Origin of the sequence: Streptomyces sp. MK7, from assembly GCF_032658145.1 — a bacterium.
Lineage (GTDB): Bacteria > Actinomycetota > Actinomycetes > Streptomycetales > Streptomycetaceae > Streptomyces > Streptomyces spiralis.
In genome coordinates, this window is sequence record NZ_JAVACL010000018.1 from 111,038 (window position 1) to 152,052 (window position 41,015).

Consider the following 41,015-nt stretch of genomic DNA (forward strand, 5'->3'; position numbering starts at 1 on the left):
ACCGGGCGCGAAGGACGAGCGGACGCGGCCGAGCGGCGGCGGCGAGTCCACGTACGCGCGGGCCTCCGCCAGGACACGCCGGACGCCGCGGTGCCCGTTGGGCCCGGCCCCGCCGGACCCCTCCGGCGAGGCACCGTCCGTCACGACTCCCCGGCCCTCCCCGGCCCCGTCACCCGCCTCGGGCGCCTTGTCGGCCTCGGTCTCCTTGCCCGGGTCGCCTGGAGCGGAGAAGGCGTCGTCGCCGATCTGCTCCCGCCACATCGCCCACTGCAGCGCGATCTCGTCGGCGCCCAGGCGGCGCTGGGCCGGCCCCCAGATACTGGTGTCCGGAGGCGACAGCAGGGGGCCGTCCGAGGCCTCCGGCTCGGGATCGTGCGGCGCGGGCACCCCGGGTGCCGCGACGGCGACCGCAAGGGGCCAGCCCGGCAGCGCCGCGACGACCGTGCGCTCGTCCGGCGACAGGTCGTACTCCATGCCGCAGTCCCAGGAGGCGATGGCCACGGCGACCAGCGACACATCGTCGATGGCGACCGTCCACCGCGCCCCGGTGCCGTCCTGACCGAGCACCAGACCGTATCCCTCGGCGAGCGGTGCGAGGCCCAGCGCCCCGCAGGCCTCGGGGTAGTCGTCGCCCAGGACACTCGGGAACTGCGCCGGTGTCAGCAGTACCGCTGTCAGCACATAGAGCGCGTCGTCCTCGGCGGCGACGGCTTCCTCGTCCGTCCCGGCCATGCCAGCCTCCCTCTTTCGTCCAACGGCGCGCACCCTAGTGCGAGTGGAAGGCCGTTGTCACGACTCGGGTGACCTCTCGGACCTGCAGTTTTCCGCCTGGAGGGGGGCGAAACGGCCCCTGTTCGCGCAGGGTTTCAGGCCGTCGGAAGCCCCAGCAGCGCCCGCGCCACCGCCCGCGGCGACTCGTCCCGCTCCCGGGCCAGCGCGATCACCGCACGGCAGGCCAGCTCGCTCACCCCGAACGAGAGCGCCTCCGGCGACACCCAGGAGGCGGCCTCGTCCATGCGTTCCTGATCGTCCTCCGCGCAGGCCGACACATAGCCGGCAGCGGCCTCGAACAGGTTGTGCGCGCGATCGTGGCCGCCGCTGTCGCCCTCCGCGCGCACCGAGGAGACCACTCCGGCGAAGGACTTGCGGAGTCTGCCGAACATGCGGGTCCCTTCCCCTGGACGGAAAGCGGCACAGATCGTTCATCTGCTGCCACTCACAGTAGAGTTGGAGCTCCGGCGGCAGAAGAGGCACGGCGGGACGAAGCGGAGGCGGGCTTCGGTGTGCCCGCGGCTTCGGGGCGCTCGTGCGCCGCGTGCGGGCTCCTGGCCGCCGCCACCGCCCCTCATGGCGCCGATGGTTCAGCCGACGGCGTCGTTCAGTGCGTCGATCGTGGCGCGCAGCCAGGCGAGTTCCGCCTCCGTCGTGGCGCGCGCGACGGTGAGGATGCCGCGCCGGAACGGGTCGTCGAGCTCCTCGGCGCGCACCGGCCGGTCCCCGTCGTAGAAGAAGCTCGAAGGCGTCTTTAGGAAGGCCAGTCTGCGGCGCAGCACGGCAGCCTGGGCGCCGGGATCGTCCAGGTGCCTGAGGAAGGCCAGGACGGTGAACCAGCGGTTCTCGTCGGTGATGTCTCGCTGGACGGGTTCGGCGAGACGGCGGCGCAGCTCGCGCCTGCCGTCGTCGGTGAGTGTGAGGACGTGGCGCGGGGCCGCCACGGCCCCCGGCTCCGTGGCCCTCTCGAGCAGACCCGCCTGCTCCAGCCGCTTGATCGCCGGGTAGAGCGTGCTCTCGGCGACCGGCCGCACGTGACCCGTCAGCGCGGTGATGCGCTTGCGCAGCTCGTACCCGTGCAGGGGAGCGTCGTACAGGAATCCCAGGATGGCCAGCTCCAGCATGCCCGCATTGTCTCCCATCCACGTGGTACAACGGCTCGGTGGTACACCGATATTGATATACATCGGAACCGATGTATCCTCGGGAGGCCTGCCGACGGGCAGGCGATGTCATGAGGGAGGGGCCACATGAGACAGGCCGAGTTCGACGCGAAGGGAAGCCGCATCCGCTGGACGGAGGTGCCCGGAGCGGAACCCGCTCGGGTCTACGTGCACGGGCTGGGGTCGATGTCGTCCGTGTACCACGCGCACATCGCGGCCCGGCCCGAGCTCGCGGGCCGGCGCAGTCTCTTCGTCGATCTGCCCGGACACGGCATCAGCGACCGGCCCGAACACTTCGGTTACACCCTGGAGGACCACGCGGACGCCCTGGCGGCCGTGCTCGACGCGGCGGGGCTGACAGGTGTCGAGCTGATCGCGCACAGCATGGGCGGCGCGGTGGCGATCGTGCTCGCCCACCGCCGGCCCGAGCTGGCCGCGCGGCTGGTCCTCGCGGAGGCCAACCTCGACCCGTTCCCTCCGGTGACAGCGGCCAGCAGCGGCATCGCCTCCTTCACGGAGGACGCCTTCGTCCACGACGCCTACGCGCGCGTGCTGGGCGGTGTCGGGCCCCTGTGGGCGGCGACCATGCGACTCGCCGATCCGCGCGCACTGCATCGCAGCGCGGTCGGTCTCCGGCACGGCTCGGATCCCGCGATGCGCGTGATCCTCGAAGGGCTCACCACTCTCGACCGTCTCTACCTCCAGGGCGAGGACAGCGGCGAACTGCCGGGCAGAACCGGCCTGGAGGCGGCCGGGGTGCGCGTGGTGACCGTGCCCGGCGCGGGCCACAACATCATGTTCGACGACCCCGACGTGTTCGCGGCGGCAGTCGCCGGAGGGCTGTGACGGGTGGCCCGTCACGCCGGCAGGAGCCCGACCGCCCCGTAGGCATCAGTCCTCGCGCACGGCCAGCGTCAGGAAACGGGCGTCCTCGTCGACGTACGACGTCATGCGCCACCCGGAACCCGCCAGCAGGGGACGGAGGTTGGGCTCCGCACGCAGGTCGCCCGGTGTGAGCTGCCGCCCCTGGCGTGCCGCGAGCGCCGCCCGGCCGATCGGGTGGAACAGCGCCAGAAGGCCACCGGGCCGCACCACGCGCCTCAGCTCCCGCAAGTTCTGGGACGGCTGCGGCAGGTGCGCGATGAGACCCGCGGCGAACACGGCGTCGAACACCCCCGACCTCAGAGGCAGCGCGCCGACGTCGGCGAGCAGCAGGTGCCCGTTCTGGTCCCGGCCGGCCCGTACGGCGGCCTGGAGCATGGCCGGGGTCAGGTCCGCGCCCACGACCGTCCCCGACGCTCCCACGGCAGCGCGCAGCGGCGGCAGGGCGCGGCCGGTGCCGCACCCCGCGTCGAGTACACGGTCGCCCTCGCGCAGCCCGAGCTCGGCCACCGCGGCCGCGTAGGCGGGACCGTCGTCGGGGAATCTGCTGTCCCAGTCGGCGGCGCGGGCGGTGAAGAACTCCTGGACGTGGGTGCGGTCCTCATTCATGCTCCGCATGATCCCTCACCCGTTCGCCTCAGGTCGCGGTGCGTGGCCGCAAGACGTCCTCAGTCGGCGAGATCCCTCACCGCCACCACCTTGTCCACGGGCACCCGGACCAGGATCTCACCCGGGACGCCGTTGCGGGCGCCGAACTCCTCGGCACGCTCCTCTCCCATGTAACGGCCGCCGATCCGGGCGGCCCAGTGCCGCAGCTCGTCCAGGTCCTCCGACAGGCGGGCCCGGCCGGTCAGCACCACGAAGCTGAACGGCGGCCGGTCGTCGTCCACGCACAGCGCGACCCGGCCGTCACGCGCCAGATTGCGCCCTTTCACGGTCTCCTTCCCGGTGTTGAACACCACGTCGTCCCCGTCGAGCAGAAACCAGATCGGCGCCACGTGCGGGCTCCCGTCGGCCCGGACGGTCGACAGCTTGCCGGTGCGGGTCCCGTACGAGACGAACGCCCGCCATTCCTCGTCGGACATCTTCTGTGCCATGCCTCCATCCTCCTTGCCGGGGCAGTGGCGGTGGGGAAGGCTTGCGGGAGTCCTCCGGCAAAGGGGGGAGCCATCACAGGGGGAGACCGCATATGGCGCAGAACCCGGCACTCGACTGGCTGCTCGACGACCTGACCGAACGGGTGGAGCACGTACGGCACGCCTTGGTCCTGTCCAACGACGGACTGGTCACGGGCTCCAGCACGGGGCTGCGACGGGAGGACGCCGAGCATCTGGCGGCCGTCTCGTCCGGACTGCACAGCCTGGCCAAGGGCTCCGGGCGCCACTTCGGCGCGGGCGGCGTACGTCAGACGATGGTCGAGTTCGACGAAGCCGTGCTCTTCGTCACGGCCGCCGGCACCGGCAGCTGCCTGTGCGTCCTCAGCGGAGCCGACGCCGACATCGGCCTGATCGCCTACGAGATGACCCTGCTCGTGAACCGGGTCGGCGAACACCTCGACGTGGACGCCCGCCAACCTGAGCGCACTCCGTCAACTGACCTCTGACGTGCGCACTCGCTGGTTCCCGCGGAGCTATCCACAGGCTCGCACGGAGATGTTCCGCAGCGGCTACGGTTTTTCGCAGCCGAGCGCACACGGCGCCGGCCGCACACTCCACGGGGGCACGAACATGTCCGGTGACACCATCACGCACGAGGTCCCGCCCACGGTCGTACCGACCGCCGGGAAACGCGACACGCCCTTCACCGCGAGCCGAGCGGCACGTGAACTGGGCCTGAAGCGGAGCGAGTTCGATCTGGCCGTCAGCCTCGGCCGTATCCGTACCCTTCCCGACGAAGGGGGAGGAGGCCGGCGTGTAGCGCGTGCCGAGATCGAGCGGCTGCGCACCCAGCAAGGGTTCCCGGAAGCGCTGCGCGAGCGCGTCATGACCGTCGGCACCGGCGACGCCGCGCGGATCATGGAGGTGAGCGGGGCCAGGTTCACGCGTCTGGCGCGCCTGGGCCTGCTGGTACCGGTCGCGTTCTATCTGAACCGGTACCGGGCCGTCGTCTGGCTCTATCTGGCCGGTGATGTGCGCGACTTCGCCGCCGGCCCGGAGAACGCCTCGCTGCTGAAGCGGCCTCTGCCCGAGGGGCTGCGGGACCAGCTGGACGCCGGTGTCGACCTGCGCGCCCGCAACTGGCGCGGCCGGCAACTGGGTTTCCTGCTCCGACAGGCGGCCGACGACCCCTGGGAGCGGGCGGCCGCCGTGGCCTCGCTGCTGGACCCGCTCCAGGTCTCGGAGATCGTGGGTGACCCCTACGAGCGCGCCCAGCTGAACCGCCTTCGTCCTCGGCCGCCCGCCCACGGCGCACCGGGCTCGCCCGCCGCCCACCTGGCCGAGCGGATCACGACGGCCCAGGATGCGGACGAGATCGACTGGCTCCGGGCCGACCTGGCACGGGCCGTGGAAGAGGCACGAACCCACCGTCCCGCACCCCGCCCCGCTCCACGGCACACCCAGCGGACCCCCGTCCACGCACCGCACCCGTGGCCGACCGGGACACCCGGGCAGCCGGAGCACCCCGAGCGGCCCGATCATCTCGGCCATCACGACCACCAGAACCACCACGGCCATCAGAACCGCCGTGACCACCAGAATCGCCACGGCCACCAGGGGCGCCACGACCGTCTCCGGCGTTCCGAGCGACCGGCGCGGTCCGAGCCGTCCCCGCGAACCGGCCACCGGGACCGGTCGCACGGCCTGCTGGGCCGGCTCTTCCGCAGAGGCGCCTGAACCACCGCCGGGCGTTTACTACACCGCGCGGAACAGGCCCTCCTGGACGACCGACACGAGCAGACGTCCCTCCAGGTCGTAGATGCGCCGGCGGGCCAGGCCCCGGCCGCCCGTCGCGATCGGTGACCTCCTGGTCGTACGGAATCCGCACCGCAGATCCTCGGCCGGGAGGACGACGACATCGTGCCTGTTCGCCGTCGGCACGACAGAGTTCGTGATCACCGCATCCTGCCGCCCCTGGCCGGAGACCTCCACGCGGGCCTGTGGGCCGTCGGACTGCTGGTGACCGCCTACGCCATCGGGGGCACGGTGGGAGGACCCATCGTGACCGCCCTGTGGTCCCGCATGAACCGCAAGCACCTGCTGATCGCACTCATGGCGGTGTTCATCGCCGGGAACTTGGTGGCCTGACGCGCCACGCGCGGCGGCTACGCCTGAACCGACCCGCGCAGGGGGAATACCCGCGGGCGGGCCTGCTCAGGACGGCGGCGCGCTCACCATGACAGTCGGCCGTTCCCCCGGCCAGGGGGGAACCGCCGACTACCGCGTTCTGCCGCGTTCCATGGGTGTTTGGCGTGGTGCTCAGGCGCTGACGGCGGGCGTTCCCGACACATAGGGGGCGAGTGCGTCGGCCACCGTGCGGTTGCGGGGCGTGCTGATGCCGAAACGCTCACCGAGTTCCACCACGCCACCGCTGAGCCAGGGAAGTTCGAGCCGGTGGCCCTGGGTCAGGTCATGATGCATCGAGGACGACATGGAGGCCGGCAGGGTGTCGCAGAAGCCGAGCCGGTCCTCGGCGTACCCGGCGTCCATGTGCACCCCGGCGGCACGGCCCACCGCGACGGCCTCCGCCATCAGGTCGTGCAGCAGCGCCCGGGAGCCGGGGTTGTCGCGCACCACACCGATGGGCCGGCGCACCACCGAGGTCGCTCCGGACAGCCCGACCAGGAACACGAACTTCTCCCAGATCAGCCGTTCGATGTCGTCGCTGACCTCCGCCTCGATCCCCGCCTGCCGGCACTGGCGCAGGAACTCGCGCACCGGCTCCGAGGCCTCACCCCCGTACTCGCCGAACACGACTTTCTGCAGCGTCCCCTTGTGTACGACGACGCCCGGCTCCTGTATGGCGGCGGAGATGTAGCACGCACCCCCGACCACCGCCTCCGGCGGCAGGGCCTTGCGCAGGACCTCGTCCTTGTGCACACCGTTCTGCAGTGAGATCACCCGGGTGTCGGGTCCGATGGCATCGGCGAGCTGCGCGGCGACGTCCTCGGTGTCCCACAGCTTGACCGCCACGAGGACCAGGTCGACCGGGCCCAGGTCGGCGATGGCCGGCACCACTTGGTCCGAAGGGACCTCCCACTGCCCCAGGGGGCTGCGTACCAGCAGCCCTCGCTCCCGGATCGCCGCGAGGTGCCGCCCCCGGGCCACGAACCTCACGTCATTGCCCACAGCGGCGAGCCGGGCGCCGAAATACCCGCCCACGCCCCCCGCTCCCACAACTGCGATGCGCATAGTGCTTGCCTTTCGTTTTCGGATCGGATGATGGTGGTGCGCCTTCGGCCGCGGGAACGGGGCTTTCGCCTCAGCTCTGGGCCGACGAGTCGTCAGCGGTGCCAAGCGCGGCCGATGGCGGACCGATGCTCGACGAGGGTGCGGCCCGCGTGCGTGGTACGCCGCCTCCGGCCGCGGTGACCGGAATGAGCACAGCCGTGACGGCTCCCGCCGCCAGCAGGGAGACCGCGGGCGGGACAGCACCGGCGACGGCCGACACCGCGTAGGGGAGAAGCAGGCCGAGGTAGGTCAGACAGTAGAAGACGGCGGCGACGCCGGCCAGCTCCTCGGGTGCGCCGAGTGCCTCGACACAGCTGAGCCCGGCCACCAGCAGCAGTCCGTAGCAGCCACCCAGGGCGACAGCGGCAGGCGGGAGCAGGAACGGCTGCTTCCCGTCCACCGCCGCGGCGGCCAGGGCGAATCCTGCCGTCCCGGTCACGAGCCCGACGGTGCGGATGCCTGCGCTGCCGCGCCGGGCCAGGCGGCGCGCAAGCGGCTGCACCGCGGCCCCGCTGCCCAGGGTGAGTCCGGCGATTCCGCCGCCGGCGGCGATGCCCAGGCTTGGCACCGGTACCAGGCTCGGCAGCAGGGCGAAGCTCACTGTCGCCGCGCCGAATACCAGCGGGGCCGTGGGCACCACGCGGCGCAGGAACTCAGGGTGGCGCAGCGTGGCGCCCCATGCGATCCGGCGGGCCCCGGGTGCCTTGCCCGGGGAGGCCACCGTCTCGGGCGCGAACCAGGCGAGCGGCGCGATGGTCGCCATCAGCAACAGGTGCACCACGTACGGGAGCACGTCGGGAGCCGGGAGCCACTGTGCCAGTGCGCCGGCCACCAGCGGCCCGCCGCCGAAACCCGCGGACAGGGCGAGCGCCGCGCGCCGCGCCCCGGCACCGGGGCCCCCGTCCGCGGATAGCTCCTTGATCCAGGCGCTGCCCGGACCGAAGGCGGCGCCCGAGGCGACTCCGGCCAGCAGGCGGCCGGCCGCCAGGACCGCAACCGAATCCCCGGCGGCCAGCAGCACCATCGAGGCGGCGGCGGACAGGAGCAGTACCGGGCGCATCACTCGCCGCCTGCCGAACCGGTCGGAGCAGGAGGCCGCTACCAGGAGTGCCGGGATCAGCCCGATGGCGTAGCTGCCGAACAGTGCTGTCACCACGGCCTCGGAGAGGTGCTCGCGGTAGACGAGGAGGAGCGGGGCGAACTGATTGGCGCCCCAGGCGACACCGAAGACGGCGAGGGCCACCCGCATCCATGACCGCACTGGCGCACCTCCCTACTTAGTAACCGAATAAAAGGTTACTATGGGGGCTCATGGACCACAGCCTCACCGAAGCGGCCGCCACCAGGGTGACGGCAGGGATTCGTGCACTGCGGTTCGACGCGGGCTCGTTGGCGCTCAACCTGGTAGCGACCGTCGGCCGCCGACCGGTCGTGCCGGTGGAACGCCTCGACGGGGTCGACCGGCTGCGCAGGTGGTGTGCCGGGGTTGGGTTCAGGCTGCGGGAGGCCGATGCCACGCCGGAAACGGTCCAGTCCCTGCATGCCCTCCGGGACGCGGCGTACGACATCGCCGCTGCGGTCCTGCGCGACGGGCGACCGCGGCGGTCATCGGTGGACCTCGTCAATCGGTGCGCCCAGGCCGCGCCTCCTGCGCCCCGGCTGCGATTGTCGGTGTCCGGTGTCGCTCTGGACGAGAGGAGCGTCGAACTGTCCGCGGACGCTCTCCTGAGCCTGATCGCCCGGGACCTCATCACCCTGGTCGGCGACCCGGTCCGGCGCTCCCGCCTGCGCGAGTGCGACTCGGAGACCTGCCGGATGATCTATCTCACCTCCGGCAGCGGCCGGCCGCGGCGCTGGTGCTCGATGCAGCGCTGTGGAAACAGCGCCAAAGCCGCCCGCCACCGCCACCGGAAGACCATTGCGCTGAGCGAGACCGAGGAGCCTTCGGCGTGACTGTGTGATCCGGAAGAGGCGCCCCGCCGATCGGACCGGTCGCCTCCGCGCCGACGGCGAGGCAGCCGGAGTGACCGAAGCGGCCGGAGCGGCAGCGGAGGCCGCCACACCGCTCGGCGCGCCGTGGGCTGGGCGGCGGTGAGGAAACCCTTGGTCGGGACCACACCCCGGTCCCGGCACGGAGTGGTGCCGCGGCTGACCTCGTGTGCGGCGGCGGCAGTCAGGAGCGCCGCGCGGCGATCAGCGCGGCCGCCGCGGCCCGCGCCCGTCGGCCATGGGCTTGTGGGCCCTCCGGGTCGTCGAGCTGGGCGGCGACCATGGCTCCGTCGTAGATCAGGCACAGCTGTGCCGCCAGGTCCGAAGGGTCCTTCAGCCCCGCCTGCCCGAGGAGGCGGGCGAAGAGGTCCGCGCGGGCACGGCGCCGACGCGCGACGGCCTGCAGGACAGCCGGCACCGAAGGGTACTCCGCCGCGGCGTTGATGAAGGGGCAGCCGCGGTACGTGGGGTCGGAGAAGTCCTCGGCGAGCAGATCGAACACACACAGGACTTGTTCCACGGGGTCATCGGCCCGCCGCGGCAGTTCTGCCGCCAGACGGGCCTGCCACTGCTCGTTCCGCTCGTCCAGGTACGCCGCCACCAGATCGTCCTTGGAAGGGAAGTGCTTGTAGAAGCTCGCCTTGGCGATGCCGGACTCGGCGATCAGGCGATCGATGCCGACCGTGTGGATGCCATGGGCGTAGAACAGCCGGGCCGCCGTGTCCAGCAGCCGGCGACGGGGGGAGGGAGGCGCTGTGGTGGGCATGCCTTGACTTTAACAGACAGGTCAGTCTACAGTCTGGGGCATGGAGCAGACAGATCTGTCTGTCTATCGAGAGGAAGAACGATGACCCGCGTGAACTCCGTCGACCCGAAGACCGCCACCGGCGCCCGTCGCGAGGTCCTGGACCAGGTGAAGGCAGCCTTCGGAGGCGTGCCGAACGGGATCAGGGTCCTGGCGACGTCCGAGCCCGCGCTCTCCGCCTGGTGGGCGTTCGAGGGGGCGCTCAGCACGAGCACCCTCTCCCGTCAGGTCCGCCAGCGGATCGCCGTGCTCACCGCCGAGTTCAACTCCTGCGGCTACTGCCTGGCCGCCCACACCGCGGCCGGTAAGGCTGCGGGTGTCAGTGCGGAGGAGATCGCGTCCGCCCGCAAGGGTGTCTCTGAGGACCCCTTCGCCGCAGCCGTCCTCACGTTCGCCGCCGAGGCCCTCAACACCCGGGGCGGCGTCAGCGATGCGGCCATCGCCGCCGCCCGGCAGGCCGGCATCACCGACGAGCAGTTCCTGGAGATCCTGGCCTTCGTGTCGATCAACACCTTCACCAACTACACCCACCGCTTCGCCCACACCGACCTGGACTTCCCGGCCGTCGTCTGACGGAGGAAGACACCACGATCCGTGCCGGCGGCCACAGGCCGCCGGCACGGTGTCGTTGCCGCTCTTCCCCGTGCGGGAGCCGGCCGAGCCGTCGTCTCCGGGACCCCCGGTCGGATCCCGGTGGCGGTCGGGGGAAGCGGGTCGAGTCCGACGTCGAGCAACTCGCCCGGCCGGCGGAGCAGGTCGCCGCGGGAACCTGGAACTCGATTACCCGAGCCGTAGGCGCGGCGCAATGCGGCCGCGGCGACGGGCGGCGATGGGGACATGGACCGGTGTGGGCCCTGCACGAGGCCCGGCCCACGGCGGAGCGTCAGTGTGCGGCTTTGGCAGAGGCTGGCTCGGTCGGGGCCGACACCTGGGTGGCGGGTGCGGTCTCCAGGATCCAGCAGACGCGGGCCTTGCCGTGGTCGGTGGGCTGCCCCTGGTCGGCGGGGGTGAGCAGTCCGTCCGGACATCGTCGCGCCGTGGGGTCAGCGGTCCGATCGGCCCTGGCGCTCACGTGCTTCCCGGCCCTTCGAGGCCGGCGATGAACCGGCCGAGATCGCCTCGTGTCGCCTCGGCCGGCCACACGGCCCACGTGCGTCGTACCAGGGGGTGTCCGACCAGCGGCGACCATGTCACGTGGTCGGGCAGCAGCCGCTGCCAATCGGGCGGTGCCAGAGCGAAAGCCCGGCCGTCGGCGACTGCCGCCAGCTTCACGTCGGGGATCAGCACCTGTCCTTCGGGGGCCCTGGGACCGAGGTCGATGCCGTGGCCGCGCAGGATGCCCGCCACTTCGTCGTACCAGAGGGGGCTGGACGAGCGTGGAAAGCCGACCCAGTGCAGGCCGGCGAGCGCGTCCAGCGCTATGCCGTCGGGGTCGGCGAGCCGGTCGGCCCGCCTCGCGGCCACAAGTACGCCCAGCGGTTCTCGTACGACGAGCTGCGCGTCGAACTGCGCTCCTGTGGGCCGCTCGCGGAGGAACCCGACGTCCAGCTCTTCGGCCTGGAGGGCGGCCCGCTGGTCCGCTGTGGACAGGTGACGGGCCTGCACCCGGGTGTCCGGGTGGACTCGGGCCAGGTCGGCGAGCGCGGGGTCCAGCAGTCCGGGGGGCAGTTCGAGCGGAATCCCGATCCGCAGCACCCCGTGGCCGCGACGGGTGTACCGGGTCATTGTCCGCAGTGCCATGTCGTGCCTGGCCAGAACGGCGCGGGCCTCGCCGAGGAGGGTTGCCCCTGCCTGCGTGACCTGGGCACCGGTGTTGCTGCGCGCCAGCAGCTTCACGCCCAGTTGTCGCTCGAAGCGACTGATCGTCTGGGACAGCGCGGGCTGACTCATGTGCAGCCGCCGCGCTGCCGCGGTCAGTCCGCCCTCCTCGGCGACCGCGACGAACATCTGCAAGTCACGCAATTCCATGCGGATATCCCTTCGGCCTCGCCGCCTGATGTCACGTTCAGTGGTCGCGCGAGGCTCTTGTGCCGCCGTGTACGGAAGGCGGTGCGGGTCGCCGGTGGCAGGACAGGGAATGGCGACCCGCACGTCTGCGTGCACTCATTTTCTAATGGACGGTGCGATTCTGTAACGTTAGCATCATGGAATGTGTTCCCTCGTCGTCACATGGATGGATCCCGAAATATCCATTAGGTTGTGGTACGGTGGCGTCATGAGGACTGACGGTGGGACCACGAGTGCGCCGCTGCTGGGGGAGCCGCTGCCGGTCGAGCTGATGAACACCGTCACCGGCGATCGCGGCCGCACCCACGACACCCTCGACGGCGACGCAGCCGCCACGGGCTGGCTGCGCGCGGTCGCCCATCGGCTCGGAGCCGAGAGCGAGATCACGGCCGACCAACTGGACGAGGACACGGTGCGCCCGGTCGCCGGAGCGTTGCGCGCGCTGCGTGACGCGCTGCGTCACCTGGCGGCGGACGCGACCCAGGACCCCCGGCCGTCGGCCACCGCGCCCGAACTGACGCGAGGGGAGGCGATCGGCACGCTGAACGCCCTCGCCCACGCATGGCCCGAACTCGTGTGGCCCGCCGACGGGCGACCCTCACGTGCCTATCGGGGCTCCGGTACAGTCGCCGACCTTGCCGTACAGCTCATCGCGCATCAGGCTGTCGGGCTCTTCACCGGAGCTGACCGTGACCGTCTGCGCCCCTGCCTGGCACAGAACTGCCTGCTCTTCTTCGTCAAGAACCACGCGCGCCGGGAATGGTGCTCCGCGGCGTGCGGCAACCGTGTACGCGTCGCCCGCCACTACCGGCGCCACCATTCCGCCCCATCACACTGAGGGACGCACCCATGCACAGCAGCAAGGTGGAGTTCGCCGGATCGCAGGGTGCGCCACTCGCCGCGCGGCTGGAACTGCCCGAGGGCAGGCCGAAGGCTTACGCCCTGTTCGCCCACTGCTTCACCTGCGGTAAGGACCAGGTCGCCGCCACCCGTGTCGCACGGGCGCTGACCGGGTTCGGCATCGCGGTGCTGCGCTTCGACTTCACCGGTCTGGGCGGCTCCGGGGGAGACTTCGCAAACACGCACTTCAGCTCCAACGTCGACGACCTGGTGCGTGCCGCCGGGTACCTGCGTACCCATTTCGAGGCGCCGACCCTCCTCATCGGACACTCGCTCGGCGGTGCGGCGGTACTCGCCGCACGACACCTCATACCGGATGTGCGGGCGGTCGCCACGATCGCCACACCCTTCAACCCCGACCACGTCCTGCACCTGCTCGGGAAGAACCGGGCGGAGACAGAGCGGAACGGCCAGGCCGAGGTCCTGTTGGCGGGCCGCCCCTTTCGAATCCAGCGGCAGTTCCTGAACGACATCACCGCCCAGCCGCAGGCCGAGCGCATCGCGAAGCTCAAAGCCGCGCTGTTGGTACTCCACTCGCCGACGGACGAACTGGTGGACGTGACCAACGCGCGACGCATCTTCGACACCGCCCGCCACCCCAAGTCCTTCATCGCCCTCGCGGGAGCCGACCACCTGCTCACCAAGGCGGCCGACGCCAAGTACGCGGCGACCGTGCTCGCCGCCTGGGCCGGCCGCTACGCACTCGGCCCAGGCGGCCGCCATGACCTTCCAGCCGGGCAGGGCCGGACCGCACGCGACGAACACCAGGTCGCACGCGCCTCGCAGGGGTGCCCCCGCCCGGGTACGCGATGACCGTGGGGATCTCCGTCACGGACGCCGGCCGTCCCGCGGGCCCCTGGTCGGCCAGGCTCCGCGGTCCTCTTCGGCCCGGGCCTGGCGGGAGCGACCTGTACGGCGTTCACGCGCACCCCGACCCCTCCGACGGTGCTCACGGCCGGCGCCTCCCCAGCGGCCGCATCGATGCTGCCGATCGCCGATCGCCCGGTGACGGGCGCCACCGACCCCGCATGGAACGTGGGCCTCGGCGAGGGCGGCTCATCCCTGGTTTCCGCGGCGCCACCTCCGCTCGCGCCCCGCGGGCGGTGTGCGCAGACTGGCTCTGAGCCTCAGCGGCCTGCGGGCGATACCAGAGGCGACCACGATCAAGCACATGGAGACCCGGCCGTGTCCAGCTGCGTGACGTGGTGTGCGACGCTGCCCACGGCGGGCTGTGTCCGCATGCCACAGGTGCCTCGTCGACCCTCCACCGTCGCCCGTCTGCCCGGCGGACCGGCGATCCGGGGGCAGCCGGCAGCTTACGCCGACCATCACGACCGCCTATGGCTGACCCGGAAGTCCCGTAGCGAACCGACGCTGTACCCATTCGCCGTCCGCTGGGACGGCACGGTACCCGGCGGAGCCGTTGCGGCTCGGAACGCCGGGACCGGATCGACCATGCAGCGACTTCCGATGTGGAGTGGAAAAAGATGATGGGACTGCTGGATGGCAAGGTGGTGTTGCCCTTGTAGGGGCAGCTGGTGACGGTGTCGGGGGGCTCCATGCGGGTCCAGTCGATGTGCAGGCGGTCGAGGTAGTAGCGCGTGGGAGGCCTGTCCCCAGCGCCATCACCGAGTACGGCGCGTCCGCGAGCACGGCTCCGTCGAGGAGCACGCGGACACTGCGACCGGATCGGAGCGCGTCGACGCGGGTGTAAGGGCTCCGAGGATGGACGAAGACCTGCTCGTCCTTCTCGAACCATGCGTCGATGGCCTCCCAGCGGAAGCTGACATGGCCGGAGATGCCGGCAGGCGCGTCGTCGGTCCATTCCCAGGCCGCGCCCGGGCGGGTGAGCGCACCCAGCCGGAGGCTGTGGCGACGCACCCTGCCCACCCGCAACGCCATGGTCCGGTCCTCGTCGAGGAGAACTCCGTCGCGGATGTCGTCCCGAGGGATGCAGTACTGCGGGTAGCCCGGCCACAGCCACACACAGCGCGCCTGCACGGTGTCGAAGACAGGAAGGTTCGCCGTATAGCCGCGGATGCGGCGCGGTACCGGTTCGACGTGGCCGACCGGGACGATCATTTCCGGGTAGTCCGGTGTGTAGTGCTCCATGATCATTGTCCTCATGGCAGGCATAGTCCTGCGGGGCCGAGCCCGTACCCCACCGCCACGAGGCAATCATGGTGACAGTTTTCCGGCATCTCGTGCCTCAGACGGACGCAGACGGCCTTGGGTCCGCCTTGGGCGCCTTATGGGGGGCCATCACCAGATGGCCTGACCCGCCGGTACGGCGCGCCTCGGCAGGACACTGCGCGCCGGCGAGAAGGCGTAGCCTGTCCCAGGGGCCACAGGGCGCGCCGTGACGAACTGACACGAGCCGAGGAGTGGTGCTCATGGTGACAATCCTGCTGTCCATCGTGTTCGCACTTCTCGCAGCCGGCAGCAACGCGGTCGGGACTGTGCTCCAGCGGCGCGCCGTGGTCGCCGTTCCCGCCTCGCGGTCATTGCGCATCGGTTTGATCCGCGACCTGCTGCGTACTCCGATTTGGTTCGGGGGGATCCTCGGTGTCATCTTCTCCGCTGTTTTCCAGGCTCTCGCGTTGGCCACCGGACCACTGGCTGTGGTGCAGCCCATATTCATCCTTGAACTGCCCTTGGCGCTTGTGGTCGGGGGTGTTGCCTTTCACGTCGCTGTGACGCGGAAGGCGTGGTCCAGTGTGGCGTGCATTGTCGGTGGGCTGGCCTTGGCCCTTTTCTCACTGGCTCCCAGGGGAGGCCGCGAGCAGGTACCGGGGCTTTGGTGGCTGCCGGCGCTCGCGATCACCGGAGGGATCGGTGCGGCCCTTGTTCTCGCCGGCCTGCGACGTCCCGTCGGTCTGATGCGAGCGGCTTCCCTCGCGGCGGGCGCGGCTATCGGAAACGCTGTCACCGCCGCACTGGTCAAGTCGGCCATGGACATTCTCTCCACTCGTGGTGCCGTTGCCTTTTTCCTGGCATGGCAGACGTACAGCTTCGCCGCCGTCGGCGCTTTTTCCCTGTTCTTGCTCGGGATCGCCATGCAAGGGGGCCCGCTCATCGGCTCTCAACCCGCATTGACGCTCGGCGATGCCGCGGTGAGCTTCGGTCTCGGCGTGACGATCTACGCGGAGCGCCCTCGTGCTGGATTCTGGCTCGTACCGGCACTGCTGGGACTGGCGGTGCTGTTCTACGGAGTTCTTGCCCTGTCCCGCACCAAGTGCCTCGCACAGTGCATCGACCCGGACGAGGACGAGCTGGATGTCATCGGGCAGCCCGCGGCAACGCCCGGATGAAAGCGGCGAGTCACACTCCTCCCGGAATCCGGGCGGAAACTGATCAACGTGGCCGACGAGGGCTCATCCGGATGCTGGTCGCCGACGAACCGACGTTCGTCGGCGACCGATCTGCGACCACCTGGGGGCCGCGCTCATGGGCTACGCGGACCTGGAGAGGAACATCCGCGACGGCCGCACGTCGCCTCCGTGACAGCTCCCTGCGAGATGACGAGCCCACCACGCCCGCCCGGCGCGCCGGTGACCCTCTGATCCACGCACCCGGGGTTCCAGGACCCCCGGTCACCCGGAGTGCGGGCACACGGCGGGCGTGGAGACCACGACCGGCCCGCTGGGGCAGGGCGTGGCGAACGCGGCGGGCACGGCGATGGCCGCCCGCTATGAGCGCGGCCTGTTCGACCCTCAGGCACCTGCGGGCGAGTCCCCCTTCGGCTTGAGAGCCCGTCGATTCACCGTTGCCCGGCGCCCCACGACCCGGGCAGCCATATGGCATCCATCGGTACCGCTTATGGTCGCTCTCGGTATCCGGTCTGGCGATCACTTCGGTTTGGTGGCCTTTGTGCGCTTCCATGGCGTGCCGGACGGACGGGAATGCTTCCGTCGAAGAAACACGGCAGGAACTCGCCATGGACACGGGAAAGCCCAGCACTCTTCGGGACCTGCGCCCGGCCAGGACGTGGTCTTGGCCTCGTTCGGGCGGGCTGTTCAGACTTCGACGATCGAGACATCGGCCGGAAGATGCGCGCGCACGGCTGGAGCTGCTGTACGAGGCGAGCGTGCGTGTGGGCACCACCCTCGACATGACCCGGATCGCGCGGGAACTGGCACAGGTGTCGATCCCCAGATTCGCCGACTTCGCCACCGTTGATGTGACGGAGCCCGTTCTGCGTGGGGAGGAACCCCGGTACAACGACGATACGAGGATGCGCCGGGTCGCCGTGAGCGGCGTCCGCGACGACCATCCGTTCTCCCCCCTGGGGGGCTGGCTCGTGTTCCACCCCTCCACGCCGCAGTCTGCGGGGCTCCGCAGTGGGCGAGCCGTGATCGCTCGACGGCTGGAGGATGTCCCCGGGTGGCAGGCACAGGACCCGGAACACAACCGGCGGATCATCGCCCACGGTGTTCACTCGCTGATCACCGTTCCGCTGGCCTCCCGCGGGACGATCTTCGGCGTGGTCGACTTCTGGCGTGCACGACACCGCGAGCCGTTCGGGAGGGACGACCTCGCACTCGCCGAAGAACTCGTCAGGCACGCGGCGGCATCCATCGACAACGCTCACTGCTACACGTGCGAGCACGTGACAGCCGTCACCCTGCAGCGGAGCCTGCTCCCGCACAGCCTGCCCGGACAGAGTGCGCTCGACGCCGCATACCGCTATCTGCCGGCGCAGGCGGGAGTCGGCGGCGACTGGGTCGACGTCATCCCGTTGCCGGGCTCGCGCGTGGCCCTGGTGGTGGGCGACGTGGTCGGACACGGACTGCACGCCGCCGCGACGATGGGGCGCCTGCGCACGGCGGTCCACAGCTTCGCCGCGCTGGATCTGCCGCCCGACGAGCTGCTCCGCCACCTGGACGACCTCGTCAGCCAGATGGACCGCGATCAGTGGAGCGAGGGCGGTGAGGGCTCCGTCGGCGGTGCCACATGCCTGTACGCAATCTACGACCCGGTCACGCAACGCTGTGTGCTCTCCCGGGCAGGGCATCCGCCGCCCGCGCTCGTCCACCCCGATGGACGGGTGGTGTTCCCCGACCTCCCCGCCGGACCGCTCCTCGGCCTGGGAGGCGGATCCTTCGAGAGCGCCGAGTGGAAGGTACCCGAAGCGAGCCGGCTCGTGCTGTACACCGACGGGTTGATCGAGGACCGGAAGCGGGACATCGATGTGGGCCTCATGATGCTGCGAGAGGCCTTGAGCCGAGGCGCCGGCAACGGTGCCGATGCGCCCGAGGCGACCTGCACCGCGATACTCGACGCGATGCTGCCCGACCGGCAGAACGACGACATCGCGCTTCTGGTCTGCCGCATGCGCGGGCTTCCGGCGGAACAGGTGGCCGGGTGGCCTGTGCCCCACGATCCGGCGGCTGTGGCACACATGCGGACGGCAGCGGCGCGCAAGCTCGCGGAGTGGGGGCTGGAGGAGCTTGCCTGCACCACTGAGCTGATCCTCAGCGAACTGATCACCAATGCCATCCGCCACACCGAGGGTCCGATCCATCTCCGGCTGGTGCGCGACCGTGCCCTGATCTGCGAGGTTGCCGATTGCAGCCGTACCTCTCCGCACATACGGCAGGCGGCCATCACCGACGAGGGCGGGCGGGGCCTTTATCTCGTGGCCCGGCTTGCCGAGCGGTGGGGGATGCGTCCTACCGCGTCGGGCAAGGTGATCTGGGCCGAACAGTTCCTGCCGGGCGGGCCGCCCGGAGCGTCCCGGCAACCGACCGAGCGCTCGCCGGCTTCGCCCTGAACGGGGGAGGCTCGGGCGCCGGGCGTACCCGGCCGCTTCGCCGCCGCGTGCCGGGAGCAGTCGGGGGCCCGCGCGGACGCTGCGCCCCTTGAAGGAGGGCCGGAGAACGGCTTCCCCCAGGGAGGCGTATCGAGTCTCATGCGCGTCGGATGACCAGCACGGCCACGTCGTCGAGGTGGTCCACCGCGGCGACCGCGCCGAGGATTCGGTCTGCGGTCGCCTCGACGTCGAGCCGGTCCTGGAGGGCTCGGCCGGCCAGCGCTCCCGCTCGCTCCAGTCCGGCTTCCAGGGTCAGGCCCGGCCCTTCGACCACACCATCGGTGACCATGACCAGCGCGGTGCCCTCCTCCAGAGTGAAGGTCTCCTCGGGGTACTCGCTGTCGGGCACGATTCCCAGGACCGGCCCGCCGGGAAGTGCGTGGATGGTGTGGCTGCCGTCGTCGCGTGCGTGGAGCAGCGGCACATGGCCTGCGCTGGTGCCGATGACCTGTCCGTCCTGCGGATCGAGGTGCAGCATGGTGCAGCTTGCGAAGCGTGGCACGTCCATCGCGACGAGCAACTCGTTGGTACGCGCCAGCACCGTGCCGGGCTCGGGCTCGTGGGCGGCGATCGCGCGCATGGACGAGCGCACCTGGCCCATGAAAACCGCGGCATCCACGTCGTGCCCTTGGGCGTCGCCGATCTCCAGTGCGACCGCACCGTCGGGGAGGAAGAACGCGTCGTACCAGTCTCCGCCGACGTCCAGCCCGTCCCGGCTGGGCTGATAGCGGGCGGCGATCTGCAGGCCTGGGAGGTGCTCCGGCAGCGTCGGGAGCATGCTCTGCTGGACCGCCGTGGACAGCTCGACGTGGGCTTGCTGCAACCTGATGCGCCTCAGCGCCTGGCCTGCCAATTCGGCCAGAGTCGTCATGAAGGCGAGCTTCTCGGAGGACGGGGAGTGCTCACTGTCGTACGTCACCGCCCAGGCCCCGAGCGGCTGGTCGTCCGGCGGGCTGAGGGGGGTGATCGACAAGGCGGTGCCGGGGACGGGGCGCGGCACGGACAGACTGTCATCATGCATCCAACGGCGGACGAACTCCTCGTGGTTGGGGAAGAACTGCGCCTGACCGGTACGGATCATGCAGGGCAGCGGCCGGTCCTCGTCCAGCGACAGGCCGTGCAGCGCATCGGCCTCCCACGTGGGGATCCCGGCATCCGAGGAGACCCGCAAGCGCCCGTTGTCGACCAGCGCGAGGAGGGCACCGGAACCTCCGACGGCCGCGGCGAGCCGGGCCAGGACGACCTGCTGCAGTTCCTGCTCGGTGGCGGCGGTGAACAGGGCGGAGGAGAACGCGGCGATCTCTTCGGCGCGCTCGCGCTCCGCGCTCACCTCGGCCAGCACTGCCTCACGGTGTGCCTCCGACCGGGTGTCGTCGCGGACCACCGCGAAGACCCGTTCGGGGCCGCCGTACCCCAACTGCACCCGGCGGGTCTGGCCCGCGAGGACACGCCAGCCGTCCTGCTCGGTGAGGAACCGCGACCTGATCCACGGGGACTGGGCGGCGGTGGAGCGCACAAGCCGCCGCACGTCCCTCCGGTCATCAGGGTGCACCCGCCTGATCATCTCGGACAGGGACACCGACGCCTGCGGGAAGAGCGCGGCCAAAGCGGGTGCGCCACCCAGCCACTCCACCTGGTGCTCTTCGGGGGAACACATGCAAAGGCCGAGGCCGGCAGCCTTCGCCGCAAGCCGGAACGGGATCAGCAGACCACCGAGGTCGTGTTCCGCATCCAACGAGTGCACCCACACGAGCCGCTCGCCACTCGCGGGCTCCCTCACCGGCCGCGCCTCGACGAGGCAGACCACAGACGCGGTGCCCGCGCCGGGGAATTCCAGCACGCGCATCGCAAGCCTCCTCGTCGTGGCCCCGTGCTTCAGCAGGCTCTCGGCCGAGACGCGTTGATCCTCGGAGAGGAGATCACCGAAGCCATGGCCCGCGCACTGTTCCCGCGGCCTGCCCAATGCCCTGGCCATCGCGGCGTTGAGAGAGCGGATGACGCCGTCCAGGGTCAAAAGAGCCGACGGTGTGGCCCTCTGCAGGAGTTCGTCCGAGGCGTCCATCTGCCGCTCCTGACGATCGTCGAGCGATATGACCTCGTCGTCCTTCAACAACGGTATCCGCCTCAGAGCAGGCCGCGCCCACCAGGAGTGGCAGCGACCCCGAGACTCGAGACGTCTCGTGCCGTACGGTGGCGGGTCGGCCGCGCCACCGGTCATGTGTCGTCCTCCGACCGGCCCGAGAAGCGTCGCACGACGCGATGCCGGCCGGTCGACGCTCGGTGAAACCGCAGGTCAGCCCAGTTTGCGGAATAGCCCCTCCTGCACCACGGACACGATCAGCTGCCCCTGCAGGTTGTAGATGCGGCCCCTGGCGAGGCCGCGGCCCCCCGTCGCGATCGGTGACTCCTGGTCGTACAGGAACCACTCGTCCGCGCGGAACGGCCGGTGGAACCACATGGCGTGGTCCAGCGACGCCATGTCGAAGCCCCGCGGCCCCCACAGCGGCTCGACCGGGAGGCGCACCGCGTCGAGCAGGGTCATGTCACTGGCGTAGGTCAGCGCGCAGGTGTGCACGAGCGGGTCGTCGCCGAGCGGCCCGACCGCGCGCATCCACACGGCACTGCGCGGCTCGGCGTCCTTGACCTCCTCGGCCGTCCAGCGCAACCGGTCCACATAGCGGATGTCGAAGGGCTGGCGACGTGCCATGCGCTCCAACTGCTCCGGCAGGGCGCCCAGATGGGCCTGGACCTCCTCGGCGATCGTCGGCAGGGACTCCGGGGACGGGACGCTGCGGGCGGGCGGCAGCTGGTGTTCGAAGCTCCCTTGTTCAGGTTTGTGGAAGGAGGCGGTCAGAGTGAAGATCGTGCGGCCCTGCTGCACCGCGGTGACCCGGCGGGTGGTGAAGGACCTCCCGTCCCGCACCTGCTCGACCTGGTACACGATCGGCACCCCCGGCCGGCCCGGGCGCAGGAAGTACGCGTGCAGCGAGTGCACCGGACGCTCGCCGTCCGTGGTGCGGCCGGCGGCGACCAGGGCCTGGCCCGCCACCTGGCCGCCGAAGACACGCTGCAGGGACTCGTGGGGACTGCGGCCGCGGAAGATGTTGACCTCGATCTGCTCCAGGTCGAGCAGGTCGACGAGCCTTTCGGCCGGGTTGGTCATGGGCGGGACTCTCCTGTGCTGGGTACGGATCGGCGCCTGCTGGTGGCCGGCCGGCAGGTGCTCATGGCCGGCCGGCACCCGTTCACACCTGCCCGACGTCGGTCACCCGGACCACCGCACGGCCCTCGGCGTCGGACGCGGCGAGGTCGATCTCCGCGCTGATGCCCCAGTCGTGGTCCCCGTTGGGGTCGTCGAAGATCTGGCGCACACGCCAGAGCCCGTGCTGCGGCTCCTCCTTGATCACCAGCAGCCTGGGGCCGCGGGCGTCGGGACCGGTGCCCAGGTCCTCGTACTCGTCCCAGTACTTGTCCATCGCCTCGCCCCACGCCTCGGCGTCCCACCCGGCCTCGGCGTCCATCTCGCCCAGCTCCTCGACCTGGTCGAGGGCGGCGAGTTCCACACGGCGGAACATGGCGTTGCGGACCAGGACGCGGAAGGCACGCGCGTTGGAGGTGACCGGCTTGACCTGGTCGGCCTTCTCCTGGGCCTCCTCGGCGGTCATCTCCTCCGGGTTGGCCAGCTGCTCCCACTCGTCCAGCAGGCTGGAGTCGACCTGGCGCACCATCTCGCCCAGCCAGGCGATCAGGTCCTGCAGGTCCTCGGACTTCAGATCGTCCGGGATCGTGTGCTCCAGAGCCTTGTAGGCGCCGGCCAGGTACCGCAGCACGATGCCCTCGGTGCGGGCCAGCTCGTAGAAGGACACCAACTCCGTGAAGGACAGCGCGCGTTCGTACATGTCACGGATCACGGACTTCGGCGACAGCGGGTGGTCGCCGACCCAGGGGTGGCTCGTGCGGTAGGTGTTGTACGCGTGGAAGAGCAGCTCCTCCAGGGGCTTGGGGTAGGTGATGTCCTGGAGGCGCTCCATGCGCTCCTCGTACTCGACGCCGTCCGCCTTCATCGCGGCCACGGCCTCGCCGCGCGCCTTGTTCTGCTGGGCGGCGAGGATCTGCCGCGGGTCGTCCAGCGTGGACTCCACGACGGAGACCATGTCCAGCGCGTAGGACGGGGAGTCGGGGTCCAGCAGCTCGAACGCGGCCAGCGCGAACGTGGACAACGGCTGGTTGAGCGCGAAGTCCTGCTGGAGATCGACCGTCAGGCGGACGATCCGGCCCTCGGCGTCCGGCCGGTCGAGCTTCTCGACGATGCCGCCGTCCAGCAGCGAGCGGTAGATGGCGATCGCCCGCCGGATGTGCCGCAGCTGCTGCTTGCGCGGCTCGTGGTTGTCCTCCAGCAGGCGGCGCATCGCCTCGAAGGCGTTGCCGGGACGGGCGATCACCGACAGCAGCATCGTGTGCGTGACCCGGAACCGGGACGTCAGGGGCTCCGGCTCGGAGGCGATCAGCTTGTCGAAGGTGGTGTCCGTCCAGCCGACGAAGCCCTCCGGTGCCTTCTTGCGGACGACCTTGCGGCGCTTCTTCGGGTCGTCGCCCGCCTTGGCGAGCGCCTTCTCGTTCTCGATGACGTGCTCGGGTGCCTGAGCGACGACGAAGCCCTCCGTGTCGAAGCCCGCCCGCCCGGCCCGGCCGGCGATCTGGTGGAACTCCCGGGCGCGCAGCGTGCGCACACGGCTGCCGTCGTACTTGGTCAGAGCAGTGAAGAGCACCGTACGGATCGGGACGTTGACGCCCACACCGAGCGTGTCCGTGCCGCAGATCACCTTCAGCAGGCCGGCCTGCGCGAGCTTCTCCACCAGGCGCCGGTACTTGGGCAGCATGCCGGCGTGGTGGACCCCGATGCCGTGCCGGACGTAGCGGGAGAGGTTGCGGCCGAACTTGGTGGTGAAGCGGAAGTTGCCGATCAGCTCGGCGATCTTCTCCTTCTCCTCGCGGGAGCACATGTTGATGCTCATCAGCGCCTGCGCCCGCTCCACGGCCTGCGCCTGGGTGAAGTGCACGATATAGACCGGCGCCTGCCGCGCTTGGAGCAGGTCGGTGAGCGTCTCGGTGAGCGGGGTGCGGCGGTACTCGTAGGACAGCGGCACCGGGCGCGTCGCCGAGCGGACCACTGCGGTGGGGCGGCCGGTGCGGCGGGTGAGGTCCTTCTCGAAGAACGAGACGTCGCCGAGCGTCGCCGACATCAGGACGAACTGCGCCTGGGGCAGTTCCAGCAGCGGGATCTGCCAGGCCCAGCCGCGGTCGGGCTCGGCGTAGAAGTGGAACTCGTCCATGACGACCTGACCGACGTCCGCGTCCTTGCCGTCGCGCAGCGCGATCGACGCCAGCACCTCGGCGGTGCAGCAGATGACGGGGGCGTCGGCGTTGACGGAGGCGTCGCCGGTGAGCATGCCGACGTTCTCGGTGCCGAACAGCTTGCACAGCTCGAAGAACTTCTCCGACACCAGCGCCTTGATCGGCGCGGTGTAGAAGGTGACCTCGTCCCGGGCCAAAGCGGCGAAGTGCGCACCGGCGGCGATCATGCTCTTGCCCGAGCCGGTGGGCGTCGAGACGATCACGTTCGCACCGGAGACCACCTCGATCAGCGCCTCCTCCTGGTGGGGGTAGAGCGTGAGACCCCGTTCCTCGGCCCACGACTCGAAGGCTTCGTAGAGGGCGTCGGGGTCGGCGGTCGGCGGCAGCTGATCGATGAGGGTCACGCACCCATCTTGCCTGGCCCCCCGCCCGAGGAGGGAATCGGCTGCCGGACCGAAGATCACGACCGCTACGCTGTGGCGCCGACGTGGCAACAGTGCGCCAGGACAACTGGACAGCGACATACGAGGAATGGGGCGGGGATACGGCCATGATGGGACCAGCACACTCACTGTCGGGCGCAGCGGCCTGGCTCGGCGTAGGAGCCGCGGCCGCGGCGGCCGGACATCCGATGCCCTGGCCGGTCCTGCTGTGCGGCGCCCTGATCTGTGCCGGGGCGGCGCTCGCCCCGGACCTCGACCACAAGGCCGCCACCATCTCGCGTGCCTTCGGGCCGCTGTCCCGCTGGCTCTGCGAGATCGTCGACAAGCTTTCCTACGCCGTCTACAAGTCGACGCGCAAGCAGGGCGACCCGCGCCGCTCCGGCGGGCACCGGACGCTGACCCACACGTGGCTGTGGGCGGTGCTGATCGGTGCGGGCGCCTCGGTGGCGGCGATCACCGGAGGCCGCTGGGCGGTGCTGGCGATTCTCTTCGCGCACATGGTGCTGGCCATCGAGGGTCTGCTGTGGCGCGCGGCCCGCGGCTCCAGCAGCGACATCCTGGTGTGGCTGCTGGCCGCGACCAGCGCCTGGATCCTCGCCGGGATCCTGGACAAGCCCGGCAACGGCTCCGACTGGCTGTTCACCGCTCCGGGCCAGGAGTACCTGTGGCTGGGGCTGCCGATCGTGCTGGGCGCGCTGGTGCACGACATCGGGGACGCGCTGACCGTCTCGGGCTGCCCGATCCTGTGGCCGATACCGGTGGGCCGCAAGCGCTGGTACCCGGTCGGCCCGCCGAAGGCGATACGGTTCCGGGCGGGCAGCTGGGTCGAGCTCAAGGTGCTGATGCCGGCGTTCATGGTCCTGGGCGGAGTGGGCTGCGCCGGCGCGCTGAACTTCATCTGAGGCGCGCGCTCGGCCGGCTGGGGCGCACCGATCTAGGGCGCCTGTTCACCGCCCTGCCCCGCGTCGCCGCCGTAGCGCCGGGCGAACCGGGCGATGCGGCCCTCGGAGTCCACCGTGCGGGCTCTGCCCGTGTAGAACGGGTGGCTCTCCGAGGAGATCTCCACATCCACCACCGGGTAGGTCTGGCCGTCGTCCCAGTCGATCGTCTGGTCGCTGGTCGCGGTCGACCGGGTGAGGAAGGCGTATCCGGCGGCCCGGTCGCGGAAGACGACGGGGCGGTATTCGGGGTGCTTGTCCTGTTGCATGCGTGCTCCTCGTGCGGCGGGGGCGGCGCACTGGGCCAAGGCGGCGCCGACCGGGCGGCGGTTTCAGCCCGACAGGGTGTCCTCGTCGACGACATGCATCGCGGCCTCTTCGGCGGAGGCCGCCGCGCCGTCGATGCCCACGTCCGTGGCGACCAGTGCGCTCTCCTCGTCCTCGTGCGCGCCTTCGTCGGGTGCGACGAGACGGCCGGAGCGGGCCGCGCCGACCTCGTTGTCCAGGACTTCCCCGTCGGTGCCCTCGACGTCGCCGATGCCGTCGCTGTCCGGCGCGGCCAGATCAGGCAGCTCCTCGGCCAGGCGCTGGTCCAGGGTCTCGCCGTGTTGGCGCTCCGCCGCGGTCACACCGGTGTGCTCCACGGCCCATGGCCGCTCCGGAGGGGACCAGCCACGGTCCAGGGGATCGTCGACACCGTCGTACACCAGCGTGTCCTCCGAGTCGAGCACCCCCGTGTCTTCCTTGATCTCGGAGTCCTCGTCGGGCTGGTAGACGTCGTCTCCCCATCCGTCGGCGTTGTCCACGGATACCTCCAGGTGGTGGGGAAGGGCCCGTTCTCACCGCGGCCGACGGCCGGCCGCCGGTGCGCGGCTGTCACCCGGCACGAACCGGACGGTTCCCGGGCGCTCCCCGAGCCGCTGCCGCTTTCCAGCCTTCCACCGGTGTTCGGCACCGCGCAACGGCACGGCAGCCGCATCCCGGCCGCACACCGTCCGGCGACGGCCCGGTACCCGGTATCGCGCCCGGTATCCGGCCCGTCACCAGAGCCGAAGCCGCGGACGCGGGCCGGGCCGATACGGCGACCGGCCTGCGAGACGGCCACGGCCCAGCGGACGGCCACAGGGCTTCCGCGCGTGCGACCCCCACCCGAGCACACGTGCCCCCGCGCGGGTCGGGATTCCGCCCGCGTGCACGTGACCTCCACCCGCGTGGGCCGGGATCTCGCCCGCTCAGCCGTGCCAGGACCGCCACAGTGCCGCGTACGCGCCATCGGCCGCGACGAGCTCGTCATGACTGCCCAGCTCGCTGATGCGGCCGCTCTCGACGACGGCGATCACGTCGGCGTCGTGGGCGGTGTGCAGGCGGTGGGCGATGGCGACGACCGTGCGTCCGTCGAGGACCCTGGCCAGGGACCGCTCCAGGTGCCGGGCTGCTCGCGGGTCCAGGAGCGAGGTCGCCTCGTCCAGGACCAGCGTGTGCGGGTCGGCCAGGACCAGGCGGGCCAGCGCGATCTGCTGCGCCTGGGCCGGTGTGAGGGCGAGACCGCCGGAGCCGACCTCCGTGTCCAGGCCGTCGGCGAGGGCACGGGCCCAGGCATCGGCGTCGACCGCGCCCAGCGCGGCCCACAGTTCGGCGTCGGCCGCGTCGGAGCGGGCGAGCAGCAGGTTGTCGCGCAGGGAGCCCACGAAGACGTGGTGCTCCTGGTTGACGAGGGCGACGTGGGAGCGTACGGCCTCGGCGGGCATCCGGGACAGTTCGGCACCGCCGAGGGTGATCCGGCCGTCGCGGGGTGCGTAGATACCGGCGAGCAGCCGGCCCAGCGTGGACTTGCCGGCGCCCGAGGGGCCCACCAGGGCCAGCCGGGTGCCCGGTGCCACCCGCAGGGACACCTCGCGCAGCACGTCGACGCCTTCCCGGTAGCCGAAGTGCACCCGGTCCGCGTGGACGTTCCTGCCGTCCGGGGCGAGCGAGTCGTCCCCCGGCTCCGGCTCGATGTCGCGGACACCGACCAGCCGGGCCAGCGACACCTGCGCCACCTGCAGCTCGTCGTACCAGCGCAGGATCAGCCCGACCGGGTCGACGAGCATCTGCGCGATCAGCGCGCCCGTGGTCAGCTCGCCGACCCCGACCCAGCCCCGGAGCACGAACAGGCCACCGACCATCAGCACCGAGGCGAGCACGGTGACATGGGTGACGTTGATGACCGGGAACAGCACCGAGCGCAGCCACAGCGTGTAGCGCTCCCACGCCGTCCACTCCTTGATCCGGCGCTCCGACAGGCGGATCCGCCGGTCGCCGAGCCGGTGCGCCTCCACGGTGCGTCCGGCGTCGACGGTCTCGGCGAGCGCGGCGGCCACGGCGGCGTAGCCCGCGGCCTCCGACCGGTACGCGGACGGCGCCCGCCGGAAGTACCAGCGGCAGCCGATCACCAGCAGCGGCAGCGCCAGCAGTACGGCGGCGGCGAGCGGGGGCGCCGTGACCACCAGGCCGCCCAGCAGCAGTGCCGCCCAGACAACCCCGATCGCCAGCTGCGGAACGGCCTCGCGCATCGCGTTGGCGAGCCGGTCGATGTCCGTGGTGATGCGGGACAGCAGGTCACCGGTGCCCGCCCGCTCGAGCACGCCCGGCGGCAGCCCGACCGACCGGACGAGGAAGTCCTCGCGCAGATCGGCCAGCATCCGCTCTCCGAGCATCGCGCCGCGCAGCCGGACCTCGCGGACGAACACGGCCTGGACGAGCAGAGCCAGCACGAACAGCGTGGTGGTGAGCCCCAGACGGAGTTCCCGGGTGTCGTCCGAGACGCGCTCGACCAGGTCGCCCAGCAGCCAGGGTCCCGCCATGGAGGCGAGCACGGCGACGGTGTCGACGGTGACGAGGAGCAGGAAGGCCCGGCGGTGCCGGCGCAGCAGCTCCAGGACATAGGCGCGTACGGTGGCGGGGGCGCCGACGGGCAGGGTGGTCGCCGTCGTCGGAGCCGCCGGGTCGTACGCCGGTGGGGCCACGCCGATCACGCGGTCTCCTCGATCTCTTCCAGGGCACCCCGCAGGGCCGCCTCGTCCTCGAGCGGATCCTGCGCCGAGCCCCGCGGGGCGCACCCGCCCGCCGGCGGATGCCGCGCGTCGCGCCGCAGTGTTCCCTCGCTGCCGAGCACCTCGTGCACGGCGCGCTCCTCGTCCGTCTCCCGGGTCACCACCGCGCGGTACCGGGGTTCGGTGCGCACCAGATCGCGGTGCACGCCGACCGCCACCGCCGTCCCCTCGTGGACGAGCACCACCCGGTCGGCGCGGTCCAGGAGCAGCGGCGAGGAGGTGAAGACCACGGTGGTGCGTCCGGTCCGCAGGGCCCGCAGTCCCTCCGCGATCCGCGCCTCGGTGTGGGAGTCGACGGCCGAGGTGGGCTCGTCCAGGACGAGCACCTCCGGGTCGGTGATCAGGGACCGGGCCAGGGCCAGACGCTGGCGCTGGCCGCCGGACAGTGACCGGCCGCGCTCGGTGATCCGCACGTCCATCGGATCGCCGGCCACCGGCGACGCCTGGGCCAGCGCGTCCAGGACGTCGGCGCACTGGGCCGCCGCCAGCGCCGCATCGGCGCAGACATCACCGGAGGAGGGGACATCGAGCAGATCGCGCAGCGAACCGGAGAGCAGCACCGGGTCCTTGTCCTGGACCAGGACGGCCGTGCGGGCCGTGTCGAGCGGCAGCTCGTCCAGCGCTACGCCGCCCAGCAGCACCGAGGCTCCCGGCTCGGGCTCGGCGGGGTGGCCGCCCAGCCGGTCCGCGAGGCGTCCCGCCGCGTCCGGATCGCCGCACACCACGGCGGTCAGCAGGCCGGCGGACACCCGCAGCCCGGTCTCCGGGTCGTACAGGTCACCGGAGAGGGCGGACACGGGCGCCCCGGCCGGGGGCGAGGAGACCTCCGAGATCCGCTCCTCGACCGTCCGCTCCCTGGCCGTCCGCTCCTCGACCGTCCGCTCCTTGGCCGTCCGTTGCTGGGCCGTCGGTTCCGCGGACGTCGGTTCCGAGGTCCGTTCCAGCGACAGCACCCGTGCGGCCCGTCTGGCCGACGGGCGGGAGAAGGAGTACGCCATGGCGATCTCCTCGAAGTGCCGCAGCGGATAGGTGAGCACCATCACGGAGCTGTAGACGGTGACGAGTTCGCCCACGGTGATCCGCCCCGTACGGGCCAGGTGCACGCCGTACCAGACGACGGCGATCAGCAGCAGGCCCGGCAGCAGGACCTGGACGGCGGAGATCAGGGACCACATACGGGCACTGCGGACGGCCGCGTGCCGCACCTCCTGGGAGGCGCGGCGATAGCGGTCGAGGAACAGCTCCTCGCCGCCGATGCCGCGCAGCACCCGCAGGCCGGCGACGGTGTCGGAGGCCAGTTCGGTGGCGCGCCCCGCCTTCTCGCGTTGCAGGTCGGCACGCCGGGTCGCGCGGGGCAGCAGCGGCAGCACCGCGAGCGCCAGCGCGGGCAGACCCGCGGCGACGATCACGCCGAGTGCCGGCTGGTAGACGAGCAGAGCGACACAGACGAGCACGACGGTGACCGCCGCCGCCGTGAACCGGGACACCGCCTCCACGAACCAGCCGATCTTCTCGACGTCACCGGTGGAGACGGCCACCACCTCGCCGGCCGCCACCCGCCGGGTCAGGACCGAGCCCAACTGGGCGGCCTTGCGGGCCAGTAGCTGTTGTACGCGTGCGGCCGCCGTGATCCAGTTGGTGACTGCGGCGCGGTGCAGGAAGGTGTCGCCGAGCGCGTTGCCGGCGCAGGCCAGCACCAGCAGTCCGCCGGTCAGGGCGAGTCGCGTGCCGGAGCGGTCGACGACCGCCTGGACGGCGAGGCCGACGCAGAACGGCAGCGCGGAGACCGAGGCGAAGTGGAGCAGGCCCCAGGCCAGTGCCCTCAGCTGCCCGCCGAGCTGGTTCCGCCCCAGCCACCACAGGAATCGGGGACCCGAGCGCGCGTCCGGCACACCCGGGTCGGGATACGGAAGGTCTTGAATCTGCATGACGTCCCAGTGGCTCGTGTCAGGGGCGGAAGGGGCCGCGAAGGGCGGCGACAAGTTGTGACAGCCTCGCTGCGCCCAGTTGTGGAAAGCAAGCGGTTTTCCGCGCGGGGGAACGGGATTGGATGCCCCGGGCGCACTCCGTACGCCTGTGCGCCTGCTGTGCTTCCTGGCCGACCGACATGCCCCGCACATTCCAGAGAGAGGCAGATAAGGCTATTTGGACCAATGCCGAGTAGATCGTCCGTATCGTGATGGCCACCATGGGTTCATGCGAAGCGGTGATGCAAGGCGTGCGATGGCTGCGGGCGCGGCCTGCGGTTTCCTTCTGACGGCCCTGGCCGCGTGCGGTGGTGAGCGGGCCGGGGCCCGTCACGCGGACGTGCCGAGACCCGGCGGTCCCTCGGGTACCGCGCGGCCCGTCCCGTCCGTGCGACCGGCCCCGGCCCCGGCCCCGGCCCCGGTGCCCGGCATCGGTGAACGGCTGTGGCAGCAGGTGCCCGTGGGCACCCGTCAGGTGGTGGCGGTGTACGGGGAGCACGAGGACTCCCCGGACTCCACGCTCGTCCTCTACGAGAAGCGAGGGTCCGCTTGGCACCTCATCCGCAGTTGGCCGGCGCACAACGGCAAGCGGGGCTGGGCGACGAACCACAGCGAGGGCGACGAACGCACCCCCGTGGGCGTGTTCACGCTCTCCGACGCGGGCGGCATCCTCGACGACCCGGGTTCGCTGCTGCCGTACACCCAGGACGAGGAGGCCTTCCAGACCCCGTACTACTGGGACGAGGCGCACTGGCACGACTTCGACTACGTCATCGCCATCGACTACAACCGCCTGCCGGGCACCCGTCCCGATGATCCGACCCGACCCCTGGGCCAGAAGAAGGGTGGGGGCATCTGGCTGCATCTGGACCACGGCGACGGCACGTTGGGCTGCGTCAGCGTGCCGGAGTCCGCGATGGAGTATCTGCTGCGCAGACTCGACCCGGAGGACACCCCCTGGTCACCGGTCCGCTGCTCCACCGCGCGTAGGTGCGCCGACGCGGCGGCATGCCAACGCGTTGTGCCGGTCGAGTCGGGCCGGGCCGAACGCCGGCCCGGCGTCTCAGCAGCCGCGCCCCCGTGCCGGTGCCGCGCCCACCAACGTGTCCAGCAACCCGCCGAGCGCCTGGCGCTGTTCGCCCGTCAGCGGTGCCAGGATCTCCGCCGCGGCGGCCCGGCGCGCGCTGCGTAGTTCTCCCAGGGCTGTGCGCCCGTCGTCGGTGAGTTCGACGCGGACAACCCGGCGGTTGACCGGATCGGGAGCCCGGCGCACCTTGCCGCTCGCCTCCAGCGCGTCCACGAGCGTGGTCACCGCGCGGGGCACGACCTCCAGGGACGCGGCGAGGTCCGCCATGCGCGGCGGCTCACCGAAGTGCGCGAGGGTGCGCAGCAGCCGGGACTGGGCCGGTGTGATGCCCAGGGCGCGCTCCTGCAGATGGCGCTTCTGGATGCGGTGCACCCTCCGGGTGAGGCGCAGCAGCTGCTCGGCGAGCAGGCCGTCGGGGTCGGGGCTGGTCATGCGGGAACAATATCAGGACCAGGTTCATTATGAGCATAGGTAACAATGAGCTAGGATCCGTCAGTCGTCGCCGGCCGCACGCCAGGGCAGGCGCCCGCCCACCCCCGTAGGAGCCCATGCATCCCGACCGCCAATCCACCTGGACCCCGCCCCCCGACGCCAAGGACCAGCCGCGGCAGGTCCGCCGCATCCTGCGGCTGTTCCGCCCCTACCGGGGCCGGCTCGCGATCGTCGGCCTGCTGGTCGGCGCCTCCTCGCTGGTCTCCGTCGCGACGCCCTTCCTGCTCAAGGAGATCCTCGACGTCGCGATCCCGCAGGGCCGCACCGGACTGCTGAGCCTGCTCGCCGCGGGCATGGTCCTCAGCGCCGTCCTCACCAGCGTCTTCGGGGTCCTGCAGACCCTGATCTCCACGACCGTCGGCCAGCGCGTCATGCACGACCTGCGCACCGCCGTCTACGGCCGGCTGCAGCGCATGTCGCTCGCCTTCTTCACCCGCACCCGCACCGGCGAGGTGCAGTCCCGGATCGCCAACGACATCGGCGGCATGCAGGCCACCGTCACCTCCACCGCGACCTCCCTGGTCTCCAACGTCACCAGCGTCGTCGCCACGATCGTCGCCATGATCGCCCTGGACTGGCGGCTCACGATCGTCTCCCTGCTCCTGCTGCCGGTGTTCGTGTGGATCAGCCGCCGGGTCGGCAACGAGCGCAAGAAGATCACCACCCAGCGCCAGAAGCAGATGGCCGCGATGGCCGCCACCGTCACCGAGTCGCTGTCCGTCAGCGGGATCCTGCTGGGCCGCACCATGGGCCGCGCCGACTCGCTCACAGCGGGCTTCGCCGAGGAGTCCGAGCGCCTGGTCGACCTCGAGGTCAGGTCGAACATGGCCGGCCGCTGGCGCATGGCCGTCATCACGATCGTCATGGCCGCGATGCCCGCGGTCATCTACTGGACCGCGGGCATCGCCCTCCGGCTCGGCGGCCCGCAGGTCTCGCTCGGCACGATCGTCGCCTTCGTCTCGCTCCAGCAGGGCCTGTTCCGCCCCGCCGTGAGCCTGCTGGCGACCGGCGTCCAGATCCAGACCTCGCTGGCGCTCTTCCAGCGCATCTTCGAGTACCTGGACCTGCCGATCGACATCACCGAGCGCGAGCGGCCGGTCCGCCTCGACCGCGTCAAGGGCGAGGTCCGCTTCGAGGACGTGTCCTTCCGCTACGACGACAAGGGCGGCCCCATCCTCGACGGCATCGACGTCACGGTCCCGGCGGGCAGCAGCCTCGCGATCGTCGGCCCGACCGGCGCGGGCAAGTCCACCCTCGGCTACCTGGTGCCGCGGCTGTACGACGTGACCGGCGGCCGCGTCACCCTGGACGGGGTCGACGTGCGCGACCTGGACTTCGACACGCTCGCCCGCGCGGTCGGCGTCGTCTCGCAGGAGACGTACCTCTTCCACGCCTCGGTCGCCGAGAACCTGCGGTTCGCCAAGCCGGACGCCACCGACGAGGAACTCCGGGCCGCGGCGAAGGCGGCCCAGATCCACGACCACATCGCGGCCCTGCCCGACGGCTACGACACCGTCGTCGGCGAGCGCGGCCACCGGTTCTCCGGCGGCGAGAAGCAGCGCCTGGCGATCGCCCGCACCATCCTGCGCGACCCGCCGGTCCTGATCCTCGACGAGGCCACCAGCGCCCTGGACACCCGAACGGAGGCCGCCGTGCAGGAGGCCATCGACGCCCTGTCCGCCAACCGGACCACGCTCACCATCGCGCACCGCCTGTCCACCGTCCGGGGCGCCGACCAGATCGTGGTCCTCGACTCCGGGCGCGTGGCCGAACGCGGCACCCACCAGGAACTGCTCGAGTTCGACGGGCGCTATGCGGGGCTGGTCCGCCGGGACGCCCGGCTGGAGCCGGCGGACGGGGATGCCGAACGGGAGCGCACGAGCCAGGACGTTCGACCGGAGCCCACGAGCCAGGACGCCCAACTGGAGCCGTCCGGCTGACGAAGCCGGCCGAGGCTCCTGAGCCCCGAGGCCCTCGAGACCCCCGCAGGCCTCAGGCCTCAGATCTCAGGCCTTTGAGACGACCACGTCAGGCGGCAGCGGCCGGTTCCCCGGCCGCGAGCAGCCGCCGGATGTCGCGTACGGCCGCGCGTCCGGCCCGGTTGGCGCCGACAGTGCTCGCCGAGGGGCCGTAGCCGACCAGATGGACCCGGGGATCGGCGACCGCCCGGGTCCCCTCGACGCGGATGCCGCCGCCCGGCTCGCGCAGCCCGAGCGGTGCCAGGTGACCGAGCGCGGCCCGGAACCCGGTCGCCCAGAGGATGACGTCGGCCGTGACACGCCGCCCGTCCGTCCATTCCACCCCGTCCGGTGTGACCCGTTCGAACATCGGCCGGCGGTCCAGCACCCCGTCCTTCAGCCCCTGCCGGACGGCGTCGTTCAGCGGCAGTCCGGTGACCGAGACGACACTGCGGGGCGGCAGCCCCTGCCGCACCCGGTCCTCGACGAGCGCCACCGCGGCCCGGCCCACGTTCTCGTCGAACGGACCCTCGCGGAAGACCGGCGGGCGCCGGGTCACCCAGGTGGTGGCGGCCGCGTACGGTGCGATCTCCAGCAGGTGCTGGGTGCCGGACGCGCCGCCGCCGACCACGATCACCCGCTGCCCGGCGAACTCCTCGGGACCGGCGTACTGGGCGGTGTGCAGCTGCCGCCCGCGGAAGCTCTCCTGGCCGGGATACCTCGGCCAGAACGGCCGGTCCCAGGTGCCGGTCGCGTTGATCAGGGCGCGCGTCGACCACACACCGTCCGAGGTGTCCACGAGCAGCCGCCCCGCGGTGCCCTCCCGTACGGCCCGTACGTCCACCGGGCGCCGCACCCGCAGGTCGAAGGCGCGCTCGTACGCGGCGAAGTACTCGGCGATGACCTCGGACGACGGCCGCGCGGGGTCGGCGTCCGTCAGCTCCATCCCCGGCAGCGCGTGCATCCCGTGCACCTTGCCGTACGTGAGCGACCGCCACCGGAACTGCCAGGCGCCGCCCGGACCGGGGGAGTGGTCCAGCACCACGAAGTCGCGGCCCGGCTCGAACCCGGTGCGCCGCAGGTGATACGCGCCCGACAGCCCGGCCTGACCGGCCCCTACGACGACCACCTCGACCTCGCGTGTACTGTCCACGTCAGCCCTCAACCGTGCCGGGAGCGGGGATCTTCCCGGAATCAAGGAGGATGGGGGCATGTCACATGCCTTCACCACTCGAGTGCTGAACGTCGCCTCCGGCTCACGGGAGACGGTCGTCGACCTCACCCGCGACTGCGAGGCGTTCCTGCGGGAGACCACCGACGGCCGTGACGGCCTGCTGAACCTGTTCGTGCCGCACGCGACCGCAGGGATCGCGCTCATCGAGACCGGCGCGGGCAGCGACGACGACCTCCTCGCCGCGCTGCACACCCTCCTGCCCGCCGACGACCGCTGGCAGCACCGCCACGGCAGTCCCGGCCACGGCCGTGACCACGTCCTGCCCGCCATCGTCCCACCCCACGCGACCATCCCCGTCCTCGGCGGCCGGCTGGCCCTGGGCACGTGGCAGTCGGTGTGCCTGGTGGACACCAACAAGGACAACCCGAACCGTCAGGTGCGGCTCAGCTTCCTCGGCTGACCGGGATCGTCCTGGGGATGGCCGTCAGACCTCCGTGCCTTGCGTCCGGGTCGTCCTGACGGACGGCGTGAGGCCGGTGATCGCAGACGTCGTACTCGAGTTCGACAATGCGTGAAGGACTGGTGTGCGTCTTGAAACGGCCTGGTCATAATGTTGCGCTCATGGGAGTCATCTGATCGATTCGGTGCGTCCTGGTGGACGAGAGCCAGACAGGGCAATGGCCGGCGTAGTGCTGCGTCGGATGGACAACGGGGAGGGGTCCGGGGGACATGGCCTGGGAGGAATGGGAGCAGCTGAAACGAGATGCGGCGGAGCGGCGGTCCACCGGCATGCGGCTGGACCAGCTGCCGGCCGACGGGGGCGGCGGGAGTGCGCAGCCGGGCGGCGACCTGACGGTGAACCACCAGGACCTGGCCGCCATCGGCGACAAGGCGTTCGACCTCTGGGACGCGCTCGGCAATCACGGCCGGGACGCCTGGTCCAGCAGCCAGTCCGCCGCCTCCGATCTGAAGGGGCAGGGCTTCAGCCTGGGGGGCGGTTTGGACCACGTGCAGGAGCGGTGGGAACGCCAGCTGACCACCCTCCTCGACGCCTGCGCGCACATCTCCAACCACCTGGAGTTCACGAAGCGGGTCCACCGCGGAAACGAGCACTACATCGCGGGCCGGCTGAGCAGCATCGCGACGCTCGACCAGGGCTTCGGTGAGGAGGCCGGTCGCTGATGGACCTGGACACGCTGCGGTTCGGCCGCTTCGGCACGCTGGGGACCGCCGTGGCGGACTGGGCGAAGGTCGTCAGCCACCTTCAGACGCTGGAGAAGGACGCACGCGAAGGTCTGAAGGGGGCGGCCGAGAAGGCCGACTGGAGGGGTGTGAACGCCACGGTGACCCGTGAGTTCATCACCAAGACGGCCGGTGAGTTCGCCGACGCTCATGCCGAGGCGAGCAGCATCCACAACATCCTCAAGGACACCCACGACGAACTCGTCGGCTACCGCGACCAATTGAACCAGGCGATCTCCGAGGGGCTGAAGAAGAACCTGACCGTGATGGACACCGGCAACGGCTCCTTCACCGTCACCATGAACATCCACCCCGACCGGGCTGCCGAGGGCACCTCCGTGCCCGACCACAGCCAGCAGGACGTGGATCACCTCCGGGACGAGGTCCAGCGGATTCTGAAGGCGGCCACCGAGAGCGACAACTCGGCCGACCAGGCCCTGCGGGTCCTGGTCGACCAGACCGAGTACGGCTTCTCGAGCGCCTCCTACAAGGACCGGGACTCCGCCGCCGAAGCCATCGAGGAAGCCGAGAGGCTGGCCAACCTCCTCAAGACCAAGGGCGATTCGATGTCGCCCGAGGAATTCGACGCGCTCAACCGGTCCCTGGCGAAGTACCGCAACGACCCGCTTTTCCAGGAGAAGTTCGCCACCACGCTGGGCCCCAAGGGAACCCTCGGCTTCTGGGCCGACCTCTCCGACCCGTCCGACGGCGGCGACCTGCAGCGCTCCCGCCACGACCAACTGGGCGAGCTGCAGAAGAACCTCGGTCTCGTCCTGGCCGGCGCCACCCGCTCCGACTCCCCCGCGATGCGCCAGTGGGAGGACCAGATGGTCCAGCTCGGCGACGACCGGATCCAGACCCGCGGCACGCAGGTCTACGGCTTCCAGCTGATGAGCAACCTGATGCGCGTCGGGGACTACGACGACCAGTTCCTGAACAAGTACGGCAACGCCCTGGTGGCGACCGAGAAGAAGATGCGCCTGCCGGACCACTACTGGAACACCGGTGCGCCGCCGATGCCGAAGATGAACTTCATCGGGGCCGGCTTCGGACGCGACCCGATGACGGGCCTCATGACCGGACTGTCCAACAGCCCCGAGGCCGCGACGGACTTCTTCAACACCACCCAGCCCCAGGACAACGCCGAATGGGTGCTCAAGGACCGGCCGGTCTTCGACGACACGCCGCTCGACGACCACGACGGCAACCAGTCGCGAGAGGCGACCGGCAAGGCCCTGCTGGCCGCGGCGACCGGCGTGAACCCCGGTGATCCGCACGCCGTCCCCGTCGCGCACACGGCGGACAACCGGCACGTGCTCGACCGGTCCCTGAAGTACCTCTCCGAAGCCGGCGACGACATGCCGCCCGAGTTCCGCGACGACATGGCCACGGTGCTGGTCAACTGGGGCGACGAGGTCCACAACACCGCGAGTTCCCTCGCGGACGATCCCGGCGACCCCCGGCAGCTGGACCGCCACCAGCTGCTGGAGGTGGCCAAGCAGGTCTCGCGCGACCAGAACGCCTACGGCATCCTCAACGACGGCCTCAACCGTGAGATGGTGCGCGACATCTACAGCGACCACCCCAGCGACCCGAAGGAGACCCTCCTGCGAGCCGGGCACACCGTCGGCTTCCTGGAGGAGGCCCGCTACCAGGCGCTGAAGACGGACAAACACGACCCGTCCTGGGACGCCAAGTGGCTGTACCACGGCTTCGGCGGTGCCGTGAACTTCATCCCCGTCGTGGGCGACGCCGCACAGCGTGGTGTGGACGCGCTCGCCTACCAGTGGCAGCTGGACGAGCAGAACCGCATCGACGAGGAGGCCGCCCGGCAGAACGGGGAGGTCTTCACCGCCCGCGAGAACCAGTTGCAGAAGCTCGCCGACCTGTGGATGGACGCCAACCCCGACCACCACGGCAACAACCGCTACACCCTCACGTCGGAGATCAACGGAGCCGCGTTCGACGGAAACTCGCGCGCTCAGGGACTGGCAGGAGATCAGTGACCAAGCAGACCCGGAAGGCACGGTCGCGGCCGCGCCGGTCGAGCGGACGCCTGCTCGCCACCGGCACCGTCGCCTGCGCCGTCCTCCTCTCGTCGGCCGCCTGCTCGCAGGGCGGCCGGGACTACGCCGTCCCCGGTGACCTCTGCGGGGTGACCGTGGACTCCAAGCTGGTCGCCCCGTTGCTGCCAGATGGCAAGAAGCTCACTCAGCGTTCTTCCGACGCCGGCGCGACGAGCCCCCGGTGCCGTGTCTCCGTGGACGGCGACCTCGTCCTCTACATCTCCAGCGACCTGGTCTCGCCCGACACCGACCCCTTGAAGGTGCAGGACCGCGGTCTGCAGAGGCTCGGCCACCCCTCACCGGCCGACATCGGCGACGCGGCACGCGTCGCGGACCGGGGCGCCATGGCGGTCGCCGACTGCACCAGAGCAGGCGGCAGGAAGCGCATCGCCACGCTGATCCAACTCGAACAGGAGCATCCCGAGGACAGCTCCCGACGCAGAAAGGACCTGACACAACTCCTGCGCGCATACCTCCCCAAGGCGATGGCGGCCCTGGAGTGCGACACCGCATGAAGACGTATGTCGCAGAAGAAGCCCCCGCGGCGGCGATGGCCGCGAGGATGCATCCCGCTGCCGCGACGAAGCCGTTAAGGACGACGGCGGCCATGGTGATCTCGGTCGGGGCCCGGTCGAGCGCGGTACTGCGGTGAGAGGTGTGACGGCGCGGTGCCCGAGCAGCGCCTTGCGTTCTGTCGGCAGTAGCCCGCCGGAGCCCGGCCCGTCTGCGTGCGGATATCCCCCGTACCCCGTGCCGCGAAAGTCACCGTCGTTGCCGGTGCTCGGCAGCGTTGGCTACCCTCCCTGAGCCGGACATCGTCAAGAACCCGTCGGCGGTGCGGCAGAAAGAGGGGGAGGACGGAGTGGCGGAGCTGCAAGCGGCCGAGTACCTGCGCGGGTACGCCGAGACACTGGCCGAGGTCTCCGCCACCGGGCGACGGCTCACCCGGAAGGAACTGGACGAGCGTCGCGCTCTTGGGGAGCGGGCCGCCGACGCAGGTCACGGTCTGCGTGATCTTGTCCGGCAGCATCTCGCCGAGACACGGAGGTCCTGGCCGGACGGGGCGTCATCCAGCACAGGCAGCATCCTGGCCGCGGTGGAGCAGGCCGTCGACGCCTTTGCCGAGGGGTACGAGCGGGCGCAGCGGTTGGCGGTACGGCAGGAGGAGGCCGCACGTCAGGAGTTCATCGACGACCTGCTGTACGGCCGCAGCGACCTGGGTCGGCTCGCCGAGCGGGCGGAACGCTTCGGGCTGGTCCTCTCGCGCGCGTACGCGGTCGCGGTGGCCGGGGGACCCGAGGCATACGACGACACCGCGCCGGTCACCCGCCGGGTGGAGGCCGCTCTCATCGCACGGTTCGGTGACCGCCGCATCCTGCTCGCCACGAAGAACGGGCAGTTGATCTGCATCGCACCCGGCGACGAGGACGAAGTCCTGGCGTACTTCGCCAAGCAGGCACACGCGGCGACGGACGGCAGCCGAGTGGCCATCGGGCGGCCGCAGCCCGGCGCCGGCGGCGTGGTGCACTCGTACGAGGAGGCACTCAGCACGCTGGAGCTGGCGGCGCGGCTGGATCTCGACGATCCGGTTGTGCGCGCCGCCGACCTGCTCGTGTACCCCGTCCTGACCCGCGACCGTCAGGCCATGGCCGACCTTGTACTCAGCGCGCTCGGACCGCTCAGGGGCGCCCGGGGCGGTGCGGAGCCGCTGCTGCGAACACTGGAGGCGTACTTCGACTCGGGATGCACGGCGGCCGAGGCGGCGCGCCGCCTGTCGTTGAGCGTCCGAGCCGTCACCTACCGGCTGGAACGCATACACCAGCTGACCGGAAGCAACCCGGCGGACCCCATGCACCGCTACACCCTTCAGACCGCGGTCATCGGGGCCCGGCTCCTGGGCTGGCCCGCTCAGCAGATCTGACCCGGTGGCGGCGGCACGCCCCGTGACCGTGGCGTACACGAACTCCGTCACTCGGCTCTCCTTGGTCGCCGGCGCGACAGCGGAGGTCTGGGCGGCGACGACCCGCCTGGCCCGGGCCGGCTTTTGGACGCTGCACACAGGGAGGCTCGCGCAACAGCCCCGTCACCGGTACTGCGGGCGCCATTCGAAGAGCAGGACGGTCGCGTCATCCCGCGGTTGGTTGCGCTGGTGATCGAGGATGGCGTGGATGAGCAGCCGCAACGCCTCGGCCGGGCGCTGTCCGGCGGCGCTCGAGCGGATGATGAAGCCGGTGAACCGGCCGAGGCCGAACTCCGCACGGTCCGCGTCGCGGGCCTCCACGACACCATCGGTGCAGAGCAGGACGCAATCGCCTGGGTCCAGGGTCGTCTCGTGGACCTGCCGGGCTGCCGGGGCGAGTGGGCGCACCAGGCCGATCGGCGGCTGCGGGGGGGGGGGGGGGGGGGGGGGGGCGGGCCCCCCCCCCCACCCCCCCCCCCACGGCGCCGCACCGCAGTGGGGGGGGGGGGGGACAGCACATTAAC

At 71.1% G+C, this 41,015-nt stretch carries 34 protein-coding genes and 6 pseudogenes (1 of these 40 cut by a window edge); 19 read left to right on the top strand and 21 right to left on the bottom strand.

Annotated features, from left to right (window positions below):
• From R2S09_RS20970 to R2S09_RS20980, 3 genes are all read right to left on the bottom strand, one after another.
• Window positions 1-732: the 5' portion of a hypothetical protein gene (locus tag R2S09_RS20970; protein ID WP_316742581.1), read on the bottom strand. 174 nt of this gene lie to the left of the window's left edge; only the first 732 of its 906 coding nucleotides appear in the window; its start codon is at window positions 730-732; the stop codon falls past the left edge of the window.
• Between the two features lie 134 nt (window positions 733-866).
• The gene (locus R2S09_RS20975) at window positions 867-1,163 is read right to left on the bottom strand and encodes a hypothetical protein (protein ID WP_306185463.1); all 297 of its coding nucleotides are present in this window, start codon (window positions 1,161-1,163) and stop codon (window positions 867-869) included.
• A 198-nt stretch (window positions 1,164-1,361) separates the two neighbouring features.
• Window positions 1,362-1,895: a PadR family transcriptional regulator gene (locus R2S09_RS20980; protein WP_316742582.1), complete on the bottom strand. Its 534-nt coding sequence runs from the start codon at window positions 1,893-1,895 to the stop codon at window positions 1,362-1,364.
• Window positions 1,896-2,021: 126 nt separating this feature from the next.
• On the opposite strand from R2S09_RS20980, the gene R2S09_RS20985 reads away from it, so the two are divergent.
• The gene (locus R2S09_RS20985) at window positions 2,022-2,780 is read left to right on the top strand and encodes an alpha/beta hydrolase (protein ID WP_316742583.1); all 759 of its coding nucleotides are present in this window, start codon (window positions 2,022-2,024) and stop codon (window positions 2,778-2,780) included.
• Window positions 2,781-2,825: 45 nt separating this feature from the next.
• On the opposite strand, the gene R2S09_RS20990 is transcribed toward R2S09_RS20985, so the two are convergent.
• Window positions 2,826-3,425 (bottom strand): class I SAM-dependent methyltransferase, encoded by a 600-nt coding sequence (locus tag R2S09_RS20990; RefSeq protein WP_306185457.1) that lies wholly within the window; start codon window positions 3,423-3,425, stop codon window positions 2,826-2,828.
• A gap of 59 nt (window positions 3,426-3,484) precedes the next feature.
• Window positions 3,485-3,913: a PPOX class F420-dependent oxidoreductase gene (locus R2S09_RS20995; RefSeq protein ID WP_316742585.1), complete on the bottom strand. Its 429-nt coding sequence runs from the start codon at window positions 3,911-3,913 to the stop codon at window positions 3,485-3,487.
• A gap of 92 nt (window positions 3,914-4,005) precedes the next feature.
• Here R2S09_RS20995 and R2S09_RS21000 point away from each other — a divergent pair, with 92 nt between their 5' ends.
• Both R2S09_RS21000 and R2S09_RS21005 read left to right on the top strand, forming a co-directional pair.
• Complete coding sequence (locus R2S09_RS21000) at window positions 4,006-4,419, top strand: roadblock/LC7 domain-containing protein (RefSeq protein WP_306185455.1); 414 nt, start codon at window positions 4,006-4,008, stop codon at window positions 4,417-4,419.
• Between the two features lie 124 nt (window positions 4,420-4,543).
• Complete coding sequence (locus tag R2S09_RS21005; protein WP_316742587.1) at window positions 4,544-5,650, top strand: DUF6397 family protein; 1,107 nt, start codon at window positions 4,544-4,546, stop codon at window positions 5,648-5,650.
• A gap of 18 nt (window positions 5,651-5,668) precedes the next feature.
• Here R2S09_RS21005 and R2S09_RS21010 read toward each other — a convergent pair.
• Window positions 5,669-5,779 (bottom strand): annotated as a pseudogene (locus R2S09_RS21010) (acyl-CoA thioesterase II); the annotation flags it as partial.
• A gap of 54 nt (window positions 5,780-5,833) precedes the next feature.
• On the opposite strand from R2S09_RS21010, the gene R2S09_RS21015 reads away from it, so the two are divergent.
• Window positions 5,834-6,061, top strand: coding sequence for a hypothetical protein (locus R2S09_RS21015; protein WP_306185452.1), 228 nt, complete (start codon window positions 5,834-5,836; stop codon window positions 6,059-6,061).
• Window positions 6,062-6,232: 171 nt separating this feature from the next.
• Here the strand turns inward: R2S09_RS21015 and R2S09_RS21020 are convergent, their stop codons facing one another.
• Both R2S09_RS21020 and R2S09_RS21025 read right to left on the bottom strand, forming a co-directional pair.
• Window positions 6,233-7,165, bottom strand: coding sequence for a 2-dehydropantoate 2-reductase (locus R2S09_RS21020; protein WP_316742589.1), 933 nt, complete (start codon window positions 7,163-7,165; stop codon window positions 6,233-6,235).
• A 70-nt stretch (window positions 7,166-7,235) separates the two neighbouring features.
• On the bottom strand, window positions 7,236-8,465 hold the full coding sequence (locus tag R2S09_RS21025; protein ID WP_316742590.1) for an MFS transporter: 1,230 nt from the start codon (window positions 8,463-8,465) through the stop codon (window positions 7,236-7,238).
• Window positions 8,466-8,515: 50 nt separating this feature from the next.
• Between R2S09_RS21025 and R2S09_RS21030 the strand changes: the two genes are divergently transcribed.
• Complete coding sequence (locus tag R2S09_RS21030; RefSeq protein WP_316742592.1) at window positions 8,516-9,157, top strand: CGNR zinc finger domain-containing protein; 642 nt, start codon at window positions 8,516-8,518, stop codon at window positions 9,155-9,157.
• A 220-nt stretch (window positions 9,158-9,377) separates the two neighbouring features.
• On the opposite strand, the gene R2S09_RS21035 is transcribed toward R2S09_RS21030, so the two are convergent.
• Window positions 9,378-9,959 (bottom strand): TetR/AcrR family transcriptional regulator, encoded by a 582-nt coding sequence (locus R2S09_RS21035; protein ID WP_316742594.1) that lies wholly within the window; start codon window positions 9,957-9,959, stop codon window positions 9,378-9,380.
• An 81-nt stretch (window positions 9,960-10,040) separates the two neighbouring features.
• Here R2S09_RS21035 and R2S09_RS21040 point away from each other — a divergent pair, with 81 nt between their 5' ends.
• Complete coding sequence (locus tag R2S09_RS21040; RefSeq protein WP_306185447.1) at window positions 10,041-10,571, top strand: carboxymuconolactone decarboxylase family protein; 531 nt, start codon at window positions 10,041-10,043, stop codon at window positions 10,569-10,571.
• A 495-nt stretch (window positions 10,572-11,066) separates the two neighbouring features.
• Here the strand turns inward: R2S09_RS21040 and R2S09_RS21045 are convergent, their stop codons facing one another.
• Window positions 11,067-11,966 carry a LysR family transcriptional regulator gene (locus R2S09_RS21045; RefSeq protein ID WP_316742595.1) on the bottom strand — a complete coding sequence of 300 codons (900 nt, stop codon included), beginning with the start codon at window positions 11,964-11,966 and terminating at the stop codon, window positions 11,067-11,069.
• Window positions 11,967-12,213: 247 nt separating this feature from the next.
• On the opposite strand from R2S09_RS21045, the gene R2S09_RS21050 reads away from it, so the two are divergent.
• Window positions 12,214-12,843 (top strand): ABATE domain-containing protein, encoded by a 630-nt coding sequence (locus R2S09_RS21050; protein ID WP_316742596.1) that lies wholly within the window; start codon window positions 12,214-12,216, stop codon window positions 12,841-12,843.
• Window positions 12,844-12,854: 11 nt separating this feature from the next.
• Window positions 12,855-13,718 (top strand): alpha/beta fold hydrolase, encoded by an 864-nt coding sequence (locus R2S09_RS21055; protein ID WP_316742597.1) that lies wholly within the window; start codon window positions 12,855-12,857, stop codon window positions 13,716-13,718.
• 136 nt (window positions 13,719-13,854) lie between these two features.
• Here the strand turns inward: R2S09_RS21055 and R2S09_RS40610 are convergent, their stop codons facing one another.
• The gene (locus R2S09_RS40610; protein WP_399144308.1) at window positions 13,855-15,087 is read right to left on the bottom strand and encodes a DUF427 domain-containing protein; all 1,233 of its coding nucleotides are present in this window, start codon (window positions 15,085-15,087) and stop codon (window positions 13,855-13,857) included.
• A gap of 211 nt (window positions 15,088-15,298) precedes the next feature.
• On the opposite strand from R2S09_RS40610, the gene R2S09_RS21060 reads away from it, so the two are divergent.
• The 3 genes and pseudogenes from R2S09_RS21060 to R2S09_RS21070 all read left to right on the top strand — a co-directional run.
• Window positions 15,299-16,216 carry a DMT family transporter gene (locus R2S09_RS21060; RefSeq protein WP_306185440.1) on the top strand — a complete coding sequence of 306 codons (918 nt, stop codon included), beginning with the start codon at window positions 15,299-15,301 and terminating at the stop codon, window positions 16,214-16,216.
• 256 nt (window positions 16,217-16,472) lie between these two features.
• A pseudogene (locus tag R2S09_RS21065) lies at window positions 16,473-16,646 on the top strand (hypothetical protein); the annotation flags it as partial.
• Between the two features lie 172 nt (window positions 16,647-16,818).
• Window positions 16,819-18,678: pseudogene (locus R2S09_RS21070) on the top strand (SpoIIE family protein phosphatase); the annotation flags it as partial.
• A 136-nt stretch (window positions 18,679-18,814) separates the two neighbouring features.
• Here the strand turns inward: R2S09_RS21070 and R2S09_RS21075 are convergent.
• The 3 genes from R2S09_RS21075 to R2S09_RS21085 all read right to left on the bottom strand — a co-directional run bounded on the left by R2S09_RS21075 (window position 18,815) and on the right by R2S09_RS21085 (window position 24,476).
• Entirely contained in the window at window positions 18,815-20,779 is a 1,965-nt protein-coding gene (locus tag R2S09_RS21075) for a SpoIIE family protein phosphatase (RefSeq protein WP_316742598.1), read from the bottom strand.
• A gap of 231 nt (window positions 20,780-21,010) precedes the next feature.
• The gene (locus tag R2S09_RS21080; RefSeq protein ID WP_316742599.1) at window positions 21,011-21,880 is read right to left on the bottom strand and encodes an acyl-CoA thioesterase II; all 870 of its coding nucleotides are present in this window, start codon (window positions 21,878-21,880) and stop codon (window positions 21,011-21,013) included.
• Between the two features lie 82 nt (window positions 21,881-21,962).
• Entirely contained in the window at window positions 21,963-24,476 is a 2,514-nt protein-coding gene (locus R2S09_RS21085; protein ID WP_316742601.1) for a DUF3516 domain-containing protein, read from the bottom strand.
• 146 nt (window positions 24,477-24,622) lie between these two features.
• Here R2S09_RS21085 and R2S09_RS21090 point away from each other — a divergent pair, with 146 nt between their 5' ends.
• Window positions 24,623-25,417, top strand: a complete 795-nt coding sequence (locus R2S09_RS21090) for a metal-dependent hydrolase (protein WP_306185433.1) — start codon at window positions 24,623-24,625, stop codon at window positions 25,415-25,417.
• A 32-nt stretch (window positions 25,418-25,449) separates the two neighbouring features.
• Here the strand turns inward: R2S09_RS21090 and R2S09_RS21095 are convergent, their stop codons facing one another.
• The 4 genes from R2S09_RS21095 to R2S09_RS21110 form a co-directional block, all read right to left on the bottom strand.
• On the bottom strand, window positions 25,450-25,722 hold the full coding sequence (locus tag R2S09_RS21095; RefSeq protein WP_316742603.1) for a type B 50S ribosomal protein L31: 273 nt from the start codon (window positions 25,720-25,722) through the stop codon (window positions 25,450-25,452).
• Window positions 25,723-25,785: 63 nt separating this feature from the next.
• A complete protein-coding gene (locus R2S09_RS21100; protein ID WP_306185430.1) occupies window positions 25,786-26,259 on the bottom strand; it encodes a DUF5709 domain-containing protein in 474 nt (157 codons plus the stop codon).
• Window positions 26,260-26,685: 426 nt separating this feature from the next.
• Window positions 26,686-28,467: an ABC transporter ATP-binding protein gene (locus tag R2S09_RS21105; RefSeq protein WP_316742604.1), complete on the bottom strand. Its 1,782-nt coding sequence runs from the start codon at window positions 28,465-28,467 to the stop codon at window positions 26,686-26,688.
• Window positions 28,464-30,473: an ABC transporter ATP-binding protein gene (locus tag R2S09_RS21110; RefSeq protein ID WP_316742605.1), complete on the bottom strand. Its 2,010-nt coding sequence runs from the start codon at window positions 30,471-30,473 to the stop codon at window positions 28,464-28,466. Before R2S09_RS21110 ends, R2S09_RS21105 begins: the two co-directional genes overlap by 4 nt.
• Window positions 30,474-30,768: 295 nt before the next feature.
• On the opposite strand from R2S09_RS21110, the pseudogene R2S09_RS21115 reads away from it, so the two are divergent.
• A pseudogene (locus R2S09_RS21115) lies at window positions 30,769-31,452 on the top strand (L,D-transpeptidase family protein); the annotation flags it as partial.
• A gap of 123 nt (window positions 31,453-31,575) precedes the next feature.
• Here the strand turns inward: R2S09_RS21115 and R2S09_RS21120 are convergent.
• Window positions 31,576-32,031, bottom strand: a complete 456-nt coding sequence (locus R2S09_RS21120; protein ID WP_306185424.1) for a MarR family winged helix-turn-helix transcriptional regulator — start codon at window positions 32,029-32,031, stop codon at window positions 31,576-31,578.
• A 116-nt stretch (window positions 32,032-32,147) separates the two neighbouring features.
• Here R2S09_RS21120 and R2S09_RS21125 point away from each other — a divergent pair.
• Window positions 32,148-33,941: pseudogene (locus tag R2S09_RS21125) on the top strand (ABC transporter ATP-binding protein); the annotation flags it as partial.
• Between the two features lie 178 nt (window positions 33,942-34,119).
• On the opposite strand, the gene R2S09_RS21130 reads toward R2S09_RS21125, so the two are convergent.
• Complete coding sequence (locus tag R2S09_RS21130; RefSeq protein WP_316742611.1) at window positions 34,120-35,202, bottom strand: NAD(P)-binding domain-containing protein; 1,083 nt, start codon at window positions 35,200-35,202, stop codon at window positions 34,120-34,122.
• 58 nt (window positions 35,203-35,260) lie between these two features.
• Here R2S09_RS21130 and R2S09_RS21135 point away from each other — a divergent pair, with 58 nt between their 5' ends.
• The 5 genes from R2S09_RS21135 to R2S09_RS21155 all read left to right on the top strand — a co-directional run bounded on the left by R2S09_RS21135 (window position 35,261) and on the right by R2S09_RS21155 (window position 40,452).
• On the top strand, window positions 35,261-35,683 hold the full coding sequence (locus R2S09_RS21135) for a secondary thiamine-phosphate synthase enzyme YjbQ (RefSeq protein ID WP_306185419.1): 423 nt from the start codon (window positions 35,261-35,263) through the stop codon (window positions 35,681-35,683).
• A gap of 269 nt (window positions 35,684-35,952) precedes the next feature.
• A complete protein-coding gene (locus R2S09_RS21140; RefSeq protein ID WP_306185417.1) occupies window positions 35,953-36,405 on the top strand; it encodes a hypothetical protein in 453 nt (150 codons plus the stop codon).
• The gene (locus R2S09_RS21145; protein ID WP_316742614.1) at window positions 36,405-38,471 is read left to right on the top strand and encodes a hypothetical protein; all 2,067 of its coding nucleotides are present in this window, start codon (window positions 36,405-36,407) and stop codon (window positions 38,469-38,471) included. Before R2S09_RS21140 ends, R2S09_RS21145 begins: the two co-directional genes overlap by 1 nt.
• Window positions 38,468-39,046 (top strand): hypothetical protein, encoded by a 579-nt coding sequence (locus R2S09_RS21150; protein WP_316742615.1) that lies wholly within the window; start codon window positions 38,468-38,470, stop codon window positions 39,044-39,046. Before R2S09_RS21145 ends, R2S09_RS21150 begins: the two co-directional genes overlap by 4 nt.
• A gap of 347 nt (window positions 39,047-39,393) precedes the next feature.
• On the top strand, window positions 39,394-40,452 hold the full coding sequence (locus R2S09_RS21155) for a CdaR family transcriptional regulator (RefSeq protein ID WP_306185712.1): 1,059 nt from the start codon (window positions 39,394-39,396) through the stop codon (window positions 40,450-40,452).
• A 162-nt stretch (window positions 40,453-40,614) separates the two neighbouring features.
• Here R2S09_RS21155 and R2S09_RS21160 read toward each other — a convergent pair.
• Window positions 40,615-40,923: pseudogene (locus R2S09_RS21160) on the bottom strand (PP2C family protein-serine/threonine phosphatase); the annotation flags it as partial.
• Between the last annotated feature and the right edge of the window lie 92 nt (window positions 40,924-41,015).

Coding starts and splice junctions, on each gene's coding strand:
- R2S09_RS21005 (WP_316742587.1), top strand. CDS start 4,544: ATGTCCGGTGACACCATCACGCACGAGGTCCCGCCCACGGTCGTACCG.
- R2S09_RS21050 (WP_316742596.1), top strand. CDS start 12,214: ATGAGGACTGACGGTGGGACCACGAGTGCGCCGCTGCTGGGGGAGCCG.
- R2S09_RS21020 (WP_316742589.1), bottom strand. CDS start 7,165: ATGCGCATCGCAGTTGTGGGAGCGGGGGGCGTGGGCGGGTATTTCGGC.
- R2S09_RS21080 (WP_316742599.1), bottom strand. CDS start 21,880: ATGACCAACCCGGCCGAAAGGCTCGTCGACCTGCTCGACCTGGAGCAG.
- R2S09_RS21000 (WP_306185455.1), top strand. CDS start 4,006: ATGGCGCAGAACCCGGCACTCGACTGGCTGCTCGACGACCTGACCGAA.
- R2S09_RS20975 (WP_306185463.1), bottom strand. CDS start 1,163: ATGTTCGGCAGACTCCGCAAGTCCTTCGCCGGAGTGGTCTCCTCGGTG.
- R2S09_RS21110 (WP_316742605.1), bottom strand. CDS start 30,473: ATGCAGATTCAAGACCTTCCGTATCCCGACCCGGGTGTGCCGGACGCG.
- R2S09_RS21140 (WP_306185417.1), top strand. CDS start 35,953: ATGGCCTGGGAGGAATGGGAGCAGCTGAAACGAGATGCGGCGGAGCGG.
- R2S09_RS21075 (WP_316742598.1), bottom strand. CDS start 20,779: ATGGACGCCTCGGACGAACTCCTGCAGAGGGCCACACCGTCGGCTCTT.
- R2S09_RS20990 (WP_306185457.1), bottom strand. CDS start 3,425: ATGAATGAGGACCGCACCCACGTCCAGGAGTTCTTCACCGCCCGCGCC.
- R2S09_RS40610 (WP_399144308.1), bottom strand. CDS start 15,087: ATGATTGCCTCGTGGCGGTGGGGTACGGGCTCGGCCCCGCAGGACTAT.
- R2S09_RS21090 (WP_306185433.1), top strand. CDS start 24,623: ATGATGGGACCAGCACACTCACTGTCGGGCGCAGCGGCCTGGCTCGGC.
- R2S09_RS21035 (WP_316742594.1), bottom strand. CDS start 9,959: ATGCCCACCACAGCGCCTCCCTCCCCCCGTCGCCGGCTGCTGGACACG.
- R2S09_RS21145 (WP_316742614.1), top strand. CDS start 36,405: ATGGACCTGGACACGCTGCGGTTCGGCCGCTTCGGCACGCTGGGGACC.
- R2S09_RS21135 (WP_306185419.1), top strand. CDS start 35,261: ATGTCACATGCCTTCACCACTCGAGTGCTGAACGTCGCCTCCGGCTCA.
- R2S09_RS21060 (WP_306185440.1), top strand. CDS start 15,299: ATGGTGACAATCCTGCTGTCCATCGTGTTCGCACTTCTCGCAGCCGGC.
- R2S09_RS21030 (WP_316742592.1), top strand. CDS start 8,516: ATGGACCACAGCCTCACCGAAGCGGCCGCCACCAGGGTGACGGCAGGG.
- R2S09_RS21045 (WP_316742595.1), bottom strand. CDS start 11,966: ATGGAATTGCGTGACTTGCAGATGTTCGTCGCGGTCGCCGAGGAGGGC.
- R2S09_RS20985 (WP_316742583.1), top strand. CDS start 2,022: ATGAGACAGGCCGAGTTCGACGCGAAGGGAAGCCGCATCCGCTGGACG.
- R2S09_RS20980 (WP_316742582.1), bottom strand. CDS start 1,895: ATGCTGGAGCTGGCCATCCTGGGATTCCTGTACGACGCTCCCCTGCAC.
- R2S09_RS21120 (WP_306185424.1), bottom strand. CDS start 32,031: ATGACCAGCCCCGACCCCGACGGCCTGCTCGCCGAGCAGCTGCTGCGC.
- R2S09_RS21040 (WP_306185447.1), top strand. CDS start 10,041: ATGACCCGCGTGAACTCCGTCGACCCGAAGACCGCCACCGGCGCCCGT.
- R2S09_RS20995 (WP_316742585.1), bottom strand. CDS start 3,913: ATGGCACAGAAGATGTCCGACGAGGAATGGCGGGCGTTCGTCTCGTAC.
- R2S09_RS21055 (WP_316742597.1), top strand. CDS start 12,855: ATGCACAGCAGCAAGGTGGAGTTCGCCGGATCGCAGGGTGCGCCACTC.
- R2S09_RS21095 (WP_316742603.1), bottom strand. CDS start 25,722: ATGCAACAGGACAAGCACCCCGAATACCGCCCCGTCGTCTTCCGCGAC.